At 42.7% G+C, this 53,541-nt stretch carries 48 protein-coding genes and 2 riboswitches; of the genes, 32 read left to right on the top strand and 16 right to left on the bottom strand.

All coding sequences use genetic code 11. From position 1 onward, the window contains the following. The first annotated feature begins 346 nt into the window (after window positions 1-346). The 5 genes from AS29_RS20630 (at window position 347) to AS29_RS20610 (ending at window position 6,501) form a co-directional block, all read left to right on the top strand. Window positions 347-1,312, top strand: a complete 966-nt coding sequence (locus tag AS29_RS20630) for a nuclease-related domain-containing protein (protein ID WP_035413529.1) — start codon at window positions 347-349, stop codon at window positions 1,310-1,312. Window positions 1,313-1,331: 19 nt separating this feature from the next. Next, on the top strand, window positions 1,332-2,057 hold the full coding sequence (locus AS29_RS20625; RefSeq protein ID WP_035413527.1) for a nucleotidyltransferase domain-containing protein: 726 nt from the start codon (window positions 1,332-1,334) through the stop codon (window positions 2,055-2,057). A gap of 109 nt (window positions 2,058-2,166) precedes the next feature. Then, window positions 2,167-3,504, top strand: coding sequence for a hypothetical protein (locus AS29_RS20620; protein WP_035413525.1), 1,338 nt, complete (start codon window positions 2,167-2,169; stop codon window positions 3,502-3,504). Between the two features lie 84 nt (window positions 3,505-3,588). Beyond that, window positions 3,589-4,560: a class F sortase gene (locus AS29_RS20615; RefSeq protein WP_051860888.1), complete on the top strand. Its 972-nt coding sequence runs from the start codon at window positions 3,589-3,591 to the stop codon at window positions 4,558-4,560. Window positions 4,561-5,271: 711 nt separating this feature from the next. Continuing rightward, window positions 5,272-6,501 carry a S1C family serine protease gene (locus AS29_RS20610; RefSeq protein ID WP_051860887.1) on the top strand — a complete coding sequence of 410 codons (1,230 nt, stop codon included), beginning with the start codon at window positions 5,272-5,274 and terminating at the stop codon, window positions 6,499-6,501. A 74-nt stretch (window positions 6,502-6,575) separates the two neighbouring features. On the opposite strand, the gene AS29_RS20605 is transcribed toward AS29_RS20610, so the two are convergent. From AS29_RS20605 to AS29_RS20595, 3 genes are all read right to left on the bottom strand, one after another. Then, window positions 6,576-7,085 carry a cupin domain-containing protein gene (locus AS29_RS20605; protein ID WP_035413522.1) on the bottom strand — a complete coding sequence of 170 codons (510 nt, stop codon included), beginning with the start codon at window positions 7,083-7,085 and terminating at the stop codon, window positions 6,576-6,578. A 12-nt stretch (window positions 7,086-7,097) separates the two neighbouring features. After that, on the bottom strand, window positions 7,098-8,093 hold the full coding sequence (locus tag AS29_RS20600; RefSeq protein ID WP_035413520.1) for a DUF4003 family protein: 996 nt from the start codon (window positions 8,091-8,093) through the stop codon (window positions 7,098-7,100). Between the two features lie 136 nt (window positions 8,094-8,229). Next, window positions 8,230-9,015, bottom strand: a complete 786-nt coding sequence (locus AS29_RS20595) for an SDR family NAD(P)-dependent oxidoreductase (RefSeq protein ID WP_035413518.1) — start codon at window positions 9,013-9,015, stop codon at window positions 8,230-8,232. Between the two features lie 459 nt (window positions 9,016-9,474). Between AS29_RS20595 and map the strand changes: the two genes are divergently transcribed. Beyond that, entirely contained in the window at window positions 9,475-10,221 is a 747-nt protein-coding gene (gene map, locus AS29_RS20590) for a type I methionyl aminopeptidase (protein WP_035413516.1), read from the top strand. 75 nt (window positions 10,222-10,296) lie between these two features. Here map and AS29_RS20585 read toward each other — a convergent pair whose 3' ends face one another. After that, the gene (locus tag AS29_RS20585; protein ID WP_035413514.1) at window positions 10,297-11,250 is read right to left on the bottom strand and encodes a helix-turn-helix transcriptional regulator; all 954 of its coding nucleotides are present in this window, start codon (window positions 11,248-11,250) and stop codon (window positions 10,297-10,299) included. A 184-nt stretch (window positions 11,251-11,434) separates the two neighbouring features. Here AS29_RS20585 and AS29_RS20580 point away from each other — a divergent pair, with 184 nt between their 5' ends. After that, the gene (locus tag AS29_RS20580) at window positions 11,435-11,956 is read left to right on the top strand and encodes a dihydrofolate reductase family protein (RefSeq protein ID WP_035413513.1); all 522 of its coding nucleotides are present in this window, start codon (window positions 11,435-11,437) and stop codon (window positions 11,954-11,956) included. Window positions 11,957-11,987: 31 nt separating this feature from the next. On the opposite strand, the gene AS29_RS20575 is transcribed toward AS29_RS20580, so the two are convergent. The 7 genes from AS29_RS20575 to AS29_RS20550 form a co-directional block, all read right to left on the bottom strand. After that, window positions 11,988-12,599 (bottom strand): DedA family protein, encoded by a 612-nt coding sequence (locus AS29_RS20575; protein WP_035413511.1) that lies wholly within the window; start codon window positions 12,597-12,599, stop codon window positions 11,988-11,990. Between the two features lie 79 nt (window positions 12,600-12,678). Next, window positions 12,679-12,846 (bottom strand): hypothetical protein, encoded by a 168-nt coding sequence (locus AS29_RS21490; RefSeq protein WP_156506005.1) that lies wholly within the window; start codon window positions 12,844-12,846, stop codon window positions 12,679-12,681. 19 nt (window positions 12,847-12,865) lie between these two features. Then, complete coding sequence (locus AS29_RS20570) at window positions 12,866-13,891, bottom strand: alpha/beta fold hydrolase (protein ID WP_035413509.1); 1,026 nt, start codon at window positions 13,889-13,891, stop codon at window positions 12,866-12,868. Beyond that, window positions 13,888-14,364: a hypothetical protein gene (locus tag AS29_RS20565; RefSeq protein WP_051860886.1), complete on the bottom strand. Its 477-nt coding sequence runs from the start codon at window positions 14,362-14,364 to the stop codon at window positions 13,888-13,890. The genes AS29_RS20570 and AS29_RS20565 overlap by 4 nt, the downstream gene beginning before the upstream one ends. Before the next feature lie 432 nt (window positions 14,365-14,796). Next, on the bottom strand, window positions 14,797-15,963 hold the full coding sequence (locus AS29_RS20560) for an MGDG synthase family glycosyltransferase (protein WP_051860885.1): 1,167 nt from the start codon (window positions 15,961-15,963) through the stop codon (window positions 14,797-14,799). Window positions 15,964-15,988: 25 nt separating this feature from the next. After that, on the bottom strand, window positions 15,989-18,322 hold the full coding sequence (locus AS29_RS20555) for an ABC transporter permease (protein ID WP_035413507.1): 2,334 nt from the start codon (window positions 18,320-18,322) through the stop codon (window positions 15,989-15,991). Then, window positions 18,319-19,020, bottom strand: a complete 702-nt coding sequence (locus AS29_RS20550; protein ID WP_035413505.1) for an ABC transporter ATP-binding protein — start codon at window positions 19,018-19,020, stop codon at window positions 18,319-18,321. The genes AS29_RS20555 and AS29_RS20550 overlap by 4 nt, the downstream gene beginning before the upstream one ends. A gap of 708 nt (window positions 19,021-19,728) precedes the next feature. On the opposite strand from AS29_RS20550, the gene AS29_RS20540 reads away from it, so the two are divergent. The 5 genes from AS29_RS20540 (at window position 19,729) to AS29_RS20515 (ending at window position 24,875) form a co-directional block, all read left to right on the top strand. Beyond that, complete coding sequence (locus tag AS29_RS20540; RefSeq protein ID WP_231890001.1) at window positions 19,729-21,084, top strand: glycosyltransferase family 2 protein; 1,356 nt, start codon at window positions 19,729-19,731, stop codon at window positions 21,082-21,084. Between the two features lie 43 nt (window positions 21,085-21,127). Beyond that, window positions 21,128-22,021, top strand: coding sequence for a UTP--glucose-1-phosphate uridylyltransferase GalU (galU, locus tag AS29_RS20535; protein WP_035413500.1), 894 nt, complete (start codon window positions 21,128-21,130; stop codon window positions 22,019-22,021). 77 nt (window positions 22,022-22,098) lie between these two features. Further along, on the top strand, window positions 22,099-23,448 hold the full coding sequence (locus AS29_RS20530) for a UDP-glucose dehydrogenase family protein (RefSeq protein ID WP_035413499.1): 1,350 nt from the start codon (window positions 22,099-22,101) through the stop codon (window positions 23,446-23,448). A gap of 74 nt (window positions 23,449-23,522) precedes the next feature. After that, window positions 23,523-24,326: a YusW family protein gene (locus AS29_RS20525; RefSeq protein WP_035413497.1), complete on the top strand. Its 804-nt coding sequence runs from the start codon at window positions 23,523-23,525 to the stop codon at window positions 24,324-24,326. 348 nt (window positions 24,327-24,674) lie between these two features. Then, entirely contained in the window at window positions 24,675-24,875 is a 201-nt protein-coding gene (locus AS29_RS20515) for a hypothetical protein (RefSeq protein WP_035413493.1), read from the top strand. 101 nt (window positions 24,876-24,976) lie between these two features. Here AS29_RS20515 and AS29_RS20510 read toward each other — a convergent pair whose 3' ends face one another. Then, window positions 24,977-26,011, bottom strand: coding sequence for an STAS domain-containing protein (locus tag AS29_RS20510; protein ID WP_035413491.1), 1,035 nt, complete (start codon window positions 26,009-26,011; stop codon window positions 24,977-24,979). 171 nt (window positions 26,012-26,182) lie between these two features. Between AS29_RS20510 and AS29_RS20505 the strand changes: the two genes are divergently transcribed. From AS29_RS20505 to brnQ, 11 genes are all read left to right on the top strand, one after another. Continuing rightward, entirely contained in the window at window positions 26,183-27,499 is a 1,317-nt protein-coding gene (locus AS29_RS20505; protein WP_035413489.1) for an FAD-dependent oxidoreductase, read from the top strand. A gap of 1 nt (window position 27,500) precedes the next feature. Further along, window positions 27,501-28,487 carry a class I SAM-dependent methyltransferase gene (locus AS29_RS20500; RefSeq protein WP_051860884.1) on the top strand — a complete coding sequence of 329 codons (987 nt, stop codon included), beginning with the start codon at window positions 27,501-27,503 and terminating at the stop codon, window positions 28,485-28,487. 30 nt (window positions 28,488-28,517) lie between these two features. Further along, the gene (locus AS29_RS20495) at window positions 28,518-29,045 is read left to right on the top strand and encodes a GNAT family N-acetyltransferase (protein WP_035413487.1); all 528 of its coding nucleotides are present in this window, start codon (window positions 28,518-28,520) and stop codon (window positions 29,043-29,045) included. 562 nt (window positions 29,046-29,607) lie between these two features. Continuing rightward, window positions 29,608-30,789, top strand: coding sequence for a poly-gamma-glutamate synthase PgsB (gene pgsB / locus AS29_RS20490; RefSeq protein WP_035413486.1), 1,182 nt, complete (start codon window positions 29,608-29,610; stop codon window positions 30,787-30,789). 12 nt (window positions 30,790-30,801) lie between these two features. Next, window positions 30,802-31,251, top strand: a complete 450-nt coding sequence (pgsC, locus tag AS29_RS20485; protein ID WP_035413483.1) for a poly-gamma-glutamate biosynthesis protein PgsC — start codon at window positions 30,802-30,804, stop codon at window positions 31,249-31,251. Window positions 31,252-31,266: 15 nt separating this feature from the next. After that, window positions 31,267-32,424: a CapA family protein gene (locus AS29_RS20480; protein ID WP_035413481.1), complete on the top strand. Its 1,158-nt coding sequence runs from the start codon at window positions 31,267-31,269 to the stop codon at window positions 32,422-32,424. A 13-nt stretch (window positions 32,425-32,437) separates the two neighbouring features. After that, window positions 32,438-34,030: a gamma-glutamyltransferase family protein gene (locus tag AS29_RS20475; protein WP_051860883.1), complete on the top strand. Its 1,593-nt coding sequence runs from the start codon at window positions 32,438-32,440 to the stop codon at window positions 34,028-34,030. Window positions 34,031-34,048: 18 nt separating this feature from the next. Then, the gene (locus AS29_RS20470; RefSeq protein ID WP_035413480.1) at window positions 34,049-34,282 is read left to right on the top strand and encodes a hypothetical protein; all 234 of its coding nucleotides are present in this window, start codon (window positions 34,049-34,051) and stop codon (window positions 34,280-34,282) included. Window positions 34,283-34,677: 395 nt separating this feature from the next. Next, entirely contained in the window at window positions 34,678-36,984 is a 2,307-nt protein-coding gene (locus tag AS29_RS20465) for an immune inhibitor A domain-containing protein (protein ID WP_051860889.1), read from the top strand. A 474-nt stretch (window positions 36,985-37,458) separates the two neighbouring features. Next, window positions 37,459-37,860 carry a hypothetical protein gene (locus AS29_RS20460; protein WP_035413478.1) on the top strand — a complete coding sequence of 134 codons (402 nt, stop codon included), beginning with the start codon at window positions 37,459-37,461 and terminating at the stop codon, window positions 37,858-37,860. A 181-nt stretch (window positions 37,861-38,041) separates the two neighbouring features. Beyond that, entirely contained in the window at window positions 38,042-39,364 is a 1,323-nt protein-coding gene (gene brnQ, locus AS29_RS20455; protein ID WP_035413476.1) for a branched-chain amino acid transport system II carrier protein, read from the top strand. Window positions 39,365-39,428: 64 nt separating this feature from the next. Here the strand turns inward: brnQ and AS29_RS20450 are convergent, their stop codons facing one another. The 3 genes from AS29_RS20450 to AS29_RS20440 all read right to left on the bottom strand — a co-directional run bounded on the left by AS29_RS20450 (window position 39,429) and on the right by AS29_RS20440 (window position 41,544). Further along, window positions 39,429-40,178, bottom strand: coding sequence for an SDR family NAD(P)-dependent oxidoreductase (locus AS29_RS20450; protein WP_035413474.1), 750 nt, complete (start codon window positions 40,176-40,178; stop codon window positions 39,429-39,431). A 24-nt stretch (window positions 40,179-40,202) separates the two neighbouring features. Then, window positions 40,203-40,532 (bottom strand): DUF3243 domain-containing protein, encoded by a 330-nt coding sequence (locus AS29_RS20445; protein ID WP_156506004.1) that lies wholly within the window; start codon window positions 40,530-40,532, stop codon window positions 40,203-40,205. Window positions 40,533-40,683: 151 nt separating this feature from the next. Next, on the bottom strand, window positions 40,684-41,544 hold the full coding sequence (locus AS29_RS20440) for an EcsC family protein (protein WP_051860882.1): 861 nt from the start codon (window positions 41,542-41,544) through the stop codon (window positions 40,684-40,686). A 277-nt stretch (window positions 41,545-41,821) separates the two neighbouring features. Here AS29_RS20440 and AS29_RS20435 point away from each other — a divergent pair, with 277 nt between their 5' ends. The 6 genes from AS29_RS20435 (at window position 41,822) to AS29_RS20410 (ending at window position 48,534) form a co-directional block, all read left to right on the top strand. Then, window positions 41,822-42,013 carry a YvzF family protein gene (locus tag AS29_RS20435; RefSeq protein ID WP_035413469.1) on the top strand — a complete coding sequence of 64 codons (192 nt, stop codon included), beginning with the start codon at window positions 41,822-41,824 and terminating at the stop codon, window positions 42,011-42,013. Next, on the top strand, window positions 42,010-42,552 hold the full coding sequence (locus AS29_RS20430; protein WP_035413468.1) for a GNAT family N-acetyltransferase: 543 nt from the start codon (window positions 42,010-42,012) through the stop codon (window positions 42,550-42,552). Before AS29_RS20435 ends, AS29_RS20430 begins: the two co-directional genes overlap by 4 nt. 43 nt (window positions 42,553-42,595) lie before the next feature. Beyond that, the gene (fumC, locus tag AS29_RS20425) at window positions 42,596-43,975 is read left to right on the top strand and encodes a class II fumarate hydratase (protein ID WP_035413466.1); all 1,380 of its coding nucleotides are present in this window, start codon (window positions 42,596-42,598) and stop codon (window positions 43,973-43,975) included. Window positions 43,976-44,152: 177 nt separating this feature from the next. Then, a complete protein-coding gene (locus tag AS29_RS20420) occupies window positions 44,153-45,640 on the top strand; it encodes a UDP-N-acetylmuramoyl-L-alanyl-D-glutamate--2,6-diaminopimelate ligase (protein ID WP_035413463.1) in 1,488 nt (495 codons plus the stop codon). 207 nt (window positions 45,641-45,847) lie between these two features. Continuing rightward, entirely contained in the window at window positions 45,848-47,023 is a 1,176-nt protein-coding gene (locus tag AS29_RS20415; RefSeq protein WP_051860881.1) for a D-alanyl-D-alanine carboxypeptidase family protein, read from the top strand. Between the two features lie 257 nt (window positions 47,024-47,280). After that, window positions 47,281-48,534 (top strand): cation:dicarboxylate symporter family transporter, encoded by a 1,254-nt coding sequence (locus tag AS29_RS20410; RefSeq protein ID WP_035413460.1) that lies wholly within the window; start codon window positions 47,281-47,283, stop codon window positions 48,532-48,534. Window positions 48,535-48,607: 73 nt separating this feature from the next. Here AS29_RS20410 and AS29_RS20405 read toward each other — a convergent pair whose 3' ends face one another. Continuing rightward, a complete protein-coding gene (locus tag AS29_RS20405; protein WP_051860880.1) occupies window positions 48,608-50,041 on the bottom strand; it encodes an amino acid permease in 1,434 nt (477 codons plus the stop codon). 119 nt (window positions 50,042-50,160) lie between these two features. Next, a riboswitch (Lysine riboswitch) is annotated at window positions 50,161-50,337 on the bottom strand. Window positions 50,338-50,550: 213 nt separating this feature from the next. Here AS29_RS20405 and tatA point away from each other — a divergent pair. The 3 genes from tatA to AS29_RS20390 all read left to right on the top strand — a co-directional run bounded on the left by tatA (window position 50,551) and on the right by AS29_RS20390 (window position 53,280). Beyond that, window positions 50,551-50,748: a twin-arginine translocase TatA/TatE family subunit gene (tatA, locus tag AS29_RS20400; protein WP_035413458.1), complete on the top strand. Its 198-nt coding sequence runs from the start codon at window positions 50,551-50,553 to the stop codon at window positions 50,746-50,748. Between the two features lie 248 nt (window positions 50,749-50,996). Then, window positions 50,997-51,143: riboswitch (cyclic di-AMP (ydaO/yuaA leader) on the top strand. A 164-nt stretch (window positions 51,144-51,307) separates the two neighbouring features. Continuing rightward, window positions 51,308-52,555: a dicarboxylate/amino acid:cation symporter gene (locus tag AS29_RS20395; RefSeq protein ID WP_035413456.1), complete on the top strand. Its 1,248-nt coding sequence runs from the start codon at window positions 51,308-51,310 to the stop codon at window positions 52,553-52,555. A 128-nt stretch (window positions 52,556-52,683) separates the two neighbouring features. Next, on the top strand, window positions 52,684-53,280 hold the full coding sequence (locus AS29_RS20390) for a DedA family protein (RefSeq protein ID WP_035413454.1): 597 nt from the start codon (window positions 52,684-52,686) through the stop codon (window positions 53,278-53,280). Window positions 53,281-53,541 lie beyond the last annotated feature (261 nt).

The raw sequence follows: 53,541 nt of genomic DNA, 5'->3' as shown, positions 1-53,541 counted from the left end.
ACAGCGTCCGATAAAAGGTAGCGAGGGTCCGATATCCTGAAATGAGTGACCGATAAAAGAGGGCGAATGTCCGATAACTGGTGCAATGTCCGATATAAGGATAACAGTGTCCGATAAAAGGTAGCGAGGGTCCGATATCCTGAAATGAGAGTCCGATAAAAGAGGGTGAATGTCCGATAGCAGATTCAATATTCGAAATATAGACTGAGATATAGATTCAGAAGCCAATATTCATTTGAAAAGAGATATTTAGCCCGGAATAAAACTATTTTGAAACGAAAACTTTCCTGTAGAAGGACATTTTCCTAATAATGACGAAATCGTAAAATAGAAAGGGAGTGACAGATTGATTGTAAAACAAAGGGAGAAATCAATTTTAATCAAAAAACAGGAGGCTCTATTGCGGAGGCTCCCCAAAAATCATTCTAAATACAGTGAGATTGAGGGTGATTTAGCAAAGCGATTGGCAGGTTTAAATGGTGAGTATTCAATGGATTATTATTTAAATGAAGTAGAAGGGAGAGATTATTATATAGTAAACGATCTCAGACTTTATTATCAGGATCAGTATTTTCAAATTGACAGTTTAATAATATTTAATTCTTTTCTGTTAATATTAGAGTCAAAGAATATTAGTGGTGTGGTCAAGTTTGATCCGCATTTCCAGCAGGTCATAAGAATTAATAATGGAAGAGAGGAAGTTTTTCCAGATCCGGTTCTTCAAGCTAAAAGGTATGCAAGGCTGCTTTCGTTATGGATGAAAGACAAGAAACTTCCTGAACTACAAATTGAGTATTACATTGTAATTACGAATCCCCGCGCAGTTCTTCAAACATTATCCTCCAGTGAGAAGTATATTGACAAGATACTACGGGCCTCTAATTTGCCTGACAAAATTCAATCTCTTCGTTCTCTTTATACCAAAAAAATCCAATTATCAAGTTTGAAACGCGTGTCTAAAGAGCTATTGAATGCACATGTGCCGTTAGATACGGATCTCCTTTCACAATATAGTATTAAGAAAGAGGAATTAAAAAAAGGTGTAATTTGTCCAAAATGCAGTGCCGTCCCTATGCATAGAACTTGCAGGACATGGGTATGCAGAAGCTGCCAGTTTAAATCTTTAGATGAACATGTGGAAGCTATTAAAGATTATGGTCTTTTATTTTCCACTAACTTAACAAATAATAAGTTGAGAGCCTTTCTTGAAATTCAATCACCTAAATTGGCATACAGATTGATTAAACAGCTGAAAGTTCCCCAAAATGGAGAGAATAAAGGCAGAATTTATGATGTTTCAAAATTAGTATAATTACGAGAGGAGTCTCCCAATGCCCATCCCCACCACCCACCTCCAAAAAATCCAATCCACCCACCAAGTCAAAATCTGCTTCGCTGTCGAAGCGGGCAGCCGCGCATTCGGCTATGCATCAGCTAAAAGTGATTATGATGTGCGCTTTATTTATATCCACCGTCCGGAATGGTATCTTTCTATAGACAAAGAAAGAGATGTGATAGAGGTGCCGGTCAGCGATAACCTGGATATAAGCGGATGGGAGATGACGAAGGCACTGAGGCTTTTCAGGAAATCGAATCCGTCCTTACTGGAGTGGCTCTATGCTGATACGTATTATGAGGATCGTTTTTCCGTTGCCGATGAGCTCCGTTCATTGAACCGCACATACTTTCAGCCAAAACCGGCGCTTTTCCACTATTTAAATATTGCCGCAGCAAATGAGAGGAAGATCAGCGGAGGAGCGATACCAATGAAGCCACTCCTGAATCTTATTCGTTCTATCCTAAGCGCAGGCTGGATTAGGGATCATGGTACTTTTCCTCCGAACATAATGGAATCTTCTGTTTGGGCACCTATTATAAATATGAAGAAATCCGGTTACACGGATCCCATTTATTTAAATAAAGAAATGCAGGCCTTTATTCACCGTGAATTGGAAGAATTGAGAGCGTACGCCGTATCTTTAAGACAAAATCCCGCAGATCCCACCGAAGAACTGAATCTCCTTTTTCAAAATACAATTAAAATAGCCTGGCATTAAAGCAGATTTCGATAAGGAATCTGTTTTTTTATTTTTAAAAAAGTGATCCATTAGGTAAACTGTCCCGTTTACTATATGTAAAACAAAAAACAAGGGAGTGAACAGCTACATGAATATGAAAAGAATACTAATAATGATGATGGCTTTACTGCTTTTTATCCCGACTATGGCTATGGCCGCAGGAGAAAAGGCACAGCCGACGGTTTCTACACCGGCAGCAGATCTTAGATCGACTTTGGACCAGCTGTTATCCGAGCACTTTGTTTTAGCAGTAATGTCCATGACGAAGAAATATGACGGAGCTGCCGATGCAGAACAAGTACAAGCAGCACTAAATCAAAATGCAAAAGATATGACGCCAGCCATTGAATCTATTTACGGTAAAGAAGGCGCAGCACAGTTTGAAGAAATTTTCCTTGGTCATAACACATACACAGATTCTCTAGTCGAAGCAGCGAAAAGCGGAGATGCTGAAGCACGCAAAGCAGCTGAAGCTGAAGTTCAGGAATTTGTTGACAACTTCGCTAAATTCCTTGGAACAGCTACTGAAGGAAAACTTCCTGAAGCAGCAGCAAAAGAAGCTCTTCGTGCACATGAAGATGATGTAATGAAAGCATTCGATATGCATGTAAAAGGTGATTATGAAGCATCATACACAGCTTTCCGCGAAGGTTACGCACGGATGTTTGTCATCTCTAAAGCATTATCAACAGCAATCGTTTCTCAAATGCCTGAAAAATTCGAAAACTCTAAAGCAGATACACCAGCTGCCGATTTAAGATCTAACCTGAATATGCTTGCTTCTGAGCACTTTGCTTTAGCAGCAATGGGTATGCAAAAAGGCTTTGATGGAGCAAAAGATTACGATTTCGCAACTTGGGCTGAAGATATGCACACAGCTGATTTCAAAGCAGCCATCGCTTCAATTTATGGTGAAGAAGGCGGAGCACAATTTGAAAAAGTATGGCAGTCTAAACACATCACTGCACAAGCTGATCTAGCTGCAGCTGCTGCACAAGGTGATGAAGAAAAAGTAAAAGCAGCTAAAGAATCTCTAAGCATGTTCTCTAAAGAATTTGGTGCATTCCTTGGTGCAGCAACCGAAGAAAACCTTCCTACTGCAGATGCTCAAGCGGCAGTAAAAGGACATGAAGACACAGTCATCAAAACGTTTGATAGCTATGTAGCGAAAGACTACGAATCAAGTACAGCTTCATTCCGTGAAGGGTATGCTTACATGTACGGAGTAGGTGAAGCACTTGGAGGAGCAATCGTAAAACAAATGCCAGACAAGTTCATGGCAGAAAACATGCCTTCTGATATGCCTAAAACAGGTATGGGCGGTACAGCAAATGACCAGTCTCCATACATGATGTATGCTGCACTTGCTGGAATTTTGGCTCTGACTGGCGGATTAGTTATTCGCAAACGAGCAATGAATAAGTAATAGACAGGGAATAGGAAAAAAAGAAGAGAACTCCTTCTCTTCTTTTTCCTATGATTACCATCTTTTTGAAGCGGAGGTGTTTTCGTGAAATGGTTCCTCTCAATTGTTTATGTAGGACTGTTCACCCTATTCATTTATAGTGCAGCTGATTATTTTTTCTTAAACAACCAAGAGCCAGCGGTTAATGCAACGCAGCAAGAGAGAAAGACAGAAGAAAAGAAAGATGTCATTCCAGCTGTGATCAAGACAAAGCTTCCTCTTAATAAGGAGTTTCCAAGAATCAAAGAGCAAATTGAATCCATGAACGGATTGACCTCCGCCTTTAAAGGATTGGAGCCGGTGAAGGTGGAAATTCCTAAAATCAATGTCTCGGCCAGTATTGAAAATGTAGGAACCCTTCCGAGCGGTCAGATGGATGTTCCGAAAGATGATAATAATATCGGCTGGTTTGAACCGGGAACCAAGGTCGGGAATGCAGGAAACGCCGTTTTAGCCGGTCATGTAGATAATAAGACAGGTCCGGCTGTCTTTTACAACCTTAAGAAGCTTGAAAAAGGCGACGAAATTAAAGTGAAGGACAATCAGGGAAAAGAGCTTGTTTTTATTGTAAAAAACAAGGTAAGCTATCCGCGTGATAAAGCACCTTTAGATGATATTTTTGGCAGTACAAGCAGACGGAACTTAAACTTAATTACTTGTACAGGAACATTTGACCGCTCTAACCGAACTCATGAAGAACGTCTTGTCGTGTATACGGAGCTCAGAGACGATTTAGTTAAACAGATTGAAACAAATGCGGAAAATCCGGAAGCTCCAACTAAAGTGGAGGTAAAAGGAAACTTGGTTTCATGGCATGCGGTCAGGGATGAAAAAATTATCGGATACCGTGTCTATCGCCAGAACAGTAATGGAACGAAGGAGCAAGTAGGAAGTGTATCTTCTCTGGACCGTAAAAATTATTTAGATCCTGATTCAGAGAGTTCCATCTACTCCGTCACGTCTGTCGATATTTACGGACAGGAATCCCATTTTGCAAAATGGTCAACTGAAAAATAATAAAGAATCCCGCTGGCTATTCGGCGGGATTTTGTTTGTATTATTTAGGGTTTATACCTCAAGGCATGAACTCTCTCACCGTCTCTCACGGAGGCCGCAGCACGATGCAGGCAGTTCTGCGTTGCGACAGGACGTCGCGCCTTTAGCAGAACATCTTTACTAGTAGCCGCCTCCACTTTTCTCATTGTCTAGCTCCGGGCGCTAGCCGCTTGGCCGCTTTTCTCATTGTCCAGCTTCGGGCGCTATGCCGCAGAGCCATTTCGCCCCCTCGGTCGAGGCAAAGAACGCCTCTCGGTCGAGGCAAAGAACGCCTCTCGGTCGGGGGCTCCAATGTCCCAGTCGGCATGACCAAGTGCCCTCCGCTTTTCTCATTGTTCAGCTCCAGCCGCTATGCCGCAGAGCCATTTCGCCCCCTCGGTCGAGGTAAAGAACGCCTCTCGGTCGAGGGCTCCAATGTCCCAGTTGGCATGACCAAGCGCCCTCCGCTTTTCTCATTGTCCAGCTTCGGCGGCTAGCCCTTCGGCCGCTTCGCTCTCTCGGTCAGGGCAAAAAGCGCCCTTCGGTCGAGAGCTCCACCGTCTTTCAGGGCTAAGCAAGCCGCCTCCGCTTTTCTCATAATTTCACATCATTCTCTCATTCTCTTACCAAATTCTTCTTATAAGATTAGGACATAAGCAAAGAGGACTAGTGAATGTTAAGGAGGAATTCATGATGGGTTACTATGATGAACATTCAAATCATAATGAGGAATCTTCAAGCCGCTATGGGGGTGGAAAGAAACCGTCTAAGCCCAGCCGCTGGAAGCCGGTTCTTTCTTCTATAACGAGCGGTGTGGTCGGAGGGATGATTGTGCTTGGGGTTTATCCGATGCTTGATAAGCAGCAGGAATCGCCGGCTGTACAATCAGCTCCTACTCAGCAAACTGCATCACAGAGTGCTTCCAAATCCACTAACGTTCAGGCGGTAAGTCATTCAACAAATGTTGCGGATGTGGCTGAAAAATTATCCCCTGCGATTGTGGGAATTGCGAATTTGCAGCAAAGTCAGGAGAGCTTTAGTAACACGGCTAAGGAGAGCGGTACGGGCTCTGGTGTAATTTTCAAAAAGGATGGCAAGGATGCTTTTATTTTGACGAATAATCACGTGGTTGAAGGAGCACAGTCGCTTGACGTTTCTTTCTCTAATGGGAAAAAGGTAAAGGGCGAGCTGGTAGGCGCAGATCCTTTAACCGATCTGGCTGTGATTCGCATTAATGCGGAGGCGGCTCCGAGTGTAGCGCCAATTGGTGACTCTTCTAGGCTTCGTGCAGGTGAAAAGGTCATTGCAATCGGGAATCCGCTTGGCATTGAGTTCTCCCGCACGGTAACGGAGGGAATTATTAGCGGAACGAACCGCAGCATCCAAATCGATACGTCGAAGGGACCTTGGGAATTAAATGTTCTTCAGACGGATGCCGCCATTAATCCAGGAAACAGCGGCGGCCCTCTTATTAATATGAATGGTGAGGTCATTGGCATCAATAGCTTGAAAATCAGCCAAAACGGTGTAGAGGGTCTCGGATTTGCGATTCCGAGCAATGATGTGATGCCGATTGCGAAACAGCTGATGGAGAAAGGACAGATTGATCGTCCGTTCCTCGGAGTTTCCCTTGGGGATATTGAGCAGATTCCGCCACAAGTTGCGAGTGAGCAGCTGGGTCTTCCGGAAGGAATGACTACCGGTGTTTACCTGGATAGCATTCAATCGGGTTCTCCGGCTGAAAAAGGAGGACTAGAGAGAGGCGATGTCATTACGGCCCTTGATGGTAAAAAAGTGAAAAATTCCAGTGAGCTGAGAAAGTACCTTTATGAAAGCAAGTCCATTGGCGATAAGGTACAGGTCACGATTTATCGCGATGGCAAAAAGCAGGAGGTCACGCTTACGCTCACTGCTCAAGAATAGATTAGCAGTACCCTTCCCCCCTCTTAAATAGATAAATAACCTGCTTCCATTCAATGGAAGCAGGCCTTTTTTTGTCATTTTTTCCAATGTGAATGAAGAGGTCCGATTCCGCCAGTGACCGGGTCCTGAACTGGAATGGGAACGGATTGAATACAGGCGATGGTTTCCTGAAGGAGAGGGTCGCTTTCTGAGTATTGATCAGGGTTCATACCTTCAGGATAAGCCCCTGCCACTTTAAAATCGGCGGAGGATGAGAGTTTTTTGTGACCGGTTCCAGCAGGGAGAACGATAACATCGCCTGTTTGAATCATTATGTCTTGTCCATCTTCTCCTCCGATCCGCACCTCGGCATAACCTGAAATCACACCAAGTACCTCGTGAGAATTGCTGTGGTAATGATGATAAGGAAAAATACCGTTTCTCCAGCTGTTCAGCCAATTATTCCGGTTAAAGAGTTCTTCAATCCTGCTGGCATGTTCAAGGATCGGTCCTTTATATAAAAGTACGGGAAAGGATGGGTGGTTTGGTATCATTCCGCTCCTTTTGAAATGGAGAGTTTCAATTCGATTTTCAAAGTGATTCATCATTTCTCCTCCTTATTCTCCGCCCCCGCCGCCGTCAGAGACAGAGGTGGCTGAGCTTGCAACTACGGCAATCATAGCGGCTTGTTGAGCTTGCATCATGATTTCGATGGAAGTATAAAATCCGGTTCCGAGCACGGTTGTGTTTTCCAAGCGTTCACTGGCAATTAGATGGACGGCTACCGTGAAGTTCATTTCTTTATTCCATTTAAAATGTTTTGCAGCATTCAGCTGGCTAATGGCACTTTCAAGGTTTTCTATATCCGAGGTTTGACTGTCAATTAAAGAAAGCAGACCGATTTCCGGATAGTTTTTTCTTTTTAATCTAAAGCCGTGATTCTCCAGTGTGTAAGCGGTTTGAACACAGCGGTCCACTAAGTTTTGAGAAGCTGCTGCACCTGCTAGAGATAGAATATGACTTAAAAATTGCAGTTCATTGCCTTTTTTAAACCCGCTTCGGTTCAGCTGGTCATAATAAGATTCCATTAACCCTACAATGTCCTCTGTCCGTTCCTCTCCTTCAGCGAGAAGAACAGCAAGCGGATAGTCACTTGCAGATGTAAGAAAGAAATGCTGGTCCTTCATATAGGAGTAGATGGTATGCGCTTTTGCGGCTTTTTCATGGATTCTCTCTTCTGGAGTATTTGTTCCCATGAATGCCAATGCAGAGATATAAGTAAAGATTCCCTTTCGAAACCCGGCCTTTACAAATTCATCGTGAATCCGGTTCATTTCGTCAAATTTGGAAAAGGGATCTTCGTACCTTGTGTCAAGGATAGCAGCTGTGATGAAGCGGTGGTAGGATTTAAATGGAGAAAACATTCCGCTGTAAGCTTTCATATAATCACATATATTGAGATAGTGCGGAAGGTTGAAAGGCCGTTTGGAACCAGAATAAAAAGAAGCGGCCATCATTAAAATTCTCTGGTCAGAGACCTTCCATTTCAGTTCATCCTTTAACAGCAGAAAGATATGACTGTATTGATCGAGTTTGTGCTGAACATGTTCCATAGCGCTTCCCTCCATTCGTTCTGCCAGTAATACGGATAAGGATAAAAAAAGTTCCAATGAATGAAAAATCACCTCCAACTTTAAGGGTTGGAGGTGAGCTATAGATCCTTTTAACTCTATTAGAGTAAATCCTGCCTTAGTTTTGCAGGCGTGCCCGTTTTGCATGGCGGGCGGCCTTCTCTGGCTCAGGGGTACTTCGATTTTCCATTGCCTCCTGTTTTGTTGCTTCATCTCCGCCAACAACGTGATCTACATCGTTCATTAGTGCTTCGAAGCCCTGTTTGGCTACGAGCTCTTTATCGTTTTTCTTAGAAGAACCGATTTCGCTTGAGCCCATTCCTGCATTAGAGTGGAAATTTGTATCCGTCGGCCCTGGAAGGATGGCAGTGACCGTAACGCCTGTTTCGCGCAGTTCTTCACGCAGCGATTCTGCAAATAGAAAACCAAATGCCTTAGAAGGTCCATATACAGTCTCATATGGGGTTGGAAGAGTTGCAGCAATGGATGAGACCACTAGAATTTTACCGCGGCCATTTGGGATCATATGTTTAACCACGCGTTTTGCCATGTGAACCGTACCTGTAATGTTGATGGAAATCAGCTTAAGCTCTTCTTCGAGATCTGTGTCTGCAAATGCCCCTCCAAGACCAATTCCAACGTTTAGGACAGCTGCTTCAACCGGCCGGTTTAATTCTTTCACAAAGGTCCAGAAGCTTTCAACACCATCGTATGAAGCCGCGTCTGCCTGATGGGGATAAGCGTTAGCTCCAAGGCCGCGAATGACTTCTGCTGCTTCAAAAATACGGTCACTTGATCCTGATATGGCCAGATCATAACCGTTCTGGGCGAATTGTTTGGATAGCTCAAGGCCAAGACCGGAGGAAGCTCCGGTAATTAATGCAAGCGGACGTTTTTCTGACATAAGAATCTCTCCCTTATTAATCTAAGTTTGTGTTTAGGATATACATAGCCTAAAATAGTAAAAACAAAACCTGTTAACACACGAATAGGCAATATTTTCTTTCGGAAATTAAGATGAAAAATGTATCTCATTTTTTATTTTAAGATAGTTTATATGCGCTCCAACTGCCTGTTAAAAAGGTACATAAACAAAATAGGACACCAAATTAGAATGATAATGGAGTGCATGCTGTACGCGTATAAAATGCTGGAGATACACATGCTAAAAGGGAGAACTTTGAGACGGCATATTTGGCTTGGAAATGGTTTATTGATGAAGCCGCACATATAGGCTAATAAGGGATTTCCAGAAGAAACTGCTGTTAATGCTAACGAAATAAAGTGCAGGAGGTTAGCTCATACAAACTGTAATATGGTATCGTTTATAAGCAGGAAATAATGACCGGTTAGGAGCGTTAAGATGATCCAGTTAAAAAGTAAGAGAGAAATAGAACTCATGCATGAAGCAGGGAGACTTTTAGCCGAAACCCATAAAGAGATTGCCATGATGATCCGGCCAGGGATTACAACACTTGAAATTGATACCTTTGTGGAAAAGTTTCTGAAAAGCAATGGAGCCACTCCCGAGCAGAAGGGCTACCATGGCTATCCATTTGCAACGTGTGCGTCGGTGAATGATGAAATCTGTCACGGATTTCCAAGTAAAAAAGAACTTAAGAGCGGGGATATCGTCACGATTGATATGGTGGTTAATTTAAATGGGGGTCTTGCTGACTCTGCCTGGTCTTATGCAATAGGGGAATTGGATGAAGAGTCCTCACGACTCATGGACGTAACGAAAACGTCACTGGATAAAGGGATTGAACAAGCCATTGCCGGCAACCGTACAGGGGATATCGGACATGCGATTCAATCCTATGTAGAAGGGGAAGGCTTCTCAGTTGTCAGAGATTTTACCGGACATGGAATCGGAAAAACGATGCATGAGGACCCGACCATTCTTCACTATGGGCTTCCGGGAAAAGGCACGCGCTTAAAAGAGGGCATGGTTATTACCATTGAGCCAATGGTGAATGCCGGAACGTGGCAATCTAAAATGGATAAAAACGGATGGACTGCAAGAACGGTGGATGGAAAGCGCTGTGCGCAATTTGAGCATACACTCGCGATTACAGCAGATGGACCTCTTATTTTAACAGCCCATTAATTTGAAAGACGGAACAGCCGCTGTTCCGCCTTTTTTATTTATAGCATGGGCAGGTGTGCATTTCGCTTCAGCCACTTATTGTTTCTCCCCATCCGCATAGAGGTCGACCAATACTCTTGCATGCTCCTTCATTTCTTGGCGTAATGCCTCTGGCTCCAAAACTTCAGCATTTCCTCCAAGTGAGAGAAGCAGGGTGGCGGTGTAGCTGATTTCCGCAGGGTCCATTTGTCTGCGGATAAAACCGCTGCCATCCTTCTCTTCACTCAAACCAGTTTGAAGAATTGGATGGCTTTTGCAAAGTCTTACTCCTTCCCTCGATAAACGGATATCCAGCATGGAATGGCTCTGCGTAGTCTCATCCTGCAAAAACCACTCCGTTAAAGTGGGGAGTCCTTCCATCTTCTTTCCCTTCCTTGTAATACCAAGTACCCGGTCTGCACGGAAGAGGGAAATTTTTTCTTTTTCAATTAAGTAAGCCGGTACATACCAGAGCCCTCCGTGGGCATAGATACCGATGGGAACGACTTCTCTTTTATTCTGACCGCCTTTTGAATCATAAAGCCACTCCACAATTTGTTTTTCAATTGCAGCATCTGCAATTTCTTGAAGGTATGGAGCTTCAGCCAAATGGCTGGAAGGGGACCAAAAAGTAATCGTGTCTTTCAGCCGGTCCAGCTTTTCTTTGCTGTGCTGAGGCAGATTTGAATAAAATTTTTGAAGAGCTGATTCGATATCAATCTGAAAGGGGAGAGAGCGGAAATAAAATAATGACTGATAGGCAAAATAGATAGATACAGCTTCATCGGCAGAGAAAAGAATAGGCGGGAGCAGATTTTTGTTTAGCATCCGGTAGCCTCCATGTCTGCCCTGTTCCGAATAAAATGGAACGCCCCAGGTGCTTAGTTCCTCGAGATCACGCTGGATCGTTCGGATTGAGACGCCGAATTCTTCAGAGCATTCCCTGGCTGTAAAAGAATCTCTCCTGTTTATGTATGTTAAGAGGTCATAAAGCCTTTTGGAACGATTCATACGGATCTCCTTTTTCATAGTCTCTGTTAAAGCCTGATGCTGATTTTAACGAGTGGAAAGCGAGCGCCTGCTAACTGCAATCAACAGCCAAGTTTAACAGATCCTCTTCATGAAATACGTCAGTTTCTGTCAGGTTATATGTTTATCATTATAACGAATCTCAATACTAAAGGAGGAATTTGCGATGAGGAAAACCGTATTATATATCGCCATGAGTCTGGACGGATACATCGCCAGAGAGAATGGAGATATCGACTGGCTTGAGGAAGCCGAAGGAGAAGGAGATAATGGATATAGTGAACTCATAGAAAACATCGATACGGTGGTTATGGGGAGGAAAACGTACGAGCAGGTACTTGGTTTTGATATGGAATTCCCTTATAAAGGAATGGATTGCTATGTCTTTTCAAATGAAAAAGAAGGCAGAGATGAATATGCGTCCTTCATGAAAGGCAGTCCATCCAGCCTCATTTCGAAATTGAAAGAGCAGCCGGGGAAAGATATCTGGCTTATTGGCGGAGGGGATCTCATCCGGGAATTTTTGAAGGAGAAGCTTGTGGATCAATTTATGATTGCGGTCATCCCTGTTTTATTAGGAAAGGGCATTCCGCTTTTTAAACAAGACTTTCCCGTGCACAACCTTAAACTTTCTAATACACAAATCTACAATGAGATCGTTATGCTTTCGTATGATAAGAAACAATAAAAAAGGATGGGGGTTCCCATCCTTTTCCTTTTTACACTGAACTGGATTCAGTCTGCTCGTCAGCATCACAATTTTTTTTCTTAATAAAGAATCGATAGATAAGATAACCTGCCAATGCAAGGCCGAGTAAAATGAAAATAACGGTCTGCATATTGGACATGAACTTCTGAACGGAACCGAGATTTCCTGCAGATCCGAGCCATAGCATAGCGATATTTAGCGGAAATACTCCAATAAAAGTCAGAATAAGAAAAGGGGTTAATTTTACTTTTGATAATCCTGAAACGTAGGAAATGTAATTTCCGATTCCAAGCGGCCTTGAAAGGGCGATGCTCCAAATTCCGCACTTCTTAAACCAGCGCTGGGTTCTCTCGATTGTCTTTTTTTTGCGCTGAAACTTCTTTTTCATTTTATGTTCCAGTTTTGCCCCTATCCAGTAAGGAATGAGGGAGAAAATCGTGTATACAATGCTTGCAAGTATGGCAATCCAAATCAATTTTGACATAGGCTGATCAAGGACAAACCCGTATGCCAAAGTTAAAAGAGAGCCGGGGAATGGAACGGAAGAAGCCTCGATTGCAATTCCGCCCAGAAGTCCCCAAATACCAAATGATTTTAAAATCCCAATAATAAATTCAAGCATGGCGGCCCCTTCCCAACAAATATAAGTTACTTATTATTTCCCTATGTCAGGAGCCGCTCAAACTGGTAGATTTTCCTTATTATCGGTATAAAGGAAAATGAGTGATGCGGTTATAGTACGAAGACTCTGCTAAATCATTGAATAGGGCAGGGCTGTTATCAGACTTTAGGTAGTTTATATAGACAACAGATGCCATACCGGCTGCAGATTTTCCTTTTTTATCACTGTGCAGACCCAGAAGGTACAAAATGATCCTCCTCTCTCTATTAAGAAGAATGTTCATGAAGCCAGGTGCTAAGGTATCCTGGCAGACCGTTCTTCACTGTAAATGTAGCATGGCCGCCTTTAAGTATTTCAAGCGTTTTATCGTGGCTTGAAACAAGATCCATAATGGCTGTGCTTAGTTCCATTGGAACGAGCTTATCGCTCTCAGCACAGATGACGAGCAAACTGGCTTTAATGTTGGAAAGGCTCGCATCCTTTCCGCTAATCTGCAATCCTCCGTTAATGAGCTTGTTCTCTCTGCCGAAATCACGAACGAATTGCTTCATCGCCTCTCCGGAAAAAGGGACGTGGCCTTGCGTCCATTTATTGAATCTTCTCCAATAATCCGTATATTCTTTATTATCTGCTCTGTAAAGCAGGGATAAATAAGGACTGTAGTAAACAGGGTAGCTGACCATTCGCAAGCCTGCTTTCATAAAGCCTGCAGGAATAATCCCAAGGGCGTCGAATAAAGGATCAAAATCAGCTTTTCCATTTCTCATACCATCTACGATTTTATCGAATACCTTGTATTGATGAAAATCAATAGGAGCTACGTTAAGAATCAAATTGCGGATTGGATCGTCGGTAACGGCTGCATAAATAGCTGCGATTGTCCCGCCAAGGCAGTAGCCGATAACCGTTAGTTCTGCCGCTTTTGAATGACGAAGTGTTCTTCGGGCTGCTTCCTGAATATAGTTGATCACATAATCATCAATAGTAAGATCTTTATCCTCATAGCCTGGCGCGCCAAAGTCCAGCAAATAGACATCATAGCCCTCATTAACAAATGCTTCAATCATGCTGTATCCAGGTGCTAAATCCAATATGAATGCTTTGTTTACAAGCGAATAAACTAGAAATAAAGGGACGGGGTACTTTTTCTCTTTTGCAGGATAATACCATAAAGCAGCCTTATTCTTCTTCCAAACCGCTGTTCGGTCAGTTAGCCCTACAGGCGGTTCAGGAGTTTGCAAAAGAAGGGCGCACTTTTTTACCTGCTCGTATATTTCTTCGAAGGGAGTCATTTTTTGGTGGTTTCCTTTGCGGATGGGGCATTTAAATGAAGTGCATGCTGCATAAGAATTTGTTTTAGCTGTTCTTTATTTGCCCGGCTTCTTGCCAGAGAAGGCCGATTTGCTCGTTCAATAAGTGCCGGTGTTTCAGTACTTGGAAGGGATGGTGCAGGGGTGGTTCCCTGATTGGCAAGCTGGTAGAGGTAGCCTTCGATTTGATCGAGCTTTTCTTCAATTTGAATAGAGAGATTCGCTAACCGGACGAAATCCCTTTTAGTAGGGAAATTTAAAGGAACGGAAAGAAATTCAGAAATTTCCTGACTTTGATCGAACGCCCTTTTAATGAATGGGGCAGCCATGTTTACGAGATTCAATAATTCCTCCCGGTTCAGCTGAATCTGGATGGTATCATTTATGCTTCTTTCAAGCTCAGTCCCTGTCTTTTTAATCAGTGCCAATGCTTCTTGAGGATTCATGTCTGACATAAGATGTTCCTTTCCATCAATTTTTTAGGGCTTGTATAATAGAATTTCTTTGTTTGACAGCAGAATAAGGACATTGCGCTGCCTGCCGTTTGAACCTTCTATTATCAATCACATTACAGTATAAGTTTATTTCTGCTAAATGTGATTAAAATGATGGATAAGCCTTGTAGACTGTGGGGATACCCATAAGTTTAAAGTTGTAGGTAAATATAACTATTTTATAGATAAATAGTTAAAAAACTAGGCCTTCAGACGATATTATAGTCAAGAAGGATTAGGAAAACTTCCTATTTATTATCCAGAGAGGATGGGAGAAATGTCATTTATCGAAATGTTCCGTGCAGCCTTCATGTGGGCACATATTGGCGTCTTGGCAGTGGGCTGCACGTTTATCTATTATCATGTGTACAAAAATCGCAGAAATGGTAAAGCTTAAAGACTGCGGTAAAGCTTGGAGAAAAGATCATTCAAATACTTTTCTTTTGGTGTCTTTTTACCTGCAAAGAGCTTCTGTTCAATGAGGGAAGCAAGTTCAGCACAGGAACGGACATCAAGTTCATTCATATAGAGATGGCGTGCTTTATTTATGGCAAACAGCTTACTTGAATCGCTGACAACAGAAAGCAGCTGATCTTCAAAGGATTCCCGGACATCAATTGTTTCCGCTAATCCTCTTTCAGACAAGTATTCTAGATTAATTTCTTCCTGCCCAGGAAGAACAGAATGAATAAAAATGAGAAGCTTCTTTCTGATTGCCTCACTAATCGTTGCTCCCCCGGGTTTCGTAACAATGGCATCCGCCCAGCTGTAAAGCTGATTCATTTGCTCTGCAGAAGCAATATAGGGCAGGGCTGTAATGTGAGAAGAATTCAGGCTGTTTACTTTATCTAAAAGGGCCCTGTTTGTTCCGCATAGAACCTTGTATTCAACAAGGCCGCTACTGGAAGTTTTGATTAAACTCGAAAGATTTTTGCCAAGTCCAAGACTTCCGCCGGAAAGAATGACATGAATCTTTTCATCATGCTGACGGTTCATTTTCCTCCGATTTAACCGATCATTTGCAAGAATCCCTGAAACAATCACTTTATTTTCTGGAATCCCCCTTTGGAGCAATTCATTTTTCACATCCTTGCTAGGAACACAATGCACATCCACTTGTTCCTTTCCCCATAAACCGTTTATGAAGAAATCTGTGTACAAATTTAAAACCGGCACATCACATACTCCGTAACGCTTCAGCTTATCGACAAGGAAGGAAGGGAAGCTGTGTGTGCAGACGATTAAATCAGGCTGTTTAACTTCAATCAGCTGTTCCATTTTTTCAAGAAAAACGGCTTCATAAGCAGATTGGAGCATGCTCGATTTTTTGCTGAAAAAGAGATGGTAGAACGTGCTGTATGCCTTCGGAAATTTCTTAATCCAAGTTAAATAAAGATTCGATACGAACCTTTCGAGACCTCCATTTACATAGCTTAAAAAGTCTACCTTTTCGCATTGTATTTCAGGATCATGCTTTTGAAAGGCATCTACTAACGCGTTGGCACTTCTATGGTGACCGGATTCCATTTTAAATAAAGGCAAAACCAATATTTTCTTCATTTTGAAGCCTCCTCTTTTTCAGCTGTTAATCCTCGAGCATTTTAGGCAGTGGCTTTGCCAGAGATTTTATAACAGGCACTGCTGATGCACCAAGTCCAATGACAATACTTGCCGTAAGCCAAATGAAAATTCCGTCTAAATAGAATCCGCTTTGCAATGGAGAGCCGAGAAGGGCGGTGCCGATTTGCATGCAAAGAAAATGACTGAGCGGGTAAGAAAAGGCAGCTGCAAGACTCCAGCTGATCATGGCTATGATTAAACTTTCTGCTGCGAACATCCGAAGAATTTTTCCAGAGGACCCGCCTATAGCCCTCGTTATCCCGATTTCCTTCTGCCTTTCATATACGTTCATGCTCGTAGCGGTCATCAGGTTAAGCAATCCAAGAACGGTAAATAAAATTCCCGCTGCTAAAATGGATGCAACAATCAATCCGATAATCTGTTTCGGGCGTTCCTGCATAGCTTGAATAGTTTCCGTTCCTTCTACTGCTGCACCTTGATCTGTTAACTGTTTCTCAAGCTGTTCTGAGACCTTCCCGCTCTTTGCACCGGACGTTAATTTTACGGCAATCCGGTTTGCAGTATCTGCAAGAAGCCATTTCTCATAATCCGTTCCGCCCATGTAGGCAGCGGGGCCTCTTAGCTGGCTTCCGATTATTCCTTCTATATAAAATGTTTTTCTCTCTTTTCCGATTTGCAGCTCAGCCTTTTCACCGGGTTTGGGGCTGCCAAGCATGGTGCGAAGATCTTCGTTAATGACAATGGCCGGTTTTCCGCCCCGCTTGAGCCACTGTCCTTCTTTTACAGCAGGTGTAATCAATTTTGAACGTTCAGGAAGAGCCATTAGGAGGGCGTTGTGCTTACCCCCTTTATCAAGCTTGATTTCCGTATTGCGGACGGTCCAGCCCTCTGCTTCGCTTACTCCCTCTGTTTTCTTAAATAGTGCTGTCATTTCAGATTTTGGAAGCTTGCTTTTTACAGACCATTCCTGATCATAATTCCAAAATTTATTCATTTGGTTCAGATGACTATTCAGCGTCTGGTTCAGTGCCAGACAGGATATAATAATGGCTCCTCCAAACGAAAGCATCAGGATATTGGAAACCATTTGCCCCTTCTTGGAAAAAGCATGCCTCCACGAAAGGACACTTAGTGAAAACCTTCCAAAGCTCTTTTTAGCTTTTTGGGATGGGAAGGAATGAGGCACATTCCTCAATGTATCGGTGAGCGGTTTATTTAATACTTTTTGGATTGGTACGAATGCTCCAAGATAAGGTATTGCAAAGGATAACAAAAGCAGCAGGTAAGCAACTAAAGGATGAATGGTTTCCGTATATGAGCCAATGTTCAGCTCTTCTGCCAAATACCGGACAGCCCATTTGCTGCCAAAATAGCTGACCCCGGCGGAGCACATGAACGAGATGCTTCCGATGATCCCTAAGTAAAGGAAATATTGCTTCCAGATGAATGATAGCGGTGCACCTACCACACGCTGGATCCCCATCTCTTTTACATGCTCGGCAATGACCCGATGGAAGAGGTGAGTAATCAGGATAAACCCAAGGACTAACGAAAAGAGGCCAAACCAGATGAGGACGGTAAGAATGGCTGATACCAGTGTATTCCTTATATAATAGGTTTCCTCAGCATGCTCGGTACGATAGGATGTGATACCCGATGATTTCAAAACCTTGCTGATTCTTGTGATTAGCTGATCTCGTTCTTCTTTGCTTGTGCCTTCCTCAAATTCAATCAGAATTTGAGTATACGTTAACGGAACACCAAGTTTTTTTAATGCTTCAGAAGATAAATAAAGGTATCCCGTCCCGCTGAATGGTGCTGGTATCCTGGAAGGATCGGTGACGGTTCCTGATAGCTTCAGGCTTTTTTGTTTTTCACCTGGAATCAGAAGCTCAATGTTCTGTCCAGCTTTCCACTGGAAAAGCTGCAGTGTGGTGGTCTCTGCATAGGAAGCAGCATCTGAAGGATGATTTTTATAAAGATGGATTTGACCGATTTGATAATTTTGCTGATCCGGCAAACCCGCGATTTCAATATTTTTAAATCCTTCCTCTGTTTTTGCCCTTGCACGGACGGAAATTTTTGCTTCTGCTTCTTTAATTCCGTCCAGCTTATGGAGTCTGGCAGGCAGAGTCTGGAATGAGTTGGTGTAAAATGCTGCGTCTGAAACATGGGATTGATTCATGCTTTCTTTTAAAGCCGCCTCAAATTGAAGCTTAGTGTGCAAAATGATACCGGCAATCGACAGGCTGATAATAATAGATAGCAGGATTAAAAGCGTTTTTGCTTTTTGCCTGCCTAGGTCCCGAAGCGGTTTTCTGGCGAAGAGAGGCATCATGATCCGCCAGCCCCTTGTATAGAAGCTAAAGGACCTTGATCTTCTATTACCATTCCGTCCTTCATTTGAATGATCCGATCCGTTTTTTTTGATAGCTCCAGATCATGGGTTACCATCACAATCGTTTTCCCCTCATGAATCAGGCGAAAGAATAGTTCCATTATATGATTCGCATTTTCTGTGTCGAGATTTCCCGTCGGCTCATCTGCAAAAAGAATTGGTGGATCGTTAGCTAATGATCGTGCTATAGCCGCCCGTTGTTTTTCCCCGCCGGATACATAATCAGGAAACATATGAACCTTCTCTGCAAGTCCTACAGATCTCAAAAGTTCAAGCGCCCGATGTTTCTTATTCCTTTTTATAGGGGAAAACTCCATTGGAAGCATTACATTTTCTAAAAGCGTAAGACTTGGCAGGAGATGAAAGGATTGAAACACAATTCCGATATCGCTGTTTCTCCACTTCGCTAGCTTTCTTTTAGAAAGATTGGTAATCTCTGTGCCGTTGATGGAGATCTTCCCTTTAAAAGGCTTATCAATCCCGCAAAGCAAATTCAGCAAAGTGGATTTGCCGCTCCCTGATTTACCGGTTATTGCAACGAATTCATTTTCCTGTATCTTAATGTTCACTTTTTTAAGCGCGTGATGCCATTCATTCCCGTTTGCGAACACTTTTTCAATCTCTGCGGTTTCAATCATTCCAGCACCTCACAAGCATATCTAGCATTATCATCAAATAACTTCTTTTGCCTCCATACCATTAAATATCATGTGCCATAAAGATTAGCAACCGCGTCCCTACCCCCATAAACCCCATGTGGAAGCTCCATTACGTAAATGTTCACAGGAAAACACCGTGAAAAAGTTGAATTTATGGAATTTTATAGTAGGAAAGGACATCGGTTATATGAAATCCTTCTCATTACTATTGTTGAATATCGACGAAATTTGTCGAAAAAGGTTTATTTTTTTAGCACTGTTTCCTCATTTTTCTTAACAATTCTGCAATTTCCGGCAAATTTCTATAAAATCCTTAATAATCAAAAAAATATGCAAATAACTTGAGATTTTATATTACAGTTTGATTACAAAAGTTACGAACGGTTATTAGTTATTCCTATATATAAAATACAGGTTTAAACAAAGCCCCAATTTTGTAGGGGTTTTTATTATTACATTAATATTACAAAGTGAAGGAAGTGCGAAGTTGTTATGGAGAACGCTTACATCCTTGAAAAGATTGAATTTCTCACATTTTCTTGAAGAGGGGATGAATTTAGTCACGGGCATAACGGCAGGTTGATGCGTTTTGGAAAATTCCTTAATCTGAACGAGATGAAAGTTCCGCAGCTGATTGCCATGCGGCAGAAGTGAGGGAGCCAAAATCAATTTGAGAGGAGAACGAGTATGGCTAAAGTTGAACAGGATCTGTCTGCGATGAGAGAATCGCAGGAAATGAACACACAAAAGAAATTATCCACGAGGGAAAAGACCTTCGTTATTTCTTTGTTCGTGATCACAGTAGCGGCCCTTTTCTATGTGAACTGGACTGCGTCTGATAAGTTGAATTTAACAATCGGTCTATATGGTTCTGTAATGATTGCCTACCTATTAGGGAAAATGCTTCTTTCCTTCAAATATCAGGAAGTCATGATGGATCCACCTGATTTGAAAGTATCAGTCGTTATACCTTCCTATAATGAATCACCCGATTCTGTGCTTGGCACCATCGAAAGTATTCTGAAGCAGGATTATCCAATTCATGAAATTTTCCTGATTGATGATGGAAGCAAGGACATTTCTGGTTATGAGGCGACTTTAAAACTTAAAGAAAACCTTATGTCAGGTATTGGTGAAACAGCCGCTGAGCTGGCTAAAGGCAACTATAAAATGCCGAATTTGATTGTTCATCGCCTTCCTCAAAATAAAGGGAAACGCCATGCGCAAATCTGGGCTTTCGAAAAAGCAACTGGAGATGTATTTATAACAGTAGATTCAGACTGTACTGTATTTCCAAACGCTGTCCGCGAATTGCTAAAACCATTTAACAATCCTGAAGTATCAGCTACAACAGGGCACGTAAATATCCGAAACCGCACTGATAATGTTCTTACCCGTCTTATTGATATGCGCTACGACAATGCCTTCCGTGTAGAGCGTGCTGCTCACTCGGTTACAAATAATGTTCTGGTATGCAGCGGACCATTAAGTGCATACAGACGCGAAGTAGTAATGAAAAACCTGGATCACTACGGAAACCAAATGTTCCTTGGACAGCAGGTTCAGCTTGGTGATGACCGCTGCCTGACAAACTATGCGATTCGTGAAGGAAAGACACTTTATCAATCGACTGCCCGCTGTATTACAGATGCTCCAACAGATTTGCGCACACTGCTTAAGCAGCAATCACGCTGGAATAAATCATTTTTCCGTGAGAGTCTTGTTGCGATGAAAATTGGTTTTACGAAACCGAACGTTTTTGTATGGGTCATGCTTGAAATGTTCCTTTGGATTGCATTTGGTATTTCACTGATTCTTGCCATCTACTTCACGTCTACGACCATGGGCTGGATCATGCTCATTTACTATTTGGCTTACGTTGTTATATCGGCTTATGCCCGTAACGTGTTTTACGCCTACAAGAGGCCGTTTACATTCTTGCTCGCACCGTTATATGGTTTGCTGTTCCTAATCCTGCTTTGCCCGCTTCGCTTCTGGGCGCTTCTGACTATTCGCTCAACTGCTTGGGGTACACGCGGCTAAGCTAGCCTGATGAGATGAATCTTATGTGAATGGAGAGGTTTTAATGAAAGTACGTAAAGCGATTATTCCTGCAGCCGGTTTAGGCACCCGTTTCCTTCCCGCTACGAAAGCTCAGCCGAAGGAAATGCTCCCAATTGTAGACAAGCCAACAATTCAATACATTGTGGAGGAAGCAATTAAATCGGGGATTGAAGATATTCTCGTCATTAGCGGACGCGGTAAGCGTGCCATAGAGGATCATTTCGATAAATCCTATGAGCTGGAGGAAACGCTCTACAAAAAAGGCAAGTTTGAAAGGCTAGAGGAAATTCAGTCGATATCCAACATGGCAAACATTCACTATGTGCGCCAAAAAGAGCCGCGCGGCCTTGGACATGCGATCCATTGCGCAGAGAGCTTTATCGGAAATGAGCCTTTTGCCGTTTTGCTTGGCGACGACATCGTTAAGTCCGAAACTCCATGCTTAAAACAGCTCATAGATGTGTTCGAAAAATATGATTCCTCTGTTTTGGGTGTTCAGGAAGTGGAGCATAAAGATGTTTCCAAATATGGAATCATTGCTCCTCTTGAAAACAAGACACTTGAAGAAGATGTTCTATCTCTATCAACAGTTGTGGAAAAGCCTGCGGTTGAGCAAGCTCCTTCCAACTATGCGATTATGGGCCGTTACATATTGACGCCTGAGATCTTCAGTATCCTTGAAACGCTTCCACCGGGTTCCGGAAACGAAATCCAGCTTACTGACGCAATCAAAATACTGAATGAATCACAAACTGTACTAGCTTATAACTTTGCAGGCAAACGCTATGATGTTGGAGACAAATTCGGTTTTGTAAAAGCAACCATTGATTTTGCTCTTGAGCGTGGAGACCTTGGAGATCAGGTTCACGAATATTTAAGCAGCCTTGTAAAAGAGAAAGAAATCATCCTATCGTAAACGTGCCACTGGTTCCCAGCTGCAGCTGCAGCTGGGAAAAGCACGTCTTGGTGTAAAGCTTAGAAGGAGGAATAATCATGAATATTGCCATTATCGGAACTGGATACGTAGGTCTTGTTACTGGAGTTTGTCTTTCTGAAATCGGGCATGACGTGACGTGCCTGGATATTAATTCTGAAAAAGTAGAATTGCTTCAAAAAGGAATTTCCCCTATTTATGAACCGGGTCTTGAAGAATTAATGCTGAAAAACATTGAGGCTGGCCGCCTGAAGTTCACAGACAGCCACATCATTGGCCTTAAAGACAAAGATGTTGTTTATATTGCTGTAGGTACTCCTCAGTCTGACGATGGTTCTGCAAACCTTTCCTATATCTACAAAGCAGCAAGAGATATCGGCCAAAACATCACCCGCGACGTGACGGTCGTAACAAAGAGTACCGTTCCGCTCGGAACAAATTACAAGGTGCGCGAATTGGTTATGGCCAATCTTCAGGACAACTACCTGGTGGAAGCCGTTTCAAATCCTGAATTCTTAAGAGAAGGTTCGGCTATCCATGATTCTTTCAATGGCGACCGCATTGTCATCGGGGCGGACGACGCTGAAGCAGCTAATATCATTGAAAAAATCAACAAGCCATTCGGACTTCCTATTCTAAAAACAAGCATCAGCAGTGCAGAAATGATCAAGTATGCAGCAAATGCCTTCCTGGCAACGAAGATTTCCTTTATCAACGAAATTGCGAATCTTTCCGAAAAAGTGGGCGCTGATGTAAATGAAGTGGCAAACGGTATGGGAATGGATGCACGGATCGGAAGCAAATTCCTTAATGCGGGAATCGGCTACGGCGGCTCTTGCTTCCCGAAGGATACGCATGCACTTGTGAAGATCTCTCAGGATCACGGCCATGATTTCCACCTTCTGAAATCCGTTATCCAAATCAATGAGAACCAAAAAACGCTTTTGGTTAAAAAGGCTAAAGAACGTTTAGGATCTCTTGAAGGAAAGCGTATTGCCCTGCTTGGTCTTGCGTTCAAACCTGAAACGGACGATATGCGTGAAGCGGCGTCAATTGTTGTTTCCAAACAGCTGGTAGAAGAAGGGGCAGAAATTATCGGCTATGATCCGATTGCTGCTGAAAATGCTAAAGCGATTCTGCCGGAAGAAGTTCAATATGCAGAACAAATTGAAGATGCAATCAAAGAAGCGGATGCAGTCTTTATCTTAACAGACTGGAAAGAAATTGTAGAAAAAGCGCTTCTAATGTCTGGACTGTTTATGGAAAATCCAATCGTATTTGACGGCCGCAACTGCTATACAGCAGAAGAGGCGCAGAAGCTTCACGTTGAGTACATTTCAATCGGACGCGACGCAGTCCTCCCTACAGGTGAAAAAGAGCAGGAATCGATTCTTGCTGCTTCCTTTTAATCCATAGATTTTTAAACTTACAGCTTAGGGTCGGCATCCATGTAACTAAATTACTTTGAGAGGGTGCTAAGAAAATGAAGAAAATCGCTTCAGCAGTATTGGCGGCAGCACTTGCAGTCAACGTGGCAGGTCAAGCATCTGCAGCGGAAGTTAAGCTTCCGCAGGGAACAATTGAGCAAGTGAAGAAAATTGACGTGAATTCCCTATGGAAAACAGTCGATACCTTCAATGGCACAATTGAACTAACAGATGCGAAGTACAAAGTGGATTACAAGGAAGAAAAAGGAATCGTTAAGGTTTCTATTAAAAAAGAATCCGGCAATAAAACGATTGAAGTAACAGGCGAAGAAGCAAACAAAAAAGTTGCAGAGTTTGTGAAAAATCTTGATCTTTCCTTGAACTTAAGCAAAGAGGAAGTCATCAAACGCTTGTCCAATGCTCTTGGAGTAAAACCTTCTGACGTTCAGCGTGCAAAAGCTTCAGTCGGGTTTAACAACATGGCAACTGTAGACTTCTCCTTCAAAAAAGGTGAAAAATCAGCCGTTATCAATCCTTACAATATCAGCAAGCTTTACATGAAAGTAGAAGACAAGAACGGCTACTACTACCATGTAACATACCTTGCTCACGGCGACAGCGTTAAAGCAATCATCGAAAAGAAAACAGCAGCCGGCACGAAAGAATATAAAGGCATCTATGCCCTGCTTGAAGCGCTAAGAATTAAAGACAGCGTCATTCCTGCTAAAGATGTTACGTGGAATGGATACCTTGATCAGCTTTCCAAAACACTTGGAATGAAAGTGACGGACATCACGAAAGTGGAAGTTCAGTCTCAGTTTGAAAACAACACAAAAGCGAATATCAACTTCGAAAGATAAGCAAGAAAGACCGTCCTTATGAGGGCGGTCTTTTTGATGCCTCCGTCAAAGCCTGGAGGTGATTTTTAACACATGCTGATTGAAGCGGAAGACACGAGACTCCAGCGGGTTAAGCGGGACAGGTGAGACCCTGCAGGCGCCTGCGCTGCGGAGGCTCGCCGCCCGTCCAAGGATAAGCAAGTGTCTGAAGCGGAAATCAGCAGTCAAGTTTAATAGTGATGTTAAGGAGGTCATTTCCTTTCCAATACGGAGCACGAAAGACACTTGCCCCCATCAGCCTACTCAAAGGATTACATTTCCAAACCAAAGGGTATTACCCAGAATAATACAAAAAAGGAGGAATAACCAATGGTGAATACATTTAATGAATCAGCAATTGCCACCTATTTAAAAACTACGGGTGAAGAATTATGCGAGAAGCTTGGAGCCCAGGACCTTGGTGAGACAGAAAGAGCGCGTCTTGAAGGACAGGTTGAAGCATACAGACAAATGATGGAGCGCTTTGAACTGGGGAATTTAGAATGCGGACACATTAAAAGAAAAATATAAAAAAACCTGCTGGACGCAGGCTCACGATCAAAACCCTATCTTTCTTCTATAATCTGCAGGACTTGGCACTGTTCAAGTCAATTCTTCTACTATTCCCGCAATTACGTAATCTGCCTGCCCTGTTCCGATAGGGCAAAATATATTCCATGCTGCAGTGTGCTAAAGCAATTAAACGCAGATAAATTATTGTCCGATTTTGCAATGGATATCGCGAATTCAGGAGAAATTCCGACCAGAATCGTTTTAGTGCCAATCAAAGAGGCGGACGTTGCAAGCCGGTCTATAAACTCAACGGTTCCTTTTGTAACGTCCTCGCTCATTGCAGTTAAATCCAAAATCATATATTCAGCTTTTTGCTTCGGAAGATTGAGGAGTGTCTCCTGGACAAGATCATGAGACCGCTGTTCATCATATTTTCCTATTAGCGGAACGACGACAATTCCCTCTAGTACAGGAATAATGGGAGAGGAAATTTCCTTTATCAATTCATTCAATTCACTGGTTCGCTCATCCACCAGATACTCAAGCCTTCGAATCTGCTCAGATTGCTCCTGGCGTGCGAATTCATGAATGTTTTGCTGAACCGTCATTTCAGAAGGGAAGTATTCAAATTCACTATGACTGTCTCCTTCAATTTGGCTTTTAAGTACCTTATACCAAATGTTTACCCCGAATAGTCCGGACAAGATTCCGGCAAAGTGGCCGGGAGTGAATGTACCGCGTCTCGTTTTTCCCTGAGCTTTGTTGATTTTATACTCCCAGCTGTCCTTAACCTGAATGATAGCCATCTTTCTGACGTGGTTCACCTGAGATATTTCCATTTTACCCCATCCCGCAGAGGCATAGGTGTTAGGAAGAACGGCAGCTACCTCATTAAGTGTAAGGTTTTGTTTTTTGAAGTAATCACCTACAATAATGCCCTGTCTGAAGCCTGCTGTTTCAAGAACGACGGCAGCAGCTTTATCGCCTGAAATTTCTTCAATGGTATCAAAAAAGATTTTCATTGCAGAATCAATCCAAAAAAGAACGGCATCGTCCTTTTCATATTTAAAAGTACCTTGATCAAGATCCCAGCTAAATTCCAAGCCGCCGACCTGAATCTCGGTGCCGGTATAGGATTTTAGTTCGTTTTCCATCGTACACAACCTTTCAATTACATCTTTTTTAATCATACTACATAATTCTGGCATTTGGCTTTAAAAAAGATGCCTATGCTTATGATTTGGAACCTTTTGACGGAGATGCTCAAGCAGAATTGAATAGAACAGGTTTTCAAATCTTAAAAGACAGAATGAGAGGGTGAGGAAATGAAAACCAGCGTTCTGGTCATAGGCGGCGGTGTGGGAGGTCTGACCGTTGCTTTGAAGCTTGCAATGTGCGGAATTCATGTAACGGTTGCTGAGCAGGCGGAAAGCGGAATTCATACGTATAAGGGTGAACTGCTGCAGCCTAAAAGCCTGGAAATTTTTCATTCTATCGGTCTAATTCAAGAGGTAGAGGCAAAGGGCCACCGCATTCATCATATCGATATTCATGAAATGAAAAAAAGAGATCAAACCTTTTATGAAACCGGCAAGGCAAGCATGGATTACAGAATGATCAACAGTCCTTTTTCCTATTCCCTTATGATTCCGCATGAAGGGCTGAAACATATCATTTTGAAGGCAGCAGAAGCCTATCCTTCCTTTCATTATCTCCAGCCTGCAAGGTTTAAGGGATTTCATCATGATGAAGCCATTATTCATTATCACGGAGAAGATTTGTCAATTGAGGCAGATTACGTAATCGGTGCGGAAGGAAGAAAGTCCAAGACGAGGGAATCCATGAACTCCTCTATTAAAGAGCGTCAATACGATCATCACTTTTTAACCGTTTCTTTCAGCAGACCGGCTTCTATGAAAGAAGGCAAAATGATTTCGACTCCTTATACATTTCTGGGACTATTTCCGCTTCCTGACAACCGTGTCCGGACGGTCTATCTCATTCCGGCAGGAGAATATAAAAATATGAAAGAAAAAGGGATTTCTTTCTTTCATCGCTGTTACAAGGAGCTCTGCCCGGACCTGGACGGATATGTCGATGAAATTAAAAGCTGGAGGGACATTCAGCTGATGATTCCCGTCAGATATCATGCAAGCAAATATGTAGACGGAAATAAGGCGCTCGTTGGTGATGCCGCTCACAGTGTCCATCCAATGGCTGGCGAAGGGATGAATCTTGCTATACAGGATGGAGATATTCTCGGAGAATTACTATGCTGGATGTATGCAAATGGGATTACCTCTCCAGGGTTTTTAAAATGGTATGAACGCGTCCGCAAGCCCAGAACCCGCTATGTTCTGAATCTCAGCCATCTTTCTGCCTTAACGTACTCCAAGCCTTTTGCTTATTTTCCGGGCTTTAGAAAGAAAGGTATTTTGCAGACAACAAGGGATGACAGGCTGCATACGAAACAAATGCTGAATGTGTCCGGGCTTGGGATATGGAAGGAAACCATTTATGACCGGCTCATTCAATTAGGTCTGTTTCCCGTTCGCAGCAATGTGGATTTGATGAACCTGCAAAAAAAGTTTATGTTCACAAGATCTTCAGATTACCCTTGGAAAACAGAAGGAGGGAAATAGATTGCTGAATGAATATGTCAGAGTGCTGAAGGCGAAAGGCTGGATGAAAAAAAATCTGCCATTTCTTTATACATGGCATGCCTACGTCGGGTATGAGCTGGATTTATATGAATCATTTCGTAAGCCCAAAACGATAACAGAGGTAGCTCAAGCGAACTCTCTTAAAAAAGACTTATTAGAGCGGTGGATGGATGTAGGTCTTTCAATCAGATATATGAAAAAGGCGTCAAAAGGCCGATTTCGTACTTCTCGAAGCTTCATGCTGCCGTCTGGCAAGAAAAACCCCCAATCGACCGGGGTTATTCTAAAGGAAATGATGGAACTCCACATCCCGGCTCTGCTCAGCTATCCAGCTATTATGACAACAGAAAACAAGCAGACTTTTAATCATGAGCAGCACGGGGAAGTGGTGGCTCAAACCTCATCGATCCTCGAGCAGGTAGCGTATCCGGTAATCCATCAGCTCGTGAAAAAAACGAAGGCTAAAAGCGTACTGGATGCTGGCTGCGGCCATGCGGGATATTTAAAGAGATTAGCAAAGGATTTTCCAGATCTTCTTTTAACGGGAATTGAGCTAAATGAAGGAGTGGCAAAAGAAGCAAGATCGAAATGCCGGGAATACCCAGAACTCAGAATCGAGTGCCGGGATGCATTTGAATGGGAAAGCCCGGAAAGCTGGGATTTAGTACTAATAAATAATCTTCTTCATTATGTACCTCAGGAACGGAGAGGAGAGCTGCTGAAAAAGGCTGGGGCCTGGCTTGCAAAGGGTGGAGGAATAGCCATTATCACGCCAATGCGCCATGCCAAGCACGGGAAACAATTCTCAAGTGTTTTTAATAGCTTCTTCTCGGCTTTTGAAAATCTTCATCCAATCCCAACAGAGAAAGAGATGGAAGCTGTGGCAGCTGAGGCAGGTCTTGAGATTTCTTCTATTCGGCCAGTGGTTAAAGAAGGAGGATGGTTCGCAGTCTATTTGGAAAAGTAGTACAATCAGATACGGAAATGAGGTGGATATATGAATTTTCGTATCAAGCAGGATTCCATCCCGGACGGATTTACTGTTAAATTGGCTGAGCCGGCAGATAGTCATACAATCGCTTTACTGCTTAAGGAGGCTGCGGGTTGGCTCAAGGAAAAAGGTTCTGCTCAATGGAGTGAGCTACTGGAAAAAGGTGAATTGGACGGGCTCGCTGCTTCAATTAAGCTGGGGGAAGTATTTCTATTTGAAAAAGGAGGATTGGCGGCCGGCATGGTCATGCTCCTGCCTAAACCAGGAGATTGGGATCGCAGTCTATGGGGGGATGAAAGGGAAAGCCATTCCATCTATTTGCACAAGCTCGTAACAGCCAATTCCTTTAAAGGGTCTGGCTTAGGAATGAAAATACTGGCCTGGGCAGAACAAGGCATAGAATTTAATGGGAAGGACCGGATCAGACTGGATTGTATAGAGACCAATCCCTCACTGAATTCCTTCTATCAATCTGCCGGATACCTCCTTAAAGGCACCACTAAAGGGTTTTGCAAATATGAAAAGTCGATTTAATTCCAAGCTGGATGCATGTGCATTCAGCTTTTTCTAATTTTTTCTGCTTACTGCAAAAACGGAGCCTGAGCAGCTCCTTTGCATGCAATTTACAAAAAGAAGGAGGAAAGACTCCCATGTATTTAAGGGTATCATGACTTTTGGTTTACGTGCGGACACCAATAGTCGCCTATATTGCTTAGAATCACTGGTAATGTAAACCCTTACATTGATAACTCCTCAATTCGTACCCTTCCTTAACTTTTACATTCCTTTACAATGTGAGAATCATCCTATAGATATCCTTTAACTATCAGCAGGAAGAAATTATGGAAAAAGATGATCAGAGAAATTTTCTGACAAAACCCTTTTAAAGCAGGGTTATGCAGCAAATTCGCTTTTTTTTCTCTGGCTTAGAAGTTTGAAAAGTCTAAATTTATGAGCCGTTCCACATACATGCAGGCATATTGGCAAAACGGGACTTCGAACTTTTATCATCTATTATTCTGTGCGGTAAATCCATAAAGTAGACATGGGTTTACTAATACACGCTGATGAAAACAAATAGAGGAGATGAGGTTACGTGTGGGTCATTTTCGCGGCTGCTGTTTTCGTCCTGCTGCTGGGCATCATTGAAAAGCGGCGCCACCAAAAGCGGCTTGATTCCATTCCGGTTCGGATTAACATTAACGGAATCCGGGGAAAATCAACCGTTACAAGACTTATTTATGGTGTGGTAAAGGAAGCCGGGTACAAAACAGTCGGAAAAACAACAGGTACGGATGCAAGGATGATGTACTGGAATACGAAAGAAGAAAGACCGATTGTCAGACGGCCTGAAGGTCCAAATATCGGCGAGCAAAGACGTGTGATTCAAGAAGTAGCTGAAATGAACGCGAATGCGCTTGTGAGCGAATGCATGGCCGTAAATCCCGATTATCAGATTATCTTTCAGGAGGATATGCTTCAGGCGAATATTGGAATTATTGTGAATGTATTAGAGGACCACATGGATGTAATGGGGCCGACTCTTGATGAGGTTGCAGAGGCATTCGTAGCTACGATCCCACATAACGGGCACGTTATCGTCAATGAGAGTCCATATATTGAGTACTACCGGAAAGAAGCAGAAAAACGCAATTCAACTTTAATTGTTTGTGATAATACAAGAATTTCCGAACAATTTCTAAAGAGCTTTGAATACATGGTTTTTCCAGACAATGCATCTCTTGCTCTGGCAGTTGCAGACGCGTTGGGAATCGATGAAAAAACAGCCTTTCGGGGCATGCTGAATGCTCCGCCTGATCCAGGTGCCATGAAAATTCTTCCGCTCGCCGATGCGGGCAACCCGGGATATTTCGTAAATGGATTTGCGGCAAATGATGCCTCGTCTACGATTAACATTTGGAAAAGGGTTGAGGATCTAGGGTATCCGACAAAGAATGCGGTCGTCATTATGAACTGCCGTCATGACCGGGTAGACCGGACCATTCAATTTGCAAATGACGTACTGCCATATATTCCTGCTGGAGATGTCGTGATAATAGGTGATACTACACAGCCAATTGTTGATTCATATGAGGCTGGAAACATTCCTGCTGACAATTTTCACAATTTGGAAGGGTATTCAACAGAAGAAATATTGGCTGTTCTTGAGCCAATGATGAGCGGACGCGCAATTTATGGAGTAGGAAATATCCATGGTGCCGCTACACCGTTAATTGAAAGATTGGAAGACTATAAAATTAAGCAATTTGTCAGTTAGGAGGAAGAGTCATTGTTCGGATCTGATTTATACATAGCCCTGGTTCTCGGGGTATTGCTAAGCTTGCTATTCACTGAAAAAACGGGGGTCATCCCAGCGGGACTGATTGTTCCGGGATACTTGGCACTTGTATTTGACCAGCCGGTTTTCCTTGCTGTGGTTTTCTTAATCAGCTTGCTTACCTATTTAATCGTTACATATGGAATAGCCAAAATCGTCATTCTTTATGGAAGAAGAAAATTTGCTGCCATGCTTACTGTAGGAATATTGCTGAAATTAGCTTTTGATTACACGTATCCTATTCTTCCTTTTGAAATTTTTGAATTTAGGGGAATCGGAATCATCGTCCCTGGATTAATTGCCAATACGATGCAAAAACAGGGAATGGCGCTTACAATCGGAAGTACGCTTTTGCTAAGCGGAGCTACATTCCTGCTTATGACGCTTTACTATATTTTCTAAGGGGAGGAGAAAAACGTGAGCCATCCAAATGGAAAAGAGCTTAATTTCGAAGAGAAGCTCCTGCGGTTTATTAAAAGGAACCGGCGGAATTCAAAAACTCATGCAGTGATCGGTCTAATCGCCACTGCAGGAATTATGTTCGGTTTTTCCTTTGCGGACAGACCTCCGGCCCCAGCCGTAACCCAATATAAAAACGAGGTGTTCACTGCCTCCTTCATGGGCGACATCATGATGGGACGGGATGTAGAGAAGGTAACCGACATTAAAGGACAGGATTATTTGTTTCAGCAGGTTAAGCCGCTGCTTCAAAACTCTGATTATATTACAGCGAATTTTGACCACCCGATTACTTTGGACGAATCAGCACCAAAGAATGAATCGAAAAGCATTCAGCTGAGAACGGACAAACAATCAGCTCAGACACTTCAAAATCTCAACTTTTCAGCTGTCAGTCTCGCCAATACCCATGCGATGGATTATAACGTCCAAGGGCTAAATGATACGAGAAAGACATTAAAAGAGCATGGGATCGATCCAGTCGGAGCCGGAAGCAACCTGAAGGATGCGAAAAATTCCATTTCCTATCGCGAGTATAATGGAATAAAAGTTGCAACCCTAGCCTTTACGGATGTGTACGCAGAGGGAACAAAAGCAACTGAATACAACAGCGGGGTTTTGGCGATGGAGCCGAAAAACTTCGTTCCCATGATAGCAGAAGCCAAAAAGAAAGCGGATTTTGTATTCGTTAATGCTCATTGGGGGCAGGAGTACGATACGACCCCTCATCCCCGCCAGAAAGATCTGGCTAAGGCACTGGCGGATGCCGGAGCAGATGTGGTAATCGGTCATCATCCGCATGTATTGTCACCTGTTGAAGTTTATAAAGACAGTGTGATTTTCTACAGTCTTGGAAATTTTGTATTTGATCAGGGCTGGAGCAGAACAAGGGAAAGTGCCATTGCACAAATGAGGCTGATGGCAGACGGAAAGGCAAGATTTGAGTTGACCCCGCTTGAAATAAAAGCCGGCCAGCCGGCACCAATCAGGGAAATGAATGAGCTGCAGAAAAAGAAAATGATTCAGCAGCTGACGAAAAATTCAAAGAACCTGGATTGGAAGGAAGAGAACGGGAAACTTATTTTTGAAAAGGACCTCTCAAAAAAACTCGATTAAAGCAGGGATGCACATGAGAAAGAAACGTCTTTGGACAGCACTGGCAATTCTTCTCATTGTCATATTGCTCGTCGCACAATCCGGAATCCTAAATCGTTCGGCTGAAGGGCAAGCGGCCGTCAGTGCAAACCATCCTCTAGCTGTTCAGGCAGGGATGAAGGTCATGAACAGCGGAGGCAATGCCATGGATGCCGCTGTAGCCGTTTCCTACGTGTTAGGTGTTACGGAACCATACGGATCAGGCCCGGGCGGCGGGGGAATGATGGTCGTTTATAACCCGGATAAAAAAATTAAGAAAGTATACGATTATAAAGATTCTGCACCTCAGAACGGAAAAGGATCAAAAGATCAGATTGCCGTTCCCGGTTTTGTAAAAGGTCTGGAGCTTGCTCATAAGGAGCAGGGGAAAATGAACATGTCCGAACTGATTGAACCGGCAATACATTATGCAAGCAAAGGCTACAAAGCCGACTCATTTCTTTCACAGCGGCTTGCGGAAGCACAGGACCAATTTAAAGGCAAGCTGCCGGAACCGTTTTATCCGGATGGCAAGCCGGTAAAACCGAACGGAGTGATCAAGCAGCCGGAGCTTGCTAAAACACTTCAAGCTATTCAAAGACAGGGAAGCAAAGGGTTTTATTCAGGGGAAATGGGAGAATCATTGGCAAAAGAATTGGACCGGGTCAATCTGGAGGATTTGAAAAATTACGAAGTGAAGGAAGAAAAACCGCTGGAAGGGAAATTTGGCGGATATACAGTCATGTCAGCTCCTCCTTCGGCAGGCGGAATATCACTTCTGCAAATCTTAAAACTGGCAGATATGTATAAGGGAGAATTCAAGTCCAATGAGGTAACCAATTCTACTCATTTAATGGGTGAGTTTACAAAACATGTTTATCACGAGCGTATATCCGAAATTCAGGATCCTGCTTTCGGTCAGGTAGATACGGAGAGGCTTCTTTCGGACAAGCACTTGAAAAACATGGCTGAGGATATGGATTTTGATAAAGCATCTTTTGACATAGAGGTCAACAATTCCGAAGCAGATGAAGAAGACCACGATAATACCACCCACTTTGTTATCAAAGATAAAGAGGGGACGATCATATCCGTAACGAATACACTTGGAGAATTTTTCGGATCCAAAGAGCAGGTCAATGGTGTATTCATGAACAATGCACTCAGTAATTTCAGTGAAGACCCCAAATCTGCTAATCGAATGGAGCCGGGAAAAAGACCGAACAATTATACATCTCCATCCATTCTGGAAAATGATAAAGAAATAGTTGGAATTGGAACCCCGGGGGGCAAAAGAATTCCGACGGTCCTTGCACAGGTTCTGGTGCAGAGAGAATTTTTCGGATCGTCCTGGCAGGAAGCTATTAATCAGCGGCGTTTCTACATTGAAGATAACGAGATTACAATGGAGCCCGGCTATCCTGAAAATGTGAGAAATAAACTTGAAAAGCGCGGTTATGACGTCCGGGTGAAAGAGTCACCTTTCTATTATGGAGGCGTAATGGCCTTGACCATAGATAAAGACACCAAAAAAGTATCCGGAGCAGCAGACCCCAGAAGAACAGGAACATGGAGCTCATCCAAATAAAAATCGGGAGGAATCGTCATGAAACTTATTAAAGGTTTTTGGTCTACACTTGCAGTAATGGGGATTTTAGCGGTCATGATTGGTTTTAAACATACAGAAGTAATGGATCCTGCTGAAAAGACGGCCATTGCTGATGAGATGAAAAAGGTGAGTGCTCAAGCACAGGCCGAAGCGAAGCAGGCATCAGCTGCTAAAGCCTCCGCTGAAGGCAAGCAAATCGCTCAAAAGCCAGCAAATACAAGTGCAGAATAATATAATCGCTATGCCCGGGGGCTTTTCTCTGGGTTTTTTATTTTATTTGCAGCGGGGATGCAAATCTGACTATCTATCCAGTTCGCCATCCATTTATTGGTATATGATGTAAAGTGAAATCAAAACATGACGAAAAACATAGGGACAAAGACCTCAAAAGGAATTTTTATAAAATAGAAAATTCGGACTATTTATTCTATTCAGATTAGAATTATAATAGTTTTGTAATGAAAAAATTTCATTTTCATGAAAAAATGTCTAATTTTACTCATTTTTTTGTGATTACAGGGGGTCTTGGGTTGAGGAAATTAAAAAGATCAGTTAAAAGAAATAGCCAGCGCCTGCAAAAAGCGGCGATTGGTACAGCAGTAGCAAGCGGACTGCTGCTTGGTACAATGCTTCCTGCTACAGGACAAGCATCTGCTGCCGAAACGAGTTCAGCAATTGAATCAGCACCTATTGATTACAACACAATTCCTGAAGAAAGATTAGCAGAAGCATTAAAAGAACAAGGTGTGATTTCTAAATCTGCTACACAGACAGAGATTAATAGAGCGGTCAAATCCTATATTCAGAAAAAAGAAGGACAAAAGCCCTCAGTAGCAGCAGATTCACACGGACATGCCATGGATACGAAAGTAAAAGATTTCATGAATAAGCAAAAAGAAAAAATTAAAAAACAGTTCGGTAAAAACAAAGCATCGAAGGGCAAGCCGAATGGGTTAGTAAAAGTAGATCCGGCCAAAGGAACAGCTTACAACGGAAAAGTCCGTGAAGATAAAGTTCTGGTTTTGCTTACTGAATTCTCCGATTTTAAACATAACAATGTAGACCAGGAAAAGGGTTACATGTATGCCGATGATTTTAATAAAGAACATTATCAGAAGCTAATGTTCGGCAACGAAGAGTTCACGATGTTTAACGGTGAAAAAATCAAAACCTTCAAGCAATATTACGAAGAGCAATCAGGCGGAAGCTACACGGTTAATGGCGTAGTCTCTGACTGGCTGACGGTCCCTGGAAAAGCGAAGGAATACGGCGATGATAATCCGAATGGCGGACATGATAACCAAAGTCCTAAAGGAGCACGCGACCTGGTAAAGGATGCATTGAATTCTGCGGTAGCAGCGGGCATCAACCTATCTGAATACGATCATTTTGATCAATACGATTTAGATGGAGACGGCAACCAAAACGAGCCGGACGGACTGGTGGATCACTTGATGATCATCCATGCTGGTACAGGTCAGGAAGCTGGCGGCGGACGTCTTGGCAATGATGCTATTTGGTCTCACAGATGGACAATTGGTACTCAGCCATACAAAATTGACAATACAACTTCTTCCGTACCTTACTGGGGCGGTAAAATGGCGGCATTTGACTACACGGTGCAGCCAGAAGATGGAGCTGTAGGGGTATTCGCTCATGAATTCGGACATGACCTTGGTCTTCCGGATGAGTATGACACTCAATACACAGGAGCTGGCGAGCCGGTTGCATCCTGGTCGATCATGAGCGGCGGAAGCTGGAACGGAAACATTGCCGGAACAGAACCAACAAGCTTCTCTCCAATGAACAAAGAGTTCTTCCAAAAAGGAATGGGTGGAAACTGGGCAAACATTACAGAGATTGATTACAATGAGATTAATCCATTCGGCTACTCAACGGTAATCGACCAAAGTGTAACGAAGTCAAAGAACCCGGGAATCGTTAAAATCAACCTCCCAAAAAAAGCAGTAAAAGGAATTGCCCCTGCATTCGGAAATAAATACTACTACAGCACAAAAGGTGACGATCTGAATACGTCTATGAGCACACCTGTATTTGATTTAACGGCTGCTACTACAGCTAAATTTGATTACAAAGCATACTTCGATGTTGAGTTTGAGTATGACTACCTGTATGTAAATGCAGTAAAAGAAGATGGCACGAAAGTTCTTGTTGATACAATCGGAAATGATGATACGAAAGGCGATGCGTCCTCCGAATCTTCATTAGGCCAATGGGTAGACAAGTCCTATGACCTCAGCCAATTTAAAGGCAGCAAAATCAAGTTGGAATTCAACTACGTAACAGACGGCGGATTAGCCCTTGATGGCTTCGGTCTTGATAATGCAACGCTGACAGTTGACGGAAAAGTTGTCCTTTCTGATGATGCAGAGGGCACCCCAAAAATGACGCTTAACGGCTTCATCGTCTCTGATGGAAACTACTACAAGGATAACTACTACTACCTTGAGTGGAGAAACTATGCAGGATCTGATAAAGCATTAGCATTCTCAAGAGGTGCGAAATACAATACTGGAATGCTCGTATGGTATGGAGATGAAAGCTACTTGGATAACTGGACTGGACCTGCACATCACCCGGGCTACGGATTCATCGGAGTAGTTGATTCGCATCCTGAAACAGTAATGGGTACATTAAATGGCCAGAAAACAGCAGTAAATAGCACTCGCTACCAAGTAGCAGATGCAGCATTCTCATGGGACAAAACGCCTGAATTCTTCGTATCTTCTCCAACACGCGGAGATTACACGTTCAAAGGAATGCTTGGCAACACATTGTTCGATGACTCTCAGACATACATCGACTACGATCTTCCTGACGCAGGAAAAATCCTTCCTCGCAACGGCTTGAAAGTTCAAGTAATGGGCGAAGCGAAAGACAACTCAGCAGGTATGGTTTGGATCCGTAAATAATAATTAGCAGGAGAGCAGGCCGCTGGGATCAGCGGCCTGTTTTTTTGTTTTGTGTTTTTGCAGAAATCCATATTGCGAAGTACTGAACAGTTCAGGTTTGTCACCGTGCAAGTGAATAGTAACGTTCTCAAAGTGAATGATAGGATATGGAGCAATTGTTAAATAGAATCTTGATGAAAACTACCCATTTCTTCCTAAATCAGCAATTAATTTATGGAGTCAGCAATGGTTCAGTTTGGTGGAAGTCAGCAATTATGATTCAAAAGTCAGCAATTAGTCTAATAAAGTCAGCAATTCCTTGCAGGAAGTCAGCAATTAACCTCACACCGGTTATAAATTCCTCACGCGTATCGCGAATTCCGAAGCAATCACTGCTGAAATACATGGAAAACTGGAGAAAAGGTAACCGGTGGACCGGCTGGAAAAGAGCGTGAACCGGCCGGAATAAACCCCGGTTCGGCTGGAAACTAGAGAATGGCTGGAAAGAGCCTTAAAGCGGCTGAAAAAGGATCTGCGCGGCTGGAAAAGAGCGTGCCCCCGCCGGAAAGAGTACTGGTTCGGCTGGAAAACAAAGAATGGCTGGAAAGAGTCTTGAAGCGGCTGAAAAAGGGATCCGCGCGGCTGGAAAAGAGCGTGCCCCCGCCAGAAAGAGTACTGGTTCGGCTGGAAAACAAAGAATGGCTGGAAAGAGTCTTGAAGCGGCTGAAAAAGGGATCCGCGCGGCTGGAAAAGAGCGTGAACCGGCCGGAAAAAACCCCGGTTCGGCTGGAAAACAAAGAATGGCTGGAAAGAGCCTTGAAGCGGCCGAAAAGGGAATCCGCGCGGCTGGAAAAGAGCGTGTCCCAGCCGGAAAAAGCCCCCAGTCGGCTGGAATAAAAGTTTGTCTGACAAAAAATCCGCAGGAACGACCCCCTCCAAGGCCATTCGTCTATGCAAAAAATCCTGAATACCCTTACAATTTATTTAAAATTTTAGTATTTTTCGAAAGTTATAGCCAAATCTTTTTCAAGTTGTTATACTTCATAATTATCTTTTAATTGAAGAGGAGGAGAGGACGATGGAAAAACTTAGCGGGAAGGATCGGGTTCTGATCAGCGTCATGCTGTTTTCAATGTTTTTCGGAGCGGGAAATCTTATTTTCCCAACGTTCCTTGGATATTCAGCTGGAACTCATACGTTCTTATCACTTGCCGGGTTTATCGCAACAGCTGTTGGACTTCCTGTCATGGTTGTGATAGCTATTGCAATCCATGGTACAGCAGAGAATTTAAATGAGAAGGTCCATCCATATTTTGCTCTTATTTTTCCAATTGTTATTTATCTATGTATCGGACCTGGGCTTGCGATTCCGCGGGCGGCTACAATTGCTTATGAAATGGGAATGAAGCCGTTTATCCAAACGGGCACATCAGCACAGCCCATGGCATTAGGCCTTTACACACTCGTGTTTTTTGGATTGGTTCTCTGGCTGAGTCTTTCTCCTTCTAAACTTATAGACCGGCTTGGTAAAGTGTTAGCTCCTATCACCCTTACGATCATTGCTGTTTTGTTCGTCAGAAATTTGTTTACACCCCAAGCGCCATTTGGAGCTCCTGAGAAAATTTATCAGGACAATTCTTTTTTCCAGGGCTTTCTTGATGGCTATTTAACAATGGATGCTCTCGGGGCAATGGCATTCGGTGTTCTTATTACAAACACAGTCCGTTCCAGAGGGATGAAAACAGAAAGACAGGTTTCCCGCAGCATGATAACGGTCGGAATCGGAGCCGGAATTTTGCTGGCTGTCGTTTATAGTATTCTTGCTTATCTTGGTGCCTCGTCTGCCGGATATGGAAAAGCGGCAAATGGAGCGGGCGTTCTGACCTTGCTAACGAGCAATCTATTTGGTGAAGCAGGTGTAGTTATTCTTGGTGTATTGTTTACCTTAGCTTGTCTAAGCGTATCAATCGGTCTCGTGATTGCCTGCAGCCAGTATTTTTATAAATTGCTTCCATCCGTCTCTTATCGAATGTGGACAGCTATATTTACACTTGCCAGTATGCTGATTGCAAACCTTGGGCTGGATCAGATATTGAGTATTTCCGTTCCGATTTTAAGTGCCATTTATCCAATCCTAGTGGTATTGGTGACAATCGGATTAATGGAGAAAGTATTCAAAAACCATCAGCCTGTTTATTATATGGCCGTATTCTTCACAGGAGTGTACAGTGTCACTGAATTTCTAAACAAGTCTCTATTAAAAGGGAGCCTTGATAGCTTGTTTCATGCCATTCCGCTTTCTGCGCAGGGAATCGGCTGGCTGCTTCCGGCAATTGCTGGTGCTGCAGCTGGCTATGCAGTAAGCAGCTTCAATAAAAATAAAATACCTGCAGACCAGTAAAAAAGAGGCCGTTTGAAGGCCTCTTTTTTGTAATCAAACTTTGCTGCTATGGGATTTTAAAAATTTAAAGAGAATAACCGCCATCTATAATCAGGTTATGCCCATTGATATAACTGGAATCGGGACTTGCCAGAAAGTAGACAGCTTTTGCAATTTCTTCGGGTCTGCCGAATTTGCCTCGCGGATGATTTTTTTCTGCCTTTTCATAGGATTCTTCATTTGGATAAAGACCTCTGGCAAGTTTAGTATCAACTGGACCCGGCGAAATGGCGTTTACCCGGACATTCCGTTTCGCAAAGCGGGAGGCGAGCGATTTCGTCATGGCAATAACGCCTGCTTTACTTGCGCTGTATGCTGGGAGAGCAGGCGGGAATTTCTCGCTTCCGACAATAGCCGCGTTGTTGATGATGCTGACAGGCTCATTTTTTGAGAAGTATTTCTCCGCATGCTTAATCATGAAGTACTGGGACTTTAAATTCGTATTAAAAAGCTTCTCCCAATCTTCCTCATCAATTCTGCTAAGCGGTCCGATAGCTGTATTGCCTATCCCCGCATTGTTGAAAAGAACGTGGAATCCGTCCTGTTCTTCCCCGAGACTTTCGAAAAATTCCTTTATACTTTCTTCACGATCGACATCTGTTTTAGAAAAAGTAATCGAGCCTTTGAGATTTTCTGCTTTTAATTCTAGCTGCTTGCCGCTCTCTTCATTTCTGCCAAGTGCATATACGCTAGCGCCTTTTTCAGCAAATGTAAGAGCCGCGGCCATTCCAATTCCTGAGGTGGCTCCTGAAATGATCACAACTTTGTTTTGCATGCAAAACATCCTTTCGGGCAGTTATTATGCTTCATTTTTGGCTAATTTCACAAGGATATGGGAGAGATGTGTACGCTGTTCATCGTTTCCTGATTTCCACAGTTCCTTCAGCAAATACTCCTCACGGTTTTTTGGCTCTGCATTATTTGCTAAATATTCAGCTGCTGTTTTTGCAGCTTTCGCCAGAATGTCTTCACTTAGCCCGAGCTTTTCCCCTTTGCTGACTTTATCATGCAGGTACGATTTGAAATGCTCAAAGTTATCCAAGATGCTGTCCATTTCCTCCTTGCTCATCTGATCCATTTTGCTTTCTATCTTTTCATCGTGAATCGCGGAGTCTTTTTCAAAAGCCATTTTCATCCACCTCCTGAAAGATTAATATTGTTATAGCCTTCCAGATGGAGAAATAAACGGATTTACAGCCTTCGATGTGCTGTTGAAGGCAAAATGACAAATCAAAAACAGAGGATCCCGGCGGTCGTCCCGGAACCCTCTGTCGTTTTGCCTATTCGCCAGATGGAAGAGCTGGTGTTTCACTGCCCTCAATGGATGCAGGTTCCTGCTCTGCTTTTTCCATTTCATCCAGCTTCGCCAAAATTCTTCTCTTCTGATAAAGCATTGTGCCTGTTTCTGCAAGCTCCTTGATCATGGAACGATTCGTCAGAGCCCCAAAAACCATGCCAGCAACAGGGATCATTTGCAGCAGTTTTTTTATTCCGTATGTATCCCTGTATGAATACATGACTTCCCGCCATCCTTGGAGCTGGGAGAAGACTTCAGAGGAATGAGTTTTTGTGTGATAGCCGGATAGCTCATTTAAAATGGCCTGCTTCCCGACAATGTCAGCAGATGCGAACTGCAGGCATTTTACGATAAAAACCCGTTCTTCTTTTTTGCTTGGGTCGTATCCATGCGCAATCGCAATTTCCTGGAGTGTTTTAAGAGAAAGCCCTAAAAGGACAGGAATATCGATGGCCAGCGTGAACATTCCACCGAAACCAGTAGAAGCACCTTGAACGGTCGCGATATTGCCACGGGATTCCCGTATATCAAGACACACTTTTTTCATATCCTCAACAGATACTTTAGAGGCATCTTCAATGGTTTCGATTTCGCTTCCTGTTTGTTCTGACAGCTTTTTAAGCATCATTTTTTCCTGAGTTAGATATTTTCCGCCTGTTTGAACGTAATTTCCGATTTCATCAAGAAGGTCACCGATTTTCTTTTGTATGAAGGCGGGAGTGATTTTGTCCAGCAGTTTAAACGGAAGACGGGTGATTTTTTCCCAAAACCATAACCCCTGCTGATCTTTCTCCCACTTATCTACTTCGGATAAGGAATGCTGAAGTGATTCTTTCGTATCCATAATCATGTCTCCTCTTCATGTGTTTTAGTGATACTACGTTTTATCTATTAAGAAGGTTTCATTCTCTTTTATTATAGGCTTTGTTAATGCCAGGTGTTAATTTTTAACACCTGTTGATTGGAGTGGAAAGCGAGCGCCTGCTAGCTGCAATCAAAAGCCAAGTTTAACAGAGCTTTATTATAAAGAAAGAATGAGCGGCGGGAAAAAGAATCTTCCTCTGGACATTCCATTTAGTACCCGGTAAGATGATGAAATCATACGGAAAAGGAAGATTTAAGTGGCACAAATTCGGATAATGGGTAATAAAGAAGAATTGGATGCGATCATCCAGTCTTTTGAAAAAAATTATACGGTTACATATACATCAAAAGAATATGGAAGAACCAATCCTAAGTACAAGTATTCCAAAGATCAGCGCATCTACTTGGATTTGAAATTAAAGAGCCAGTCTTTAGGGGAGCAGCGATGAGAAAAGCTGGAGCAAGAATCCGGCTTCGGGAGCTGGAAGAAAGGGACGCAGAGAAACTTTATCCTATTTGGTCCGATCCTGAGGTTGTCCGATATTTAAATATGCAGGCTGCTGCGACCATTACAGAAGTGAGGTCTATGATCTACATTCTCCGATCGCTGGCTGGGAGGAAAAAAGCATACAGATGGTCGATTCTTGACCTGAATACAGAAGAAATTCTGGGAACTTGCGGATTTAATGACTGGGACGAGGAGAATGCACGGGGTGAAATCGGTTATGAGCTTGGCAAACAGTATTGGGGGATGGGCTATATGGAAGAGGCCCTTCTCCTTCTTTTGGATCATGCCTTCATTGTAATGGAGGCAAACCGGATTGAAGCAAAAGTGGTTCCTGAAAACAAGCCGTCTATTCACCTTTTGGAAAAACTCCATTTCCAGCATGAAGGCCGGCTGCGTAAATATGAGCGTATGAATGGGCAGTATGAGGATGTCATGCTTTTTTCCTTGTTAAAAGAGGAATTTCCATTCTTTTTTGATTAGCGGCTAAGCGCAAAGGGGATAGAAACTAGGGGAGGGATGAATAATGGAGACAAGAATCGAAAGGGACACAATGGGTGAAATTGAAGTACCTGCGGACAAACTATGGGGCGCGCAAACACAGCGGAGCAAAGAAAATTTTAAAATCGGCACGGAGAAAATGCCGCTTGAAGTCATCTATGCTTTTGCTGTTCTAAAACGAAGCGCAGCCATTGCTAATGAGCAGCTGGGCAAGCTGTCGAGCGAAAAATCACAAGCGATCGTAAAAGCGTGCGATGAAATTCTTGATGGAAAATGGGATGATCAGTTCCCCCTTGTTGTCTGGCAAACCGGCAGCGGTACGCAAAGCAATATGAATGTGAATGAGGTCGCAGCCCGGAGAGCAAACGAATTGCTTGAAAAGGAAGAAACCCGTATTCATCCGAATGATGATGTGAACATGGGTCAAAGCTCGAATGATACGTTTCCAACCGCCATGCATATTGCTGCATTGAAAGCAGTGAAGGAGCGTCTCATTCCAGCCGTAGAACAGCTTCGGATCACGCTGAACGAGAAGTCGGAGAAATTCAAGGACCTCGTAAAAATCGGCCGAACTCATCTTCAGGACGCAACACCTATTACATTAGGACAGGAAATAAGCGGCTGGTCGTATATGCTGGAAAGATCAAAAGGAATGATTGAGGAAGGAGCATCACACCTTCTTAATCTTGCGGTTGGCGGAACCGCTGTCGGAACCGGAATTAATGCACATCCTGAATTCGGTGACATGACCGCTGCCGAAATTGCCAACTATACGGGCATGCCGTTTGTTTCATCTGCTAATAAATTTCACGCCTTAACATCTCATGACGAAATGGTGTATGCACATGGAGCAATTAAGGGACTTGCAGCGGATGCCATGAAAATTGCAAATGATGTTCGCTTTTTAGCAAGCGGTCCCCGTTGCGGGATCGGAGAGCTTTCCATTCCGGAAAATGAGCCTGGAAGCTCCATTATGCCGGGGAAGGTCAATCCAACGCAAAGTGAAGCATTAACGATGGCAGCGGTACAGGTAATGGGGAATGATGCAGCCATCGGTTTTGCCGCAAGCCAGGGGAATTTTGAATTGAATGTTTATAAGCCTGTAATTCTCTATAATTTCCTGCAGTCAGTCCGGCTGCTTGCGGATGCGATCAATTCCTTCCATGTTCACTGTGCTAAAGGAATTGAGCCAAATGATGAAGTGATAAAAAAATACTTAAATGAATCACTCATGCTTGTAACTGCGTTAAATCCTCATATTGGATATGAGAATGCAGCGAAAATTGCCAAGCATGCCCACAAAGAAGGATTGACTCTTAAAGAGGCATCGATCGAACTTAATCTGCTGACGGGAGAACAATTTGATCAATATGTAGTTCCGGAAAACATGACAAAGCCAAAATAAACGATCCAGGGCGCGCCGAATTCAGGCGCGCTTTCTTTGTTTTCCATTATATAACGGCATTTAAAGCGAATCATTCAGCAAATAATATGAAAAAATGGGTTCAGTGCCAAAAGGATAGAAAAAGAAGACGAGTTTCGAACCATGTGTGAAATAGAGAAATGAAGGAGTTTGTCACCTATGAATTTACATCAGCTGCTTTTATCTTCATCCATAAAGCCTGAGTCTATTAGGAAAGACTGGCAAGGGATTGAAATAACCGGTATCACATCGGATTCGAGAAATCTAAAACCCGGCAATTTGTTTATTGCCATCAGCGGCTATCAGCAGGATGGACACAAGTATATTGAAGCCGCTATCAGAGCAGGGGCTGCTGCTGTGGCAGGAGAAAAAGCAGAGCCGGAACGTCTTCCTGTTCCCTGCATCCAGCTTGTGGATAGCAGAAAGCAAATGGCTCAGCTTGCAATTGCTTTCTACGGAGAGCCTCAAAAGAAACACAAAATGATTGGGATCACAGGCACTAATGGAAAAACCACGACTGCTTTTATGATTAAACATATTCTTGAAACAGCTGGATTGAGCTGCTCTCTTTTCGGGTCGATTGCCAATTACATAAATGGAAAATGGTACCGCGCCTCCAATACGACTCCTGACAGCCTTCAGCTTCAGGAACTTCTTCATAGGAGTAATGATGAATATGCGGTGATGGAAGTCTCTTCCCACGGTATTAGTCAGCACAGAGTAGAAGGTGTGGAATTTGATTATGCATTGTTTACAAATCTCGATCAGGATCATTTGGATTACCATCATACAATGGAAGAATATTTTGCAGTAAAATCCAAGCTCTTTCAGCAGCTGTCCCATTCCGGAAAAGCTTTCATTAATACGGATAGCGTTTGGGGGGAGAAGCTTGCGGAAAATCTCCGAACGGAAGGAAAAGAAATCTATACGTTTGGGGAAAACACGGGAAATAATTTGCGCTTATCAGAATGGAAAACGAGTAAGTTCCCTGCTGCCATCTTGAATGAAACAGAAAACAGAGGGCATTTTATTCAGTTGGCCGTACCAGGTCTTCATAATATTTATAACGCTGGACTAGCCTTTTTGGCACTTAAAGAAATGGGTGTTGAAGAACGGGTGATTTCAGAAGCGCTTATGAAATTTCCCGGTGTTCCCGGCAGAAATGAAGTGTATAAAGAAGCCGGTCAGCCTACCTTTATGGTGGATTATGCCCACACCTCGGAAGCTCTTTATCATTGTTTAAAGACTGCAAGAGAGTGCGGGGCGGAAAAGGTGTACCATATTTTTGGATTCAGAGGCGGAAGAGATGAATCGAAGCGATGTGAGATGATTAAATTATCTTCAGATTTAAGCGATGCGTATGTTCTTACACAGGATGACTTAAATGGTGTCCCAGAGAAGGAAATTTTGAATGAGCTAGAAAAATTACAAACCGCTTTTGGCAATGAGAAAGGCAGGATCATTTCTGACCGGACCATGGCTATTCAACATATGTTTATGCATGCTTCGCAGGGGGATTGGATTGTTGTAACCGGCAAAGGTGCAGAACCCTATCAGCAGGCATTTGAATTACCGGCCTCTTCTGATGGAGAAACGATACGCTATTTGCAAAGAACAGCTGCGGCGCAAGCAAAAAAAGCTGAATAAATAATGAATAGGATTATGAACTAATTTTGTAGGAGCCTGGGTTAGCATTAACTGGGTTCCTGTTTTATTTGTTTGCGTTATTTCCATATATTGATGGTTTGTGTAAGAATATGCAGTCTGTTCAATTTTTTTACATTGTTTTCGAAGAATGATGTTGATATCCTAAGTAAGGATTATCGCAGGGTATAGATAAGGAGAATGAGTTTTATGAAGCAAATTCTACATCTAATAATTACTGTTTTCACCCTATCCATTTTTTTTCATCCTGTTAAAGCAGCAGGTAAAGAAGAAGACGATAAGAAGCTGCTCCTTGAGAGTGAGGCTGCATTAGTCATGGATGCTAAGACGGGTCAAATCCTATTCGAAAAGAACGGATCTACTTCCATGTATCCTGCAAGTATTACGAAAATTGCTACCGCCATTTATGCAATCGAACATGGAAATTTAGAGGAAGAGGTCACCGTAAGCAAGAACGCCAGAAATGCAGAAGGAACAAAGGTATTTCTTGAAGAAGGGGAGCAAGTTCCTTTAAAACGGCTTATTCAGGGCATGCTCATAAATTCAGGAAATGATGCAGCAATAGCGATCGCTGAACATTTAAGCGGAAGTGTCGGTGAATTTTCAAAAGATTTAAATCAGTATTTGCAGACTGAAATTGGCGTTACCCACACCCACTTCGTGAATCCTAATGGACTCTTTGATCCGGAACATAAAACAACAGCCGCAGATATGGCTAAAATTACACAATACGCAAAAAAGAATGAAGAATTCTCAAATATTTTCGGTACAAAAGCACTGAAGTGGGAAGGGAAGTCATGGAACACGACTATTTTCACCCATCACAAATTGCTAAAGCAGCAGCCTTATGAGGGGATAACTGGTGGGAAAAACGGGTTCGTTTCTCAAGCAGGCTATACGCTGGTTACTTCTGCAGAAAGAAATGGACTAAGTCTTATCGCAGTTACCCTCAAATCTCCAAACGATCAAGGGACTTATGATGATACAAAGAAGCTGCTGGATTACGGATTCACTCATTTTGAAACAGAAAACATTGCTCCTACAGCAGCTCTGAAAAATAAACAAAGAGAACCTCTTCAATTAACACGGCCTTTGTTTTATACGAAGCACCATGGTGAAAAGGTCACTACAGAGATTGGCAAAGCGGACAAGCTTATTGTTAAAGGGGAAGATGGAAGAACCCTGGCAGCTGCAAGCCTGCAATCAGCTGTTCCTGAAGGACAGGGCATTAGCCAGTCCCCAAAACAGAATCGTTCAAGCAAGGATGTTTCTTTTCAAAACCATTTTTACATGTCGGTCATGATGGCTTTTCTCTTAGTTATAGGAGTTGGAGGAGCCCTTTATATCCAGACAAAAAAGTATTGAAGTTTTTCTTCTGTTAGAGAAGAATTATTTTGATATAAATGCAGACGATAGTCCTGGATTCGCTTTTTCATTGCTGATACAAAAATACTCATTTCAGAATTGTGAAAATCATGTCGAAATTTGTATTGTAAAAAAGTTAAATATCAGATAAGATATTGAACTATCAGCGTGCACAGAGTAGTAGGCGTATTCTAAACCCTTAGTTCCCAATTTCTTCTTTTTTTGGATTATTCATTACAGTAAAGGGGTTGTTCTATGTGAAGAAAATCAGTTTAGCATGGCAAATATTGATAGGTCTTGGGCTCGGTATTGCGGTAGGGGCTATTTTTTATGGTAACCCCACGGTCGTAAGCTACCTCCAGCCTATTGGAGATATCTTTCTGCGTTTAATTAAGATGATTGTTATTCCGATTGTCATTTCCAGTATTATTGTTGGAGTCGCGAGTGTTGGTGACACCAAAAAACTTGGAAAACTTGGCGGGAAAACAATTCTTTATTTTGAAATCATTACAACGATCGCCATTGTCATCGGTTTGCTTTCGGCTAATATTTTTCAGCCGGGTGCGGGAGTTGATAAGGATGGATTGGAAAAAACCGATATTTCAAGCTATGTTGATACGGCTGAAGGTGTAGAAAGTCACGGGATTGCCGATACATTCGTCAATATTGTACCTTCAAACATTTTTCAATCATTTGTAGAAGGGGACATGCTCGCAATTATCTTCTTCTCTGTTATGTTCGGTTTAGGTGTAGCAGCTATTGGAGATCGTGGAAAACCGGTTCTCGCATTCTTCCAGGGCGCAGCAGACACCATGTTTTATGTAACAAATCAAGTCATGAAGTTCGCACCATTTGGTGTATTTGCCCTTATTGGAATTACCGTTTCAAAGTTTGGACTTGATTCTTTAATACCACTTGGCAAGCTGATGATTTTAGTATACGCTACTATGATTTTCTTCGTTCTTGTCGTGCTTGGCCTTACTGCAAAAATCGTTGGAGTAAACATTTTTCATATTATCAAGCTTCTGAAAGATGAACTGATCCTAGGATTTTCTACATCCAGTTCAGAAACGGTCCTTCCAAGGATTATGGAAAAAATGGAACGGTTCGGCTGTCCAAAAGCTATCACTTCCTTTGTCATCCCGACTGGATATTCCTTTAATCTAGATGGATCAACACTCTATCAGGCTCTTGCTGCCATTTTCATTGCCCAAATGTACGGCATTGATTTGTCCATCGCAGAGCAGCTGACTCTTATGCTTGTGCTTATGGTTACATCTAAAGGAATAGCGGGTGTACCTGGGGTTTCCTTCGTTGTTCTGCTTGCAACATTGGGAACTGTCGGAATTCCGGTTGAAGGTCTTGCCTTCATAGCAGGAATTGACCGTCTTCTTGATATGGGACGTACCGTAGTAAACATTGTAGGAAACTCTTTAGCAGCAGTTGTCATCTCGAAGTGGGAAGGTGAATTCAAGCCTGTACCGCTGGAGGAAGCAAGAAAGACAGCGTAAAAAAGAAGCTGGCACTGTGCCAGCTTCTTTTTTATGGCTTTTTTTCTATTTTTAACGTCATAAATTTGTATGTTTATTTCAAAGTCTCTGTGTCTGTATCAAGCTTCCCGCCTTCTTTTTTATTATTTCGGTTAAGCAGCGGATAAACGATAAACCCGACTAGGAATAAACCTATTCCCAGGAAAAATGTTTTTAAATCCGATGTGCCTGAGATGATAACATACACGCTGTACAAAAGGGCCAAGGAAGCAATGATTCCTTCTCTTACTCTTGAACCTTTCATTTCATTAAACGTCTCGCCCTTAATGACCAGCTTCAAATAATAAATAGATGAAACGAGGTACGGAATTAAGTAAGCGAGTGTTGCAGAGGTAGTAAGGAACGTATAAGCCTCACTGATCGTTCCGGATATTACAGAGAAAATAAACAGCTGGGACATAATGTTTGTAATCGTAAGGGAAACAATAGGACTGCCCTTTTTATTGTTTTTACCAAACGCGGCAGGGAAAATTCCTGATTTAGCTGCCTGGTAGGCTACTTCCGAACTCATTAAAATCCATCCTAAAGTAGAACCGAACAACGAAACCAATGCTAGCACCGCCATCGCAATCCCGCCGCCGTCTCCAATGAAAAGAGACAGTACATCAACAAACGGTTTATCAGACTGCATAAGTTCTTCTCTTGGAATAACGCCCATAGTCAGCAAGGTGGTAATCATATAAATGGTCAATGCTACAAACAATCCGAAGATGGTCGCTTTTTTGACATCTGCCTGTGAACGGGCGCGTCCCGACAGGATCACAGCGGATTCAATCCCAACGAAGGCCCAAAGTGTAGAAACAGCAGCAAGCTGAACTTGTTTGAAGAGTCCCTGCGGTTCACCTGAAGCAGATTGTACATCGAAATACCATTTCCCCGTAGAAGCACCCTGAAAAGCAAACAGAGCCGCCCCGATGAATAGCATAAAACCAATTACTTTCGAAGCTGTTGCGGCAAAATTTAACCGGCCTGCAGCATTTAAATTATTAACCAATATGGTATGAGTGCCCCACAGCAAAATTGTACATACAGCAAATGTAAGAAGTCTGCCTTTTTCAAAATCCTGTGATCCGATGGTGAAAAGAACGGCAGGATCCTTCATAACCGGAAGAAACGTTGATAAATAGCCTGCAAAGCTGGTAATGATGGCTACGTTGCTGATCCAGTTCGCCACCCAATAACCCCAAACCATACTAAACCCAGCTATTTTACCGTTTTTTTCAGATTTGAACATAGCCTTTGCATAGCTTTGCGGTCCGCCGGTGAGTTCAGGTTTTCTCATGGAAAGATTTCCAAACACGAAGGCAATCATTAATACCCCAATACCTGTAACCAGCCAGGCGGAGGCTGCCCCCATCGGACTTGCCATTTGAGCAAGCGTGCTCGGAAGCATGAATATACCGGATCCGACCATATTTCCGATAACAAATGCGGAAAGAAGCCAGAAGCCCCATTTTTTTTGTTCCATATTATAAATCCTCCTATTTCTTTATGTTACTTATCTTGAGGAAGACAGATGAGATTATGTACAAAATAAAAACGCATGGAGCAATCCATGCGTTTTGTATACATAGTCGCCTCAACCTATCTCCTGATAGCGCTCCGCGGATGAAGACTGCGGCAGTCCTGTACTTATTTAGTACAGGCCCAGCAAATCTGAATGTTGGTTCAAATTGCTTCGGCACCTTTCCCTTTCAGCAGTCATCACTAGCCCCAACGGCTTCTGACTGATTACTCATAATCGGTGCAACCTCTACCTCACCGAGATATAGAGTGAGGATTTTGACATATTTAATTGCGATTCTTGAAAATGATAAATGATTTTTTTTATACCGTCAACAGGTAAAGCTGAATTCCTTAAAATTCCGTTAATTGAGTGAACAATTAGATTTTTCCTGGAATTCACTTGGAATTCCTGTTCATTTCCCCTATAATTTAAGCAAGAGTGACAAACTGTAACACAAAGGGGTTATATAGATGGGCAGTTTGGGGTTTGGAGAAATTTTATTGATTTTAGTCGTAGCATTGCTGTTATTTGGACCGAAAAAGCTGCCGGAGCTTGGAAAAGCGGCGGGCAGAACACTTCGTGAATTTAAAAATGCTACACGCGGAATGATGGAAGAAGACGATGATAAGGCAGCGGCTAAAAAGACAGAAGAACAGGCACGTCCATGATGAATTTACAGCTTGCTTAGGCAGGCTGTTTTTATTTTGGTCTGAATGCTCTTAAGCCGTTTGACTATCGGAAAGCCCTCATTTAGATGAAAGGTGGAAAATCCTCCTCCCATAGTAGGGTATATAGAACTGGATATGTTAAAATAATGCAATTATGTGAAACGGATGTTGTGCACATGCAGTATATGCAGGAATAAATTGATAATTGCAAAATAGTAAACTATTCGTATATAATGAAAATACAAGTTCATATGTGAGCGCTTAATCCCATAAAGGGAGCGGGGGAACCAAAACACAGTGCAGTGGCACTTGGGGTGAATCCTTTTAATTGAAGGCAGGACATTTCTCTTCGTCCGAATCCGACAGCTAACCTCGTAAGCGAGAAGAGACACTTCAAATGGGAAAGTCAAGCTGGAAACATATTAAAATTTGACTGTAAAAGCCGTGAGATCTCTTCTCACGGCTTTTTTTGCGCCATTTATGAGTTTAACGGCAGCTTGTTATGGGAAAAAGTAGCAAGCTATAGTTTTTTAAATATTTTAACAACAGGAGGTAGTCTATGAAATTAGCTACAAAAATCATTATCGGTTTACTTGCAGGGGGAATTGTCGGAATTATCTTGAATATTACATCCCCTGACCTATTTAAGCAGCTCGATACCTTTCTATTTACTCCTTTAGGTAAAATCTTTCTTAATTTAATCAATATGCTGGTCGTTCCTATTGTTTTTTTCTCCATTACATTAGGGGTCGCAGGACTGGGAGATCCAAAAAAACTAGGAAGAATCGGCGGAAAAACAATCGCCTATTTTCTATCGACTACCGCTATTGCCATTATTATTGGCCTTGTTCTAGCTTTAGTTATCCAGCCTGGAAATGCGGGCGAATTTAATACGAAAAATACGGAATATAAAGCGGAGGAAGCACCTTCTGTTTCTGATACGCTTTTAAACATTTTCCCAAAGAATCCAATTGAAGCAATGGCAAGCGGAGATATGCTTCAAATCATCGCTTTCTCTGTTTTCATCGGCTTTGGTATTGCGATGCTTGGAGAAAAAACAGCTGCAGTTAAAAAGGTTCTTGAACAGGGAAATGATTTAATGATGTATCTGGTTGGTGTTGTCATGAAGTTTGCCCCGTACGGTACGTTTGGATTGATTGCGACAGCAGTAGGCAGCCAGGGTTTTGATGCTATCAAAGCAATGGGGCTTTATTTTATCGTTGTCGTACTGGCTCTTGTCATTCATGCATTCCTTACGTATGGTTCAAGCATCATGTTTTTGGCAAAAAAGAGCCCGGTTTGGTTCTTTAAAGGCTTTGCTCCCGCGATGACAGTTGGGTTCAGTACATCCAGCAGTAATGCGACCTTGCCGGTATCTATGGAAACGGCTCAAAAAAATCTTGGTGTTCCTAAACAAATCAGCGGCTTCGTACAGCCTCTCGGTGCTACCATTAATATGGATGGTACAGCGATTATGCAGGGGGTTGCCACTGTATTCATCGCACAGGTATATGGACAGGATCTAACAGTTACACAGCTATTAACCGTTGTCCTTACAGCGGTGCTTGCAAGTATCGGCACGGCAGGAGTTCCTGGGGTCGGACTGATTATGCTTGCACTGGTATTAAATTCAGTTAATCTCCCGGTAGAAGGGATTGCTCTTATTCTTGGAATTGACCGTCTATTGGATATGGCTCGTACTACAGTAAACATCACTGGGGATGCTGCGTGTGCGGTAATTGTAGCCGAATCGGAGAAGAAAAATGGGAGTTTGCCTCCCGATAATAAAATAGCGGAGAGTATGTAACAGGAAAAACCTGCAGCCGGCTTGCTGCAGGTTTTTTCATGCTTCACCAATAAATATAAGGTTGAATACTTGTCCGCTTCGGGCGTATAGTAGAATATAAGATTGTTTGAAAAGCAAAGGAGCGTCAAATGAAAGAATTTATATTTGGTATTTTAGAAATGTTAGCGGATTTGGGGTATTTCGGGATTGCTATCGGTCTGATGATTGAAATCATCCCGAGCGAAATTGTCCTGGGATATGGGGGCTATCTAATCTCCTTGGGAAGAATCGAAATGTTTGGAGCGGTTATTGCCGGAGTGATCGGAGGGACATTTGCTCAGCTTTTCCTTTATTGGCTTGGGTATTTTGGGGGCCGGCCAATTCTTGAAAAGTACGGTAAATATCTTCTCATTAAAAAGAAGCACCTTGATATGTCAGAAGAATGGTTTGAAAAATATGGAACCGGTGTTATTTTTTCAGCAAGGTTTATTCCGGTTGTAAGACATGCCATTTCCATTCCGGCGGGGATCGCTAAAATGCCTGTCTGGAAGTTTACTCTTTATACAATAGCTGCTATTATTCCATGGACCATTCTCTTTTTGTTTTTGGGTATACAGCTGGGAAGCAATTGGATGCATATTAAGGAATATGCCCAGCCATTTATTATTCCGATTGTTATTATTTTTATTTTGGTTATGGCCGTGTATCTTTTTGCCAAAAGCTCAAAAAAACGCAAAACTATTTAAACTCTGCGTATGTTCCCAGGGTTTTTTCTTTTAGCTCTGATTAACTTGGCTATTGATTGCAGTTAGCAGGCGATCGCTTATCCTTGGGTGTGCGGTGAGCCTCCTGATATGAACGAAACTGTCAAGGCCTCCACTCATTCTTCGGTTAGGTACTATTTTTGACCATGTTTAAGAAGAGAAGCTCATTTTGGCTTCTTTTTTTTTGCGGTATTTCGACAAACAGCGGTTTAATTACCTCCTACTTTTTTATGGAAAAGACAG

The organism is Bacillus sp. SJS (genome assembly GCF_000732485.2).
GTDB lineage: Bacteria > Bacillota > Bacilli > Bacillales > Bacillaceae > Metabacillus_B > Metabacillus_B sediminis.
Note: the sequence above shows the minus strand (reverse complement) of the source record. Positions and strands in the feature narration are given on the sequence as shown.

What these genes read in the sequence shown, in the direction of transcription:
- AS29_RS20415 (WP_051860881.1), top strand. Translation starts at nt 45,848, where the DNA reads ATGAAGCAAATTCTACATCTAATAATTACTGTTTTCACCCTATCCATT.
- AS29_RS20560 (WP_051860885.1), bottom strand. Translation starts at nt 15,963, where the DNA reads ATGAAGAAAATATTGGTTTTGCCTTTATTTAAAATGGAATCCGGTCAC.
- galU (WP_035413500.1), top strand. Translation starts at nt 21,128, where the DNA reads ATGAAAGTACGTAAAGCGATTATTCCTGCAGCCGGTTTAGGCACCCGT.
- brnQ (WP_035413476.1), top strand. Translation starts at nt 38,042, where the DNA reads ATGGAAAAACTTAGCGGGAAGGATCGGGTTCTGATCAGCGTCATGCTG.
- AS29_RS20395 (WP_035413456.1), top strand. Translation starts at nt 51,308, where the DNA reads ATGAAATTAGCTACAAAAATCATTATCGGTTTACTTGCAGGGGGAATT.
- AS29_RS20405 (WP_051860880.1), bottom strand. Translation starts at nt 50,041, where the DNA reads ATGGAACAAAAAAAATGGGGCTTCTGGCTTCTTTCCGCATTTGTTATC.
- AS29_RS20595 (WP_035413518.1), bottom strand. Translation starts at nt 9,015, where the DNA reads ATGTCAGAAAAACGTCCGCTTGCATTAATTACCGGAGCTTCCTCCGGT.
- AS29_RS20610 (WP_051860887.1), top strand. Translation starts at nt 5,272, where the DNA reads ATGGGTTACTATGATGAACATTCAAATCATAATGAGGAATCTTCAAGC.
- AS29_RS20620 (WP_035413525.1), top strand. Translation starts at nt 2,167, where the DNA reads ATGAATATGAAAAGAATACTAATAATGATGATGGCTTTACTGCTTTTT.
- AS29_RS20555 (WP_035413507.1), bottom strand. Translation starts at nt 18,322, where the DNA reads ATGATGCCTCTCTTCGCCAGAAAACCGCTTCGGGACCTAGGCAGGCAA.
- AS29_RS20505 (WP_035413489.1), top strand. Translation starts at nt 26,183, where the DNA reads ATGAAAACCAGCGTTCTGGTCATAGGCGGCGGTGTGGGAGGTCTGACC.
- AS29_RS20460 (WP_035413478.1), top strand. Translation starts at nt 37,459, where the DNA reads ATGGCTGGAAAGAGCCTTAAAGCGGCTGAAAAAGGATCTGCGCGGCTG.
- map (WP_035413516.1), top strand. Translation starts at nt 9,475, where the DNA reads ATGATCCAGTTAAAAAGTAAGAGAGAAATAGAACTCATGCATGAAGCA.
- AS29_RS20605 (WP_035413522.1), bottom strand. Translation starts at nt 7,085, where the DNA reads ATGAATCACTTTGAAAATCGAATTGAAACTCTCCATTTCAAAAGGAGC.
- AS29_RS20510 (WP_035413491.1), bottom strand. Translation starts at nt 26,011, where the DNA reads ATGGAAAACGAACTAAAATCCTATACCGGCACCGAGATTCAGGTCGGC.
- AS29_RS20445 (WP_156506004.1), bottom strand. Translation starts at nt 40,532, where the DNA reads ATGGCTTTTGAAAAAGACTCCGCGATTCACGATGAAAAGATAGAAAGC.
- AS29_RS20550 (WP_035413505.1), bottom strand. Translation starts at nt 19,020, where the DNA reads ATGATTGAAACCGCAGAGATTGAAAAAGTGTTCGCAAACGGGAATGAA.
- AS29_RS20430 (WP_035413468.1), top strand. Translation starts at nt 42,010, where the DNA reads ATGAGAAAAGCTGGAGCAAGAATCCGGCTTCGGGAGCTGGAAGAAAGG.
- AS29_RS20600 (WP_035413520.1), bottom strand. Translation starts at nt 8,093, where the DNA reads ATGGAACATGTTCAGCACAAACTCGATCAATACAGTCATATCTTTCTG.
- AS29_RS20495 (WP_035413487.1), top strand. Translation starts at nt 28,518, where the DNA reads ATGAATTTTCGTATCAAGCAGGATTCCATCCCGGACGGATTTACTGTT.
- AS29_RS20475 (WP_051860883.1), top strand. Translation starts at nt 32,438, where the DNA reads ATGAGAAAGAAACGTCTTTGGACAGCACTGGCAATTCTTCTCATTGTC.
- AS29_RS20450 (WP_035413474.1), bottom strand. Translation starts at nt 40,178, where the DNA reads ATGCAAAACAAAGTTGTGATCATTTCAGGAGCCACCTCAGGAATTGGA.
- fumC (WP_035413466.1), top strand. Translation starts at nt 42,596, where the DNA reads ATGGAGACAAGAATCGAAAGGGACACAATGGGTGAAATTGAAGTACCT.
- AS29_RS20540 (WP_231890001.1), top strand. Translation starts at nt 19,729, where the DNA reads ATGGCTAAAGTTGAACAGGATCTGTCTGCGATGAGAGAATCGCAGGAA.
- AS29_RS20470 (WP_035413480.1), top strand. Translation starts at nt 34,049, where the DNA reads ATGAAACTTATTAAAGGTTTTTGGTCTACACTTGCAGTAATGGGGATT.
- AS29_RS20465 (WP_051860889.1), top strand. Translation starts at nt 34,678, where the DNA reads ATGCTTCCTGCTACAGGACAAGCATCTGCTGCCGAAACGAGTTCAGCA.
- AS29_RS20625 (WP_035413527.1), top strand. Translation starts at nt 1,332, where the DNA reads ATGCCCATCCCCACCACCCACCTCCAAAAAATCCAATCCACCCACCAA.
- AS29_RS20570 (WP_035413509.1), bottom strand. Translation starts at nt 13,891, where the DNA reads ATGACTCCCTTCGAAGAAATATACGAGCAGGTAAAAAAGTGCGCCCTT.
- AS29_RS20390 (WP_035413454.1), top strand. Translation starts at nt 52,684, where the DNA reads ATGAAAGAATTTATATTTGGTATTTTAGAAATGTTAGCGGATTTGGGG.
- AS29_RS20565 (WP_051860886.1), bottom strand. Translation starts at nt 14,364, where the DNA reads ATGTCAGACATGAATCCTCAAGAAGCATTGGCACTGATTAAAAAGACA.
- AS29_RS20530 (WP_035413499.1), top strand. Translation starts at nt 22,099, where the DNA reads ATGAATATTGCCATTATCGGAACTGGATACGTAGGTCTTGTTACTGGA.
- AS29_RS20575 (WP_035413511.1), bottom strand. Translation starts at nt 12,599, where the DNA reads ATGCTTGAATTTATTATTGGGATTTTAAAATCATTTGGTATTTGGGGA.
- AS29_RS20515 (WP_035413493.1), top strand. Translation starts at nt 24,675, where the DNA reads ATGGTGAATACATTTAATGAATCAGCAATTGCCACCTATTTAAAAACT.
- tatA (WP_035413458.1), top strand. Translation starts at nt 50,551, where the DNA reads ATGGGCAGTTTGGGGTTTGGAGAAATTTTATTGATTTTAGTCGTAGCA.
- AS29_RS20420 (WP_035413463.1), top strand. Translation starts at nt 44,153, where the DNA reads ATGAATTTACATCAGCTGCTTTTATCTTCATCCATAAAGCCTGAGTCT.
- AS29_RS20580 (WP_035413513.1), top strand. Translation starts at nt 11,435, where the DNA reads ATGAGGAAAACCGTATTATATATCGCCATGAGTCTGGACGGATACATC.
- AS29_RS20440 (WP_051860882.1), bottom strand. Translation starts at nt 41,544, where the DNA reads ATGGATACGAAAGAATCACTTCAGCATTCCTTATCCGAAGTAGATAAG.
- AS29_RS20585 (WP_035413514.1), bottom strand. Translation starts at nt 11,250, where the DNA reads ATGAATCGTTCCAAAAGGCTTTATGACCTCTTAACATACATAAACAGG.
- AS29_RS20525 (WP_035413497.1), top strand. Translation starts at nt 23,523, where the DNA reads ATGAAGAAAATCGCTTCAGCAGTATTGGCGGCAGCACTTGCAGTCAAC.